Below are 57,271 nucleotides of genomic sequence, written 5' to 3' on the forward strand. Positions count from 1 at the left end.
TCATACCCGGCTCGATCACAATATATGATTCAAAATAAAGCACACGCTCAATATCACGTAATGGCATATCTAATAATAAGCCGATACGGGACGGAAGTGATTTTAAGAACCAAATGTGTGCAACCGGAGAGGCTAATTCAATATGCCCCATACGCTCACGGCGGACTTTAGTTTGTGTAACTTCAACACCACATTTTTCACAGATCACACCACGGTGTTTTAAACGTTTATATTTACCACATAAACATTCGTAATCTTTTACCGGCCCGAAAATACGCGCACAGAAAAGACCGTCACGTTCTGGTTTAAATGTACGGTAGTTAATGGTTTCCGGTTTTTTCACTTCACCAAATGACCATGAACGGATCATATCTGGTGAGGCTAAACCGATTTTAATCACATCAAAATCTTCAGCTGTTTTTGATTGCGCTTTTAAAAAATTAACTAAATCTTTCACAGATTTTGCTCCACTCGGAGTTAAAGATATTCAAAGTGCGGTTGAAAAAATACAAGATTTTTGACCGCACTTTGCGCGGATTTGTCGCTATTGACGAAAATTACTCTTCGTCTAAGTCAATGTTAAGACCAAGCGAGCGAATTTCTTTCATAATTACATTGAAAGACTCTGGCGTACCTGGTTCCATATAGTGGGTACCGCCCACGATGTTTTTATACATCTTCGTACGGCCGTTCACGTCATCGGATTTCACGGTTAACATTTCTTGTAATGTGTATGCAGCACCGTATGCTTCTAATGCCCACACCTCCATCTCACCGAAACGTTGACCACCGAATTGCGCTTTACCACCCAATGGTTGTTGTGTAACAAGACTATAAGAACCTGTTGAACGAGCATGCATTTTGTCGTCAACTAAGTGGTTCAATTTGAGCATATACATATAACCTACGGTTACCGGACGCTCGAATTTCTCACCTGTACGACCATCGTACAAGGTAATTTGACCCGAAGTCGGTAATCCACCCAGTTTTAATAGCTCTTTAATTTCGCTTTCGTGCGCACCATCAAATACTGGTGTTGCAAGCGGTAAACCTTTACGCAAGTTTTCAGCTAAGCGCATTACTTCTTCGTCTGTAAATGTGCTTAGATCTACTTTTTGTGAACCGCCACCTAAGTCGTAAGCTTTTTGGATATATTCACGCAATTTCGCCACAGATTGTTGCTGTTTGATCATTGCGTTAATTTGGTCACCGATACCTTTCGCCGCTAAACCTAAGTGCGTTTCAAGGATCTGACCGATGTTCATACGTGAAGGTACGCCCAGTGGGTTCAACACGATTTCAACAGGTTGACCGTTTTCATCGTATGGCATATCTTCAACCGGGTTAATTTTTGAGATAACACCTTTGTTACCATGGCGACCCGCCATTTTATCCCCAGGTTGAATTTGACGTTTCACCGCCAAGTACACTTTCACCACTTTTTGAACGCCTGGTGCTAAATCATCCCCTTGGATAATTTTACCGCGTTTCACTTCAAGTTTATGCTCGAAGTCTTTGCGTAACTCTTCGTATTGCTCTGCAAGTTGTTCTAATTGGTTTTGTTTCGCTTCATCACTTAAGGTTTGTTCTAACCATTTAGTGCGGTCTAATTTATCCAATTCTTTCTCATTAATACCGCCTTCCACTAATAAGTGGCGAACGCGTGAGAATAAACCTGCTTCTAAAATTTCTAATTCTTCAACAAGGTCTTTTTTCGCTTGTTTTAATTGCATTTCTTCAATTTCAAGCGCACGTTTGTCTTTCTCTACGCCATCGCGCGTAAAGACTTGAACGTCAATAACTGTACCTGAAGTACCGTTAGGCACGCGTAATGAAGAATCTTTAACATCGGAGGCTTTTTCACCAAAGATCGCGCGTAAAAGTTTCTCTTCCGGTGTTAATTGGGTTTCACCTTTCGGTGTTACTTTACCTACTAAGATGTCGCCACCTTTTACTTCAGCACCCACATAAACAATACCTGATTCATCCAATTTGCTTAACGCGGATTCACCCACATTCGGAATATCTGCAGTAATTTCTTCTGCGCCTAATTTTGTATCACGCGCCACGCAAGATAATTCTTGAATATGGATTGTTGTGAAACGATCTTGTTGAACAACACGTTCAGACACTAACATTGAGTCTTCAAAGTTATAACCGTTCCAAGGCATGAATGCCACACGGATATTTTGACCTAATGCTAATTCACCTAAATCTGTTGACGGACCATCTGCCAAGATCTCACCACGACCAACAGGTTCACCCAAGTTCACACAAGGAATTTGGTTAATACAAGTGTTTTGGTTTGAACGGGTGTATTTAATCAGGTTATAAATATCGATACCTGCTTCACCCGGGATGGTTTCATCTTCGTTTACTTTTACCACGATACGTGAAGCATCAACGTATTGAATGACACCACCACGTTTTGCAATCACCGCAACACCGGAGTCAAGGGCGATTGGTTTTTCCATCCCTGTACCCACTAACGGTTTATCCGCACGTAATGTTGGTACTGCTTGACGTTGCATGTTTGCACCCATTAACGCACGGTTCGCATCGTCATGCTCAAGGAATGGGATTAAGGCTGCCGCTACAGAAACTACTTGTTGTGTAGAAACGTCCATATAGTGAATTTCTTCAGGGCGATATAAACCTGATTCACCGTGTTCGCCACGCGCGGTAACATAAGCATCGGTAAAACGGAAGTTTTCATCTAAGTTTGAGTTAGCCTGCGCAATGACATATTTACCTTCTTCAATCGCAGATAAATATTCGATTTCTTCAGTTACTTGCCCATCAACCACTTTACGATATGGTGTTTCTAAGAAACCATAATCATTGGTACGTGCATAAACAGACAATGAGTTAATCAAACCGATATTTGGACCCTCAGGGGTTTCGATTGGACACACACGACCGTAGTGCGTAGTGTGTACGTCACGTACTTCAAAGCCAGCGCGTTCACGCGTTAAACCGCCCGGACCCAATGCAGAAATACGGCGTTTATGCGTAACTTCTGATAATGGGTTATTTTGGTCCATAAATTGTGATAATTGTGATGAACCGAAGAATTCACGTACAGCCGCTGAAATTGGTTTTGCGTTGATTAAATCTTGTGGTGTCACTGCATCTAAGTCACCTAAAGAAAGACGCTCTTTCACCGCACGTTCAACACGTACTAAACCAATACGGAATTGGTTTTCAGCCATTTCACCCACTGAACGGATACGGCGGTTACCTAAGTGGTCAATATCATCCACTTCACCACGACCGTTACGAATGTCGATTAATTTTTTCATCACGCTAACGATGTCTTCTTTGCTTAATACACCGCTGCCTGTTTCTTCTTCAACACCAATTGAACGGTTGAATTTCATACGACCTACTGCGGATAAGTCATAACGTTCTTGAGAGAAGAATAGGTTGTCAAACAAACCTTCTGCCGCTTCTTTTGTTGGCGGCTCACCCGGACGCATCATACGATAAATCTCAACCAATGCCGTTAAACGGTCGTGAGATGGATCTACGCGCAAGGTTTCTGAAATATATGGACCGAAATCTAAATCGTTAGTAAATAAGGTTTCGATAGTTGTGTAACCGGCTTGCGCTAATTTGGCTAATAACTCTAAGCTAATTTCCATATTAGCAGGACAAATGATTTCGCCTGTTTCAAGATCAACATAATCTTTCGCTGCCACTTTGCCAATGATGTAATCTGTTGGCACTTCAACTTGCGTGATATTGTCTTTTTCTAAGGCACGAATGTGACGAGCCGTAATACGGCGACCACGTTCAACATAAACTTTACCATTGGCTTCAATGTCAAAAGTCGCTGTTTCGCCACGTAAACGTTCCGGTACAAGCGCCATTAAAAGTTTGTTGTCTTGGATTTCAAATACAACTTTATCGAAGAATAAATCTAAGATTTCTTCTGTGCTATAGTTTAATGCACGCAAAATGATAGTCGCCGGTAATTTACGGCGGCGGTCAATACGAGCAAATAAGTTGTCTTTCGGGTCAAACTCAAAATCTAACCAAGAACCACGGTAAGGAATAATACGTGCGTTATAAAGCACTTTACCTGATGAATGAGTTTTACCTTTATCTGAATCAAAGAACACACCCGGACTACGGTGTAATTGCGAAACGATAACACGTTCAGTACCATTAATCACAAAAGTACCGTTTTCGGTCATCAATGGGATTTCGCCCATATAAACATCTTGTTCTTTGATGTCTTTAATCGTGCCTGGAGCAGCGTCTTTATCATAGCTCACAAGGCGTAATTTAACGCGAAGTGGCGCGGCAAAAGTTGTGCCACGGATTTGACATTCACGCACGTCAAATACAGGCTCGCCTAATTTATAGCTCACATATTGCAATTCTGTTGAACCATTATTGCTCACAATTGGGAACACAGAACGGAATGCGGCTTCTAAACCTTGCTGACCTTCCGGATCGCGTTGAATAAATTTGTCGAATGAATCTAATTGAATCGTTAATAAATAAGGTACGTTTAAAACTTGCGGACGTTTACCGAAGTCTTTACGAATACGTTTTTTCTCAGTATAAGAGTAACCCATTGGTTTTCCCTGTAATTTTTAGTGAGACCGAGTTGAAATGAAAAATACTACCGACATGCAAGTGCGGTTAAAATCTTATGTATTTTTCAAATCAATGTTTGAACCCGTTTCCAGATCCCGCACTCTGAACCTTACTTCTGATGAGCGGATTGCATTAAGCTAACAGACTGATTTAACTTAATTTTTATGCAATAAAACGGTGAGTATTTTTGTATTGCTAAACAACACAAAAAGCTGACAGATTTTCACTGCCAGCTGCATTTTTTAAAAATGGTTGTGTATTATAGTATTTTGTGAGGACTTTGGCAATCATTCCTTAGGCATTATATAAACAAAAACCCCGATGTTACCATCGGGGTCTCTTGAACTTCGAAAAGTGGGTTCAAAATCAAAATTATTTGATTTCTACTTTCGCGCCAGCTTCTTCTAATTCTTTTTTCAATGCTTCAGCTTCAGCTTTAGAGATGCCTTCTTTTAAGTTAGCCGGAGCAGATTCAACTAAGTCTTTAGCTTCTTTTAAGCCTAAACCTGTTGCACCACGTACTGCTTTGATTACAGCTACTTTGTTCGCACCAGCGTCTGCTAATACTACATCGAATTCAGTTTTTTCTTCTGCTGCCGCTGCGCCTGCTGCCGGAGCTGCTGCTACTGCTGCCGCTGCTGAAACGCCGAATTTTTCTTCCATCGCTGCGATTAATTCAACGATTTCTGATACTGATTTAGAAGCAATCGCTTCGATAAGTTGTTCGTTAGTTAATGACATAACAATCAATTCCTAATGTAAATAAAGTTAAACGAGTTAAGAAGTTCTTGCTTGAAATTAAGCCGCTTCTTGTAATTTGTCGCGTAATGCTGCAAAAGTGCGAACAAGTTTGCCTGCCGCAGCTTCTTTCATTGTACCCATTAAACGTGCAATCGCTTCTTCGTAAGTTGGTAACGTTGCCAAGAATGCAACATCTTGGATTTTACCTTCAAAGGCTGCACCTTTAATTTCAAACTCTTTGTTTGCTTTTGCGAACTCAGTGAACAAACGTGCTGCTGCACCTGGATGTTCATTTGAGAATGCAATAAGAGTTGGACCGGTAAACGTATCTTTTAAGCATTCGAATTCTGTACCTTCAACTGCACGGCGTAATAAAGTATTACGAACAACACGCATTGAAACACCAGCTTCACGAGCTGCTTTACGTAAATCAGTCATTTTATCAACTGTTACACCACGTGAATCCGCGATTACAGCTGAAAGGGCACCTTTGGCTGCTTCATTTACTTCAGCAACAATTGCTTGTTTGTCTTGAAGATTTAATGCCATTGGCTTTTAGCTCCTGAATACACTCCGATTTCTCGGAATTAAATTACCTAATACAAACGGCGTACTAGGACGACTTCGGTGTACAGAAGCAGAAAATTCTTTTTCTGTTCACCATCTACGTAGGTGATTAAGAAAATTTTGTCATTTCTGACCGCACTCTCGTGCATTTTCCCCTACGGTCTTGGACGGGGCTTGATTGGCAAGCACCATCAGATTTGTGGTTGCCCACAAAATAGGCCGGTATAATACTGACTTTGACTATCATTGTAAAGCAAAATATCATTTTTTATTCAATTTAAGTTTGTCTTTCGAGAAAATATAAACTGCCCTTGTCATCACATTCATGATTTTCAGTATTTTTATGGTACAATCCAATAATATTTTTAATAACCTACTTTTATTGAACCATTATGTCTAGACAAAAAAAATCACGCCGTCTTACAGATATCATGCCTGCTCGTAAGGCTGATAAGAAACCTGAAAGCAAACCGCTTTCGGGCAAGAAACTCTCTCGTTATGAGCTTGATGCCAAGGCGCGAGAAGAAAAGCGTAAACGTAAACACAAAGGCTTAGCTTCAGGCTCTCGCCACAGCGTAAGCGATACACAAAATAATGCCCAGCAAACAGAGAAAAAAGATCCACGTATTGGTAGCCGTAAAAAAGTGCCTTTAATCGTTGAATTTGTGAATAAACCCGAAAAAGGACAATTTATTCAACCCGTTAAATTGGACACAAAACCAACCGCACTTTCACCTGAATTAGAACTTGAACAACTAGAAAATAATGAGTGCTTAAATGACTTGTTGGATCAGCTTGATGCAGGTAAAACCATCAGTGTCGCAGATCAGAAATTTGTGGACGAATGCCTAGATCGCATTGCTGAATTAATGGATGAACTGGGTATTGAAGAGGAAGATAGCGAAGACGATTTACTGAACACTTTCGAAAAAATTGATATTAACCAATTTAGATAATGCTTATGTGGACGACAGTTTTACTCATTTTTGGTATTGCGATCATTGTCTTAATGGGTGCATATTCTATTTATTTGTTTGCCAAGTTACGCCAACAAAAACAGTTGTTTGAACAAGCCAAACAAGCACGCATTACGCGTATTAAAGAAAGTATCGAAATTATTGCACGAGCCATGCATAGCAATGAATGCAATCATTCAGAGGGCGTTATTCGTTTACGAATGTTACTTGAACCACTGGGACAAAAACGTTTGCAGGACTATCCTGCTATGTGGGCATTATATGAAGTCGTACGAAATATGCCTACACATGAAGAACGCAAGGCTTTAAAGAAAAATGAACGAATGAAACTCGACTTAGCACGCGAAAGCAAAGAAGTTGAGTTAGAAGAAAAAATTAAAGAAGAAGTTTTACAACTGTTAAAAGAAATTACCTAACACATATCATGGGGATAAATAAAAAACTATCCCCAAACCAAATTCTAAAAATCTTGACCGCATTTCGTTAAATAGAAAACCATGAACAACATCACTTTCGACCTAAACTTAATCCAAAAATACAATCAATCCGGACCAAGATATACCTCTTATCCTACCGCATTAGAATTTCACGAAAACTATACAGATAAAGATTTCCACGCTGCGGCATTGCGTTATCCTGAACGCCCATTATCACTTTATGTACATATTCCTTTTTGCCATAAACTTTGCTATTTCTGTGGCTGTAACAAAGTCATCACACGCCACCAACATAAAGCGGATATTTATTTGGATTTTTTAGAGAAAGAAGTGAGCCATCGTGCGCCACTCTTCAAAAATCGAACCGTTACGCAGATTCACTGGGGCGGCGGCACTCCCACTTATTTATCAGAAACTCAGTCTGCTCGCTTAATGAAAATACTCCGGCAGCATTTTGAAATTGCCCCCAATGCAGAAATTTCTATTGAAATGGATCCGCGCGAAATTGAGCTTTCTATGCTAAGCCATCTGAAAAACATTGGTTTTAATCGCATTAGCATGGGTGTTCAAGATTTCAATAAAGAGGTGCAGAAAGCAGTAAACCGTGAACAAGATGAAGATTTTATTCGTCAACTTCTTGTTCATGCACGAGAGCTTGGCTTTCAATCTACGAACTTAGATTTAATCTATGGATTACCGTTACAAAATGTAGAAAGTTTTATGTTTACCTTGCAAAAGGTTATTGAACTTAATCCGGATCGTTTAAGCGTGTTCAATTATGCCCACCTACCAAGTCGTTTTGCTGGTCAGGCAAAAATAAAAGAGGAACAATTACCGGCACCAGAAACAAAACTCACCATTTTAGAGAAAACTATCGAAACCTTAGGCAAAGCCGGTTATAAATTTATCGGCATGGATCATTTCGCCAAACCTGATGATGAACTGGCCATTGCACAAGATAAGGGCGTATTACACCGTAATTTTCAAGGTTACACCACTCAAGAAGAATGCGATTTACTCGGTTTAGGCGTATCTGCGATTAGTTTATTAGGTGATACCTATGCTCAAAATCAAAAAGAATTAAAGCACTATTATGCAGATGTGGACAGTCGTGGCACAGCATTACACAAAGGACTTGCGCTCACTCAAGAAGATTGCTTGCGCCGTGATGTGATTAAGGCGTTAATTTGCAACTTTAAATTGGATTTCAATTCAATTGAAAAACAATATAACATTCACTTCAAATCCTATTTCGCAGAAGATTTAGACTTGCTCCGCCCTTTAGCTGAAGACGGTCTATTAGAAATAAATGATGAAGGAATTATTGTCTCGCCAACAGGACGGTTATTAATTCGTAATATTTGTTTGTGTTTTGACACTTACTCAAGACAAGCGGCGCGCAGACAACAATTTTCAAGAATTATTTAATAAAAAATAACCGCACTTTTAGCTTAATAAAAGTGCGGTTATTTTTTGAATCGTTTTTTAAAGCGTAATCTCTAACTTATCATAAGCTCGAAGGGCTTTTTCTAGGGCTTTTTCTACAGAAATATCACGACTTAAAATCACTGCCATACGGCGATGGCCATCCACCTCACCTTTGCCAAAAATACGCAAATCTGTATTAGGTTCTGCTAAAACTTCAGCTAGATTACCAAATTGCACTTGGTTTGACTTACCTTCCACAACCACGGCTTTACTTGCCGCTGGGCTAATTAAATTAATTGTTGGGATCGGCAACCCTAAAATAGCACGGGCATGTAAAGCAAATTCAGAGAGTTCTTGGGAAATTAAGGTGACCATACCTGTATCATGCGGACGTGGTGAGACTTCGTTGAAAATCACCTCATCACCGCGTACAAACATTTCTACCCCAAAAATACCGCGTCCGCCTAATGCAGTTGTAATTTTTTCTGCGATCTCTTGGGCTTTTTTCAATGCTACTTCAGACATTGCTTGCGGTTGCCATGATTCGCGATAATCGCCATTTTCTTGACGATGACCAATTGGCGCAAGGAATGAGGTTCCGCCAATATGACGCACGGTCAGCAAGGTAATTTCATAATCAAATTTGACAAACCCTTCCACAATAACGCGACCTGCCCCTGCGCGACCACCCTCTTGTGCATAATCCCATGCTTTTTGAATCTCATCAAAAGACTTAATCACCGATTGTCCATGACCTGATGAGGACATAATGGGTTTCACCACACAAGGAACGCCAATTTTTTTCACCGCACTTTCAAAGCCGGCAAAATCCGCTACAAATTCATAGTTAGAAGTGGGCAACCCCAACTCTTCGGCGGCTAAGCGGCGAATACCTTCTCGGTTCATGGTTAATTTCGTGGCTTTTGCCGTTGGTACAACGGTAAAACCTTCTTGTTCTAATTCAACCAAAGTCTCGGTAGCAATAGCTTCTACTTCAGGCACAATATAATCAGGTTTTTCCTCTTCCACCAATGCGCGTAATGCATTTCCGTCTAACATAGAAATGGTATAAGCGCGATGCGCAACCTGTTGTGCCGGTGCGTTTTCATAACGATCTACCGCAATCACTTCAACGCCTAATCGCATTAATTCAATTGCCACTTCTTTACCTAATTCCCCAGAACCAAGCAACATCACTTTTGTTGCTTTTGATGTCAGAGCTGTACCGATTTTTGTCATGTCTTGCTTCCTTATTTAAGTAGAGATTCGTCTAAAGTTAACTCTTCATTTTTATTAATTCCAACGCCACGCGCCAACACATTTTTAGCAGTAGCATGAGCATCTTCAAGAGAATGTTCCGTATAAGTGCCGCATTGGTAAAGATTCAGCTCAGGAATAGCATTTTGATCTTTTACTGCCAGTACATCGTGCATAGAGGCCATCCATGCATCCGCTACCTGTTGCTCGCTCGGTGCGCCAATCAAAGACATATAAAAACCGGTTCGACAGCCCATTGGTGAAATATCAATGATTTCTACGGTATCGCTATTTAAGTGCTCACGCATAAACCCTGCAAATAAATGTTCAAGAGTATGAATCCCTTTTGGAGATAGAATTTCTTTATTCGGTATGCAAAAACGCAAGTCAAAAATGGTTAATAAATCCCCTTTTGGTGTTGTCATTGTTTTGGCAATGCGTACTGCCGGGGCAGTCATTTTTGTGTGATCAACTTTGAAACTATCAAGTAATGGCATAAAAATTCCTTAAAAAAATGAAATTATTTTTGAACTTTCCCAAGATAAGCAAGTCTTAGAATACAAGCAACTTGCTGTTGCAATTAATAATAAAAAAATTGGTTCCTTAGGTTATATTTATCGCCCTTGTTTCAGCAGAAATAGGGCGTTTTTTTACCTATCTTATCTTGCGAAAACGATTGCGCTGTATTGTATCCTTTCGCTACCAAAAAGTGTAGCCAATTACCATATAGAGTAAAAATAAATACCGCAAAAATTTCCCGATAAAAATACAAAAGAGAGATTGAAGGGTATTTAAGCGTAACCAACCTGCAACAGCACAACATAGATCCCCGACTAGGGGTAACCAGCTTAATACTAAAGCCCAAACACCGTAGCGTTGAAATTGCTTAAGAACCCACCGCACTTTCACGTTAGGATGTTCCAATTTAGGGGGAGGGCACCCACGTCCCAAAGCATAAGTGGTGATACTACCAAGGGTGTTGCCTAATGTAGCAACCGCTAACAACCAAAGTATGGAGGTTGAGAAATAACTGCTTTCAGACAGCTGAATTTTCGCACTTAGCCCAAGAAAAACAATTTCTGAATTGCCAGGTAAAATAGTTGCACTTAGAAATGCACTCAGAAACATTGTCCACAAGGCATAATCACCCCAAAGTGCGGTTAAAAAATCAATCATTTTGGAGATAGGTACGATAATAAAATTCGCGATCGGCTTCTGTAATTTCACGTAATACACGACAAGGATTTCCTACCGCTAATGAATTCGCCGGAATATCTTTTGTCACCACAGCACCCGCACCAACCACCACATTATCTCCAATCGTAACACCGCCAATAATGGTTACGCTTCCACTAATCCATACATTATTACCAATAATTATTTTTCGTCCATGTTCCCAACCCTCGTTGCGTACATCAGGGTGAAGTGGATGCTCAACAGAATATAAGCTCACATTTGGCCCAAACATGACATTATCACCAATTTGAATGCCGCCGCTATCAAGCATCGTACAACCATAATTTGCAAAGAAATTCTCCCCCACTTCAATTTGAAAACCATAATCGCAAAAGAAAGGTGGGTTGATTTTAATATTTTCTTGAGTTTTACCCAGAATTTGTTTGATTAAAGCGTGACGTTCTGCTTTTTGTGATGGGCGCAAGACATTATTGTAATCAAACAGCATCTCTTTTACTCTTAAGCGTGCTGCTGACATTTCAGAATAATTAGGTTGATGCGCAAATCCTGCTTTCATTCGTTCTAAATCGTTCATTATCTGTTTGCCTTTGTTAATAAGTGTGTTCTCACATCAAACACATCCATGCCTCCATTCAATGCAGCTTGCACACCTAAATCAGCATCTTCAAAAACGAGACATTGAGAGGGTGAAACACCTAAATGTTCTGCACATTTTAAAAATGTTTCGGGATGAGGTTTATGTGTTGTTACCATATCAGCATCCACAACCACATTAAAATACCGGCGCAAATCAAATTTGTCTAACAGCATATTGACCATATTGCTATGCGATCCTGTTCCCAATGCCATTGTGCGTTTACCTAGGTTATTTTTAACAATATCAAAGGTGGGCAGCAAGGTGGCATTTTCCATCACCATTTCAAAGCCGTATTGACGTTTTAATCGAATCACTTCGTCAAGTAACGTCAAGGGAATACCATAACGATGACAGGTTTCCATGGCAATAGTACGTACGGTTGCCCCACCTAATTCATACATCACATCGCCTTTGACAAGGTAGCCTAAATGCTCTCCGACTTTTTCCCATGCTTTAGCGTGACTTGGCATTGTATCGATAAGCGTGCCATCCATATCAAAGATAAGGGCATCGTATTGATTAATAATAGATTGTTCTAACATGTGAATGACTGGTTTTATTGGAAATTTCAAAGTGCGGTCATTTTGCAATGAATTTGCCTAAAATGCAAAATGTTTGGATGAAGAAGATTAAATCTATTTAGAAGAAAATGAAATATAAAAGAGAAATGGCGCACCCGAAAGGATTCGAACCTTTGACCGCTCGGTTCGTAGCCGAGTACTCTATCCAGCTGAGCTACGGGTGCCCTGTGTGTTTAATTTTCTTAATCTTAATTCCTAACATTCAAACCCTAGAGTAGAAAGTTTAAATGGCGCACCCGAGAGGATTCGAACCTCTGACCGCTCGGTTCGTAGCCGAGTACTCTATCCAGCTGAGCTACGGGTGCAGAATTAAATTTCAAAAATCAAATTGTGACACATACAAATGGCGGTGGAAGAGGGATTCGAACCCTCGATAGAGCTTTTTAACCCTATACTCCCTTAGCAGGGGAGCGCCTTCAGCCTGCTCGGCCATCCCACCGCAATCGATGTGGGCGGTATAATACGATTTTCTGGAAATAAGTCAAACATTTTTTGCAAAAATTTGTTTACTTGACGGAATAATCTACAATTTGTTTTTAGATTGAGCCAAAATCGCACGTAAATTAGCAATATTCGCCGCAGCCTTTTGTTGTTTTTGTGCTTCGGTTAATGGCACTTTGTCTCGTTCCCACTGAACATCATCTTGTGGTAACTCTAGTAAAAAACGGCTTGGCTCTGGCTTTATTAATTCGCCATATTGACGGCGTTCTTTACATAAAGTGAATCGCAACGTTTGCTGTGCACGTGTAATGCCCACATAAGCTAAACGGCGTTCCTCTTCTACATTATCTTCATCAATACTCGTTTGGTGTGGTAACAAGCCTTCTTCCATACCAATTAGAAACACATGGGGGAATTCTAAACCTTTAGAGGCGTGCAAGGTCATTAATTGCACCTGATCTGCTTCATCATCCTCTTCCCCTCGCTCTAACATATCACGTAGTGTTAAGCGTGTAACGACTTGATTTAGCGTCAAAGGCTCATTGAATTCATCCCCTTTCAACATATCAGCCACCCAGTCAAACAGCGTTGCTACATTTTTACTTTGCATTTCCGCGACTTTAGGTGTTGTGGCATATTCATAAAGATATTCTTCATAATGCAACTGACTCAACATCGAGCGTACCGCACGCTCAGGCTCAGAACGCTGAACCTCATCACTCAATTCTACAATCCAACGTGCAAATTTTTGCAATGCTTCATAAGCCTTAGGTGTCACTCTATGAATTAACTCAAAGTCAAAAATAGCCTCAAACAAACTCACGTGTTTTTCATTAGCTAAATATCCCAACTTTTCCAGCGTAGCTGCACCAATTTCACGTTTTGGCGTGTTCACAATACGCAAAAATGCCGCGTCATCATCTTGATTCACCAACACGCGTAAATATGCCATCATATCCTTAATTTCCACACGGCTAAAAAAGCTCGTGCCGCCAGAAATTTTGTACGGAATACGGTTCTGCATCAAGATTTTTTCCATTAAACGTGATTGATGATTACCACGGTATAAAATCGCATAGTCCTTATATTTCGTCTTATTTGAAAAACGATGGGCAATTAATTCCGCGACAACACGCTCAGCTTCATGTTCTTCATTTTTCGCTTCCAATACTTGTAATTTCTCTCCTTCACCAAGATTGGAAAATAGCTTTTTATCAAAAACATGTTCATTGTTATCAATTAAAATATTGGCACAATGCAAAATTCGATGAGTAGAACGATAATTTTGTTCTAATTTAATCACTTCTAATTGTGGAAAATCGTCACGCAAACGCACCATATTTTGTGGACGCGCACCACGCCAAGAATAAATAGACTGATCATCATCCCCCACCACCGTAAAACGTGCACGCTGCCCAACCAACAACTTAATCAATTCATATTGACTGGTATTGGTATCTTGATATTCATCTACCAACAAATAACGAATTTTCTCTTGCCATTTTGACCGCACTTCTTCATTTTGCTTAAACAACAGCGTTGGCAACATAATCAAATCATCAAAATCCAAGGCGTTATACGCGCGAATTTGATTAGCATAACGTTCGTAACAAAGAGCAAAAGTACGATATTTATCATCGCGCGCCAATTCCAAGGCACGGTTAGGCATAATCAAATCATTTTTCCAATTTGAAATCACCGCCACCAATTCACGTAATAAATCTTTATCTTCCGCTAACACGTCTGCTGTAAGCTCTTTCAACAACGCCAACTGATCATACTCATCAAATAAAGTCATATTGGCTTTAAAGCCTAACTGTTTGTATTCACGCTTAATAATATCGAAGCCAAGAGTATGGAACGTGGAAACAATTAATCCTTTGGTTTGCGCCTTACCAATAGACTGTGCCACGCGTTCTTTCATTTCACGCGCTGCTTTATTGGTAAAGGTGACGGCTGCAATTTGACGTGGTAAATAACCGCACTTTCCAATTAAATGCGCAATTTTATTGATAATTACTCGTGTTTTACCTGAACCAGCTCCTGCAAGCACAAGGCAAGGACCGTCCACATATTCTACTGCTTGTTGTTGTTGAGGATTCAGTTTCATTGTGTTTCTAAGCTCGTGTTCGATAGTCTGTCGTCATTACACAAAATACCGCTACTATAAAACCCTAAACCTGCTTTTCGCAACAGATTTATCAATAGGATCAGCGATAATACAAATAAAAAAATCCACGCCAAAACGTGGATTTTTTCCGTTTTCTGAAGATTAGAATAATTTTTTAGAAACTTCTAATAATTCTGCTTTAAATGGACGGCGCATATTATCGATCGCTTCAATAATATCGTGGTGAACCAGTTTTTCTTGTTGAATACCCACACAACGGCCTTTTTCACCTTTTAACAATAATTCAACTGCATACGCTCCCATACGAGATGCCAAAATACGGTCGAAAGCACAAGGCGAACCACCACGTTGAACGTGACCTAATACAGTAGCACGCGTTTCATTACCCACACGCGCTTCAATATCTTTTGCTAATTGATGAACATCAGTCACAAGCTCTGTAATCGCAATAATGGCATGACGTTTACCATCTTTAAAACTGCGTTCAATTTGTTGAATTAACTCTTCTTTATCAAAGCCGACTTCAGGGGCAATAGCATATTCACAACCGCCTGCAATCGCTGCAGAAATAGTTAAGTCACTACAATGACGTCCCATGATTTCTACAATAGAAATACGGTGATGCGAGCTTGATGTATCACGTAAACGGTCAATCGCATCAACTGCTGTTTCTAATGCCGTTTGATAACCAATCGTATAGTCTGTACCGGGAATATCATTATCGATAGTGCCTGGTAAACCAATGCATGGAAAACCATGCTCTTCTGTCAGTAATTTAGCTCCTGTATATGAACCGTCACCGCCAATCACGACAAGTGCGTCAATACCATGTGAACGTAAAATTTCAGCACATTTTGCACGCACTTCAGGTTGTTTAAATTCAGGGAAACGGGCAGAACCTAAGAATGTACCACCTTGAGTGATAATATCTGATACGCTATAACGAGTAAGTTGTTCAATTTTATTCTCGAATAAACCATGGTAACCATCATAAATACCATAGACTTCTAAGCCTTCGGCTAAAGCAGAACGAACCACTGCACGAATTGCCGCGTTCATACCCGGCGCGTCACCACCACTTGTTAAGACTGCAATTTTTTTGATCATTGGTTTCACCTTTAATTTTAAATAATAAAATCCGAAAAAATTTTGGTGCTAAGATTACACCAATACCGCGCGAGTCTCTACTAAAATTTTGGTAATTTTACTAAAAGTTGATCTAAGTTACGCTTTTTTAGCGGTATTTTTAATCGTATTTTTTATTGGTGAGTATTTTTCTTTTTGTAATCCCTCTTTTTGTTTTAATTGTTCTAATGTCTCGCCATTTTTTAAAATTCTAGGTGTGACAAAAATAACTAATTCACGTTTCTGATGGCGTTCACTTTCACTGCTAAATAATTTGCCTACAACGGGAATATCACCAAGTAGGGGGACTTTATTCGTGCCTTTGGTGATGGTGTCATGGAAAACGCCACCGAGAACAATAGTTTCCCCATCCTTTGCAAAAACCTGTGTTTGAATTTCTTGTTTATCAATCGAAACGACTTCGCTAGATTCACCGTAGGAAATCCTATTACCGGGTGAATTCTGACTAACCACAAGATCAAGCAAAATCGTGTTATGCTGTGAAATATGTGGCGTCACTTCCAACCCTAAAACCGCTTCTCTAAATTCAACAGACTGAGTGTCATTTTTGCTGTTTATCACCACATAAGGAATTTCAGAACCTTGCTTGATACTGGCACTTTTCTTATTGGTGGTTAACAAACGTGGGCTGGCAATAATTTCCACATTTTTTTCTTGTTCTAACGCTGTTAATTCCAAATCTAAAAGTCGTCCATTAATTTTAGCCACCTGTAACGCGGCTGAACCTGCCGGTGTGGTCGTCGTGGCAAAGTTAACATTTAAATGATTAGTCAAATCAGAAAATCCATTGGCCGCTAAACTTCCGTTAACTTTATGGGCAACGCTTGTGGGTTCAAACATCCCCCAACGTATGCCCAATTCTTTTAAACTTTCATCATTGATCGTCACAATCCGCGCTTCAATGGCTATTTGCTCAATAGGTTTATCCAATTCAGCGACTAATTTTCGGATATTTTGAATCGATTTGTTGCTATCTTGGACGATCAACACATTACTCCGATCATCAAAAGTTAAACGCCCCATATCAGACACCAAGGCACCATTTCCACTCGTTAAGGATTTCATCACCTCGGAGGCTTTTGCATAATGTAATTTTATGGTTGCGGTTTCCACCTCCGGTGCTGTTGACATCTCAAGCGCATTAGAATCTTCAATTTCGCCCCCAACCTCCATAGGCAAGGCAAATTTGGCATTGCTATCCATTTGATTAAGATAATAAACACCGTTTTCTTGCCATAAATTTAATTGCTTAATTTTCGCTACAGAACGTAACACTTGATCTAAATCGGTATTTTCCAGTTGCAAGCTAATCGTTCCGTCCAGTGAATCTTCTATGATGAGGTTCATATTTTGTTCTGCCGCAAGATGTTGCAATGTTGAGACTAACGGCGCTTGTTTTAAACGTAATGTGAACACCTGATTATTGGCAAAAGTCGTTGCAATAAAACTCCCCCAAAACAGACCGCACTTAAATAAGAATGTAAGCATTTTCATTGAAATATCCTATAACTTTAACGTCATCATCTCAGGCTTTTCACAATGTTTTTTCCATTGCGATAATGATACTTTTTGTTTTGAAATTTCTTTAATTTGAAGTCTTTCCTGCGCCAAAAACTCCCCAACTTTCGCTGAAAAAACCTGCTGGGTTTGATCGGCAAATAAGGCTTCAGATCGATCTTTTTCCATTAAAACACCAATTAAAGACAGTTGCTTAAAGGGAACCCTATCCGCTACCGCTTCTTTATCTGAATGGCATAACGAAATGTAATTTTGTTCTGTCCCTTTTGTAGCAGTGGCTCCTTTAGATTTATTAAAGGGATCTTGTCCATAGATTGGCGTTGAAATGAACAACATCAGTAAAAAATAGCTAAAAAAACGCATGGTTAATCCTTATCAAGTTGTAAAATGAGGTGGCTATAAATGGATTGCTCTTCATTCAGTTCTTCATCGTCTAGCCTTGTGATATGCCATTGGATGACATGTAGTTGCTCTTTTTTGAGCAGTGTTGTTAAAAAATCACATAACGCAAAAAAATGACCGCGAATTTGTAGCTTAATGGTGGGCTGTTGAGAAAACGACCACTGTAAATTTTCAATCTGTAACTGTTCTGCAACAGATTGAATTTCTTGATTAATTTCAGATAATCGCCGCGCCAGTTCGGGTGTCGGGGTTTGTTGTGACTGTGTTTTTAATGTTGCGACTAAACGCTGTTGATGTATGAGTTGCTCATTTTGTTGTTGCGTTTCTTGCTCAAGTTGGTTGAGCTGATGAATATTCTGACCCATTTCGATTAAAGGTAGCAGCCATAACAGACTAATAACACCAAGTGCGGTGAGTATTTTTTGCCAAATTGAGCTATTCACCCAAATCCCCCAAATATTCTTTGGATTATTCATCCATGCCCATTGACGCTTCATTCCTCTTCCCCTTGCTCAAATTTAAATTGCAGTTGATTATCATGCAACGGCTCAAATTGAGAGAGCTTAATATGAGGAAAATATTGACTTAGAAAAGGCTGAAGCTGCTCAAATTCAGATTGGTTAGCCGCCGTACCTTTTAATAATAGATAGCCTTGTTGAAGCTCGGTTTGTTGCAGTTCGCCTTGTGTTAGCGGTAACGCTGCCAACATGTTGATCATATTAATGACCTGTTCAGGGGGGACCGGGGCTTGTTTAACGCTAGGCATAATTTGCTGGCGTAGTTGAGCTGCTTGTCGTGTTAATTCACTCATCTTATGTTGGTGTTGCTGCAAGATTTCTCTTTGCCGGGTAATCTCTTGAGTAAAATGCTGATTTGCCACTATGAATATAAGGCTAATGAAGCCGATTAATACCATCGCCACACTCGTTTTAAGGAAAATAACACGGCTTTTTTGCTTAAATTGCTCAATACGCCAAGGCAATAGGTTCATGCTTACCCCTTTATGAAAAATTTAAATGCCATAAGCTTAAACCGAGGGCAATCATCGGTAACTTCGTTTGATATTGCAACCACTGACGTTTTTCACATTCACTTACCTGCTCTTGAGTAGGACTTCGTAAGTAAACACAAACGGTTTCGGGCGCCACTTGATAGCGTTGACAGAATTGCTCATAAAGTGCGGTCAAATTTGCTTCCGAAATCTGTAACACATTAAAATCAAAGCCTTTATCTTGAAAAGCAATAGCATATTGATCATCCACATAAAGATAAAGCGTTTCTTTAGGCTGTGTCGAATCTAAATAATCAAAAGCACGTTTCAGCGAGTGACTGACGCTGTCTAAAACACGTACTTGTAATGGAGCAAATTGTTTCATTTGCTCTTGTGCTTTTTCAATTAGGACTGCATTCATTTCGAGTAACGTACCTTGTTTAAGCGAAGTAGCATGATAATCAAACCAAACTTGGCTCAATGGAATAGGCAGTTCAGAAGCCAGTAAATATTCACATTGCTGATAACATTCTTGTTCCGATAGCTGTTGAGGAACCACAATGCTTCGCTCCCAAACATTGTTCGGTAATACCCCTGAAATAAACAATAATTCGGTTTTATGTGGTTTTAAGCTCACGGTCATTTCACGAATAATACGATTCGCTAACGTCACCTGTGGCATCAAGGGCACTGTTGCAAAATGTGGCTCGGGCGGTGGATTTAAGTGTGGTTTATTGTGAGCCCATTTAGGTTTTTCAAGCCAAACCGCTTCCACTTGATTACCTCGAACCCAAAGTCCGATAGGCATAACAGATTTAATTTTTTTCATAATATTTCCTTGATTATTGAGATTTCTTTCGCTTAATAGACGTAAACCTTATATACTTACGAGCGGAAGTATTTCTAATTTTATGGATTACCGCATTAAAAAAGAGCGAATTTTGGAATGAAGATCACAAAATTAATATTAAGCACTTTCTTAACATTGGTTATTTTGGTGTGTGTGGCTGGAGGAATGTTTTATGCACACATTAAATCATCCTTACCTAATGTAGAAAGTTTAAAAACCGTTGAATTACAACAACCCATGCAAATTTATACCGCTGACGGTAAATTAATTGGCGAAGTTGGGGAGCAACGCCGCATACCTGTTAAGTTAGAAAATGTGCCACAACAGCTCATTAATGCTATCTTGGATACGGAAGATAGTCGTTTTTATGAACATCATGGCGTGGATCCTATCGGTATTATTCGTGCTGTAACCGTTGCCGTGTCGAAAGGCGGTGCATCTCAAGGTGCAAGTACTATCACGCAACAACTTGCCCGAAATTTCTTCTTAACCCCGGAGAAAACCATTATTCGTAAGGCAAAAGAAGCCGTGTTAGCCATTGATATTGAAAACACTTTGAGCAAAAACGAAATTCTTGAGCTTTATCTCAACAAAATTTATTTAGGTTATCGTTCGTACGGGGTGGCCGCTGCAGCCAAAACCTATTTTGGTAAAAATCTTCATGATTTAACCTTATCTGAAATGGCTATCATTGCAGGATTACCTAAAGCACCTTCTACAATGAACCCATTGTATTCTTTGAAACGAGCGCAAGATCGCCGTAATGTGGTTCTCGGACGGATGCTTGAGATGAACCATATTACAAAAGAAGAATATGATGCAGCCATCAAAGAACCGATTGTGGCAAGTTATCATGGCGCACAATTAGAATTTCGTGCAGATTACGTCACAGAAATGGTGCGTCAAGAAATGGTCAAACGCTTTGGTGAAGACGTTGCTTACAATAGCGGCTATCAGGTTTATACAACGGTTCTCTCTAAAGACCAAGCGGCAGCGCAAAAAGCGGTGGTGGATAATTTAATTAATTATGATATGCGTCATGGTTATCGTGGGGCGGCAACCTTGTGGAAAAAAGGGGAAGAGCCTTGGAATGAAGATAAAATCGTGGACGCCTTAAGTAAATTACCTGATTCTGCTCCTTTTGTACCTGCAGCGGTAGTTGATATATCAAAAGGCAATGCGGAAATCATTTTAGCATCAGGGGATAAAACAACCTTAAATCCCTCCGCACTTCGCTTTGCAGGAAAAAAAGGTGTTCACATTGGTGAGCAAATTTGGGTGCGCAAACGTGATAACAGCTGGGTACTGGGACAAATTCCAAGTGTAAACTCGGCTTTGATTTCACTGAATTCAGATAACGGTGCGATTGAAGCTGTTGTGGGTGGTTTTAGTTTTGAACAAAGCAAATTTAACCGCGCAACCCAATCGCTAGTTCAGGTAGGTTCTTCAATTAAACCATTTATTTACGCCGCTGCATTGGAAAAAGGATTAACCTTGTCTAGCGTATTACAAGATGCGCCGATTTCCATTAAAAAACCGGGGCAAAAAGAGTGGAATCCGAAGAACTCTCCCGATCGTTACGATGGGCCTTTGCGCTTACGAGTGGGTTTGGGGCAATCAAAAAATATGATTGCTATTCGCGCTATGCAATTAGCGGGTATTCCTTTCACCGCAGATTTCTTACAACGATTTGGCTTTAAGCGTGAACAATACTTTGCCAGCGAAGCTCTGGCCTTAGGTGCGGCCTCCTTTACCCCATTGGAAATGGCACGTGCTTATGCGGTGTTTGATAATGGTGGATTTTTAATCGAACCCTATATTATTGATAAAATTATTGATAACAATGGTAATGAAATTTTTGTGGCAAACCCCAAAATAGCTTGCCCAACTTGTGATGATATTCCTTCTATTTATGGTGCAACACAGGATAAAGTGAACGGTTTCCAAGAAATTGATCAACAAGCTATTTCGACAGAAAATCTAGCCAAAACGGATGACAAAACCAATGGAGAAGAAGTCGAAGATTTGGGTGGTGTCGTACCGGAAATTCCCGAATTTCAAGTCCAAAATAGTGCCTTAAATGAGGGCGATGTTGATTTGATGGCAGCGGATAAAACAGCCGCCTCGAAAGTGGAATATGCGCCACGTGTGATTAGTGGCGAATTGGCATTTTTGATTCGTAGTGCGCTAAATACCGCAATTTACGGTGAACAAGGTCTGGAATGGAAAGGAACCAGCTGGCGTATGGCGCAACAAATTCAACGTGCAGATATTGGCGGAAAAACAGGGACAACCAATAATTCTAAAGTGGCTTGGTATGCCGGTTTTGGTGCCAATATCACTACAGCCGTTTACGTTGGTTTTGACGATAACAAATATAATTTAGGTCGAGGAGAAGCCGGTGCGACAACAGCAATGCCTGCATGGATTACTTATATGAAAGCGGTATTAGCGGATGTTCCTGTACGAGAATTGCCTACCCCATCGAATATTATGGAAGCTCGTGTTGATTATGGCTCAGGCTTGCTCAGTGCAAATGGTGGTAAAGTAGAATATTTCATTAAAGGGACAGAACCAACTCGGATTTATGTTCAAGAAAAAGCAGCCGGTTCAGGATATTATCTTCCACAAGGCATTAAAGAGCGTTTAGGTCAAGCCCCTGATGGTTCGCAACAGGAACTCTTCTAAACAGCCCCTAAGTTGACCGCACTTTCAATATAAGTGCGGTTCGTTTTTAGCTCATTTTATAAGGAGAAAACATGCTGAGTTATCGACACAGTTTTCATGCAGGTAATCATGCGGATGTGTTAAAGCATATTGTTCAAATATTGATTATTGAGAATCTACAGCAAAAAGAGAAAGGCTTTTATTATCTTGATACGCATTCTGGTGTAGGGCGTTATCGCCTATTTAGTGAAGAATCAGAAAAAACCGCGGAATATCAAGAAGGTATCGCGCGTTTATGGGGACGCGATGACCTGCCTGAAGAAGTTGCACGTTACATTACGCAAATTAAAAAACTTAATTATGGTGGTAAAGAATTACGTTATTATGCCGGCTCACCGTTGATTGCAGCTCAAATGTTGCGACCGCAAGATCGTGCGTTGCTCACAGAGTTACATCCTACTGATTTTCCTTTGTTACGCAATAATTTTAAAGAATTTACCAATGTTACCACAAAACGTGAAGATGGCTTTTTGCAGTTAAAAGCGACATTACCACCGAAAGAACGCCGTGGTTTTGTGTTAATTGATCCACCCTATGAATTGAAAGAAGATTACGAACTTGTGGTGAAGGCAATAGAAGAAGGCTATAAACGCTTTGCTACCGGGGTATATGCTATTTGGTATCCTGTTGTCTTACGCCAACAAACTAAGCGTATTGTTAAAGGGTTGGAGGCAACAGGTATCCGTAAAATTTTACAAATTGAGCTAGCTGTTCGTCCTGATAGTGATCAACGCGGTATGACGGCAAGCGGCATGATTGTTATTAACCCCCCTTGGCAATTAGAAAGCCAAATGAAGAAAATTTTGCCTTATTTGGTCAAGACGCTTGTGCCTGAAGGAACGGGAAGTTATAGCGTAAAATGGATTACACCGGAATAGACAATTTTATGGTAGGGGGATTTTGTGTTAAAATCCCTCGCTTTTAATGGAAAGAGAATTTAACGATGAATCTAACTGAATTTTTAATCGAGAAACTAGATGATTTGAAAGCCACTGACATTCAACTCATTGATGTACGTGGAAAATCATCTATCACTGACAATATGATTATTTGCACGGGGACATCAAGCCGCCATGTTTCTTCACTTGCACAAAAATTAATTGATGAAAGTAAACAAGCGGGTATTGAAAGTTTTGGTGAAGAAGGCAAAGCAACAGCGGATTGGGTCGTTGTGGATTTTGGTCAAGCTATTGTTCATATTATGCAACAAGAAAGTCGAGAAATGTATCAACTTGAGAAACTTTGGGCTTAATGCTCAATTCAATAAAATAATTAAAAAATAAACCGCACTTTATGAAAATCCAACTGATTGCTGTTGGCACGAAAATGCCTGATTGGGTAAAAACGGGATTTGAGGAATATCAACGCCGTTTCCCTAAAGATATGCCCTTTGAATTAATTGAAATCCCAGCCGGGAAACGTGGCAAAAATGCCGATATTGCGCGTATTTTAGAGCAAGAAGGAAAAACCATGCTTGCTGCTTGTGGAAAAGGGAAAGTCGTCACCTTAGACATTCCCGGAAAACCCTGGACGACCCATCAATTAGCTCAACAATTAGAAAGTTGGAAAAATGATGGGCGAGATGTGTGTCTTTTAATTGGCGGGCCTGAAGGATTATCGCCTGAATGTAAAGCGGCGGCGGAACAAAGTTGGTCATTATCACCTTTGACCTTGCCGCACCCGCTTGTGCGTGTTGTTGTGGCGGAAAGTTTGTATCGTGCTTGGTCGCTCACCGCAAACCATCCTTATCATCGAGAATAATCTGTGAGTTTATTCAAAAAATTATTTACCCCCCCAACTTATGCGCCGATCCGCGATAATAAAGCGGAGCGGAATCTCTTTGCACGCCGTGCATTAGTCGCGTTTGTAGGAACATTAGTATTGACTATGGTGTTAATGATGAATCTTTATCATCTTCAAGTTGAAGAGTTTGATAAGTACCAGACACGCTCTAATGGCAATCGCATTAAGTTACTGCCTGTTCCGCCTACTCGGGGATTAATTTACGATCGAAATGGCACATTGCTTGCTCAAAACTTAACGTTTTTTGGGTTATATATTATTCCTGAAAAAGTGGAGAATCTTGACCGCACTTTAGAGGAATTACGCGCGGTCATTGGATTGACAGATGAAGAAATTGAGCAATTTAAAAAAGAACGTCGCCGTTCCACAAGATATACCCCCATTTTACTTAAACCCGATTTAACAGAAGAACAAATTGCGCGATTTGCTGTTACGCAATATCAGTATCCGAGTTTAGATGTTCGTCCTTATTTTAGACGTCATTATATTTACGGTGAATCGATGACGCATATTTTAGGTTATGTCGCAAAGATTAATGATAAGGATGCAGAACGCCTAAAAAATGAAGAAAAATCTGCAGCATATTCCGGCACTACAGATATAGGAAAACTCGGCATTGAACGCTTTTACGAAGACCTGTTACATGGTACGGCCGGTTTTGAGCAAGTTGAAATCAATAACCGCGGAAAAGTTGTACGGAAGCTGAGTGAACAATTACCCGTTGCAGGAAAAAGTATTTACCTTACGATTGATTTACCTTTACAACAATATATTGCGGAATTATTAGGTAATCAAAAGGGGGCGGTTGTGGTAATGGATCCTAAAGACAGCAGTATTCTAGCCATGGTTTCTAGCCCAAGCTATGATAATAATCTCTTTGTTGGGGGGATTTCCGGCGAAGATTATAAACGCCTACTCAATGATGAAAATCGCCCATTATATAATCGGGTAACGCAAGGGGCATACCCTCCGGCGTCAACAGTAAAACCTTTTGTTGCGGTAGCTGCATTAACCGAAGGCACCATTACGCCTAACTGGACCATTCCTGATCCTGGTTATTTCCAATTACCTAATACAAGTAAAAAATTCCGTGACTGGAAGAAATCAGGACATGGTCCAACAAACTTGCAAAAAGCCATTACGGAATCTTCAGATACTTATTTCTACACCGTCGCTCATCGAATGGGGATTGACCGTTTGTCTGAATGGATGAAACGTTTTGGTTTTGGAATGCCTACAGGTATTGATATTAAAGAAGAAACCGCTGCCATTATGCCAACACGTGAGTGGAAGCAAAAACGTTATAAAAAACCTTGGGTCATGGGTGATACTATTCCTGTAGGTATTGGGCAAGGTTACTGGACAGCAACGCCATTGCAGCTTGCAAAAGCAACGGCGATTTTGGTGAACAATGGTAAGGTCAATACACCACATTTAATGAAAGAAACCCATGGTTCCACTATTGAGCCATATAAAGATCCGCTACTTTATGAAGATATTAAAGAGCCTACCACCGCGGCATGGAGTGCGGCAAAACGAGGCATGTATGGCGTAATTCATTCTCCGGCAGGTACGGGGCGTAAGGCGTTTGCCGGAACGGCTTATATTGCTGCAGGTAAATCAGGTACGGCGCAGGTCTTTAGTCTGAAAGAAGGGCAAAAATATAATGCGGCAAACTTAAAGAAATATTTACACGACCACGCGTGGTTTACTGCTTTTGCCCCTTATGAAAATCCACAAGTAGTCGTTTCCATTATTTTAGAAAATGCAGGTGGTGGATCAAGCAATGCGGCACCTGTCGTGCGTCGAATTATGGATTTTTACTTGAATAATCGCTTACCAAAATTAATGGCTGCTGAAAAAACGCCACCTCAGGAACATAGCGACGTTGTATTAAACGAAGTCCCGGCTGAAGATCCATTGCCGCCAGAGGATAAATCAGTGTCTGAAAATAATAGTGCGGTTGAAAATCCTCGAGGTTTGAATGAGCAAACCTTAGAAAATCAACCCGAGGAATAAAACAGATGAATGAAAAAAAATCATTAATTTCCTCTCTTTGGAAAAAAATGCATGTAGATTTTTGGTTATTGATAGGACTGATAGTCATTTCAGGGTATGGGCTACTTGTGCTTTACAGCGCGTCAGGTGGCAGTGAAATCATGTTCCGTAACCGCGTCATTCAAGTGATACTCGGATTTACGGTTATGTTTGTGATGGCACAATTTCCACCACGTTTTTATCAACAAATTGCGCCGTACTTATTTATAGTTGGAATCATTATGCTGATCCTAGTGGATGCTGTAGGCGCAACAAGTAAAGGTGCGCAACGTTGGCTGGACTTAGGTTTTATCCGCTTCCAACCTTCCGAGATTGTGAAGCTGGCCGTGCCTTTAATGGTTGCCGTTTATTTAGGTAATCGTCCTTCACCGGCCAGCGTTAAAGATACCATGTTGGCATTGCTGCTGATTATTGTTCCAACTTTATTAGTGGCTATTCAGCCCGATTTAGGGACCTCAATTTTAGTCAGTGCCTCAGGGATATTTGTGGTATTTTTAGCCGGAATGAGCTGGTGGCTGATTGCCAGTGCCGTTGTGGGGCTGGCTGGATTTATTCCAATCATGTGGCTTTATTTAATGCACGACTATCAACGTACTCGTGTATTAACGCTGTTAGATCCTGAAAAAGATCCTTTAGGTGCAGGTTATCATATTTTGCAATCAAAAATTGCTATTGGTTCGGGCGGCATCTTTGGAAAAGGTTGGATGCTGGGGACGCAGTCTCAGCTAGAATTTTTACCTGAGCCACATACCGACTTTATTTTTGCGGTATTAAGTGAAGAACATGGCATGCTCGGTGTGATTATTTTGCTTGCTATTTATTTCTTTATTATAATTCGAGGATTAATGATTGGTGTGCAAGCACAAAATGCCTTTGGGCGATTGCTAACCGGCGCACTCACGTTAATTTTCTTTGTGTATATTTTTGTAAATATTGGTATGGTAAGTGGTATTTTACCTGTAGTCGGTGTACCATTACCGTTAATAAGTTATGGTGGTACATCGTTTGTATCGCTGATGGCCGGGTTTGGACTCATTATGTCTATTCACACCCACAAACGAACCCTTTATTCCCAAGGGAACTAATTTTGATTCTGAGTGACTATTGCTCCAAATCGAAAGACAAAACTTGAGATAAACTTATGATTAAAACGAAATTAAAACTTTTTGTAACCGCGCTTTTGACTTTGGCGTTATCTGCCTGCACAGCCTCTGCACAAGCTAAACGCGCTACGAATCAACCTATTGTCAATCATACTCAAACCTTGGCAAACGCATTGAGCAAAGGGGTGTATCAAGTAAATGGTAAAACCTATACTACAGCCCCAAACACCAATGCAAAACATTATGAAAAACAAGGTAAAGCAAGCTATTATCATAATAAATTTAATGGTCGCCGTACTGCCAGTGGTGAAATTTACCAATCTAATTTATATACGGCAGCACATAATAGCTTACCGTTGGGTTCTTACGCGCTCGTCACCAATACGCTAAATAACCGTCAAGTTATTGTAAAAATTAATGATCGAGGCCCCTTTCATGGCGAACGAATTATTGATTTATCCCGTGTGGCTGCGGCAGATTTAGGTATGCTGCATGGCGGTGTAAGTAGTGTAAAAGTGGAAAAATTACACATTGCAAAAAATTATCCTCATTTATCAATTAACAAGTTAGAAGAATAAGCAGGTTTTATGTTCTTTACAGCCCTTAAAAAATCAAAAATCGCTTTATTAGCCGGTGTTATTTCTATTACAGCAAATGCGCAAAATGCAGAATTTGGCCAGATTCAATACCCAAATATGCAACCGCCACAGTTAAATGCGCAAACCTATATTTTGATGGATTATAATTCAGGTGCCATTTTAGCCGCACTTAATCCGGATCAACGCCAATATCCGGCCTCTTTAACTAAAATGATGACCAGTTATGTCATCGGTACAGCGTTAAAACAGGGCAAAATTCATAATAACGATATGGTGACCATTGGCGAAAGTGCGTGGGGTAGAAATTTCCCGGACTCATCCAAAATGTTTTTAAATTTAAATCAACAGGTTTCTGTTTCGGATTTAAATCGCGGTATCATTGTGGTGTCAGGAAATGATGCTTGTGTGGCAATGGCTGAACATATTTCCGGCTCAACAGAACAATTTGTTGCCTTAATGAATAAATATGTACAACAGTTTGGGTTAAAAAATACGAATTTCACCACACCACATGGTTTAGATGATCCGAATCAATATTCTTCTGCACGAGATATGGCAATCATTGGTTCACATATTATTCGTGATTTACCTGAAGAATATACTATTTATGCAGAAAAAGAGTTTACGTTCAACAAAATCAAACAACCTAATCGTAATGGGTTGTTGTGGGATAAAAGCATGAATGTGGATGGTATGAAAACGGGTCATACCAGTCAAGCAGGTTACAACCTAGTGGCCTCTGCAACTAATTCAAATAATATGCGCTTGATTTCTGTCGTCATGGGCGTGCCGACGTATAAAGGTCGTGAAGTTGAAAGCAAAAAATTATTGCAGTGGGGCTTTAACAGCTTTGATACATTTAAAACCTTAGAAGCCAATAAAGCAGTCGGTGAGCAGTCTGTCTATTATGGTGACGAAGGTAAAATTGCTGTGGGTGTATTACAAGATGGCTTTATTACGATTCCAAAAGGCCGCCAAGCCGACTTAAAAGCACGCATGGAATTTGACCAAAAATACTTAGAAGCACCATTAGCAAAAGGGCAAATTCTAGGAAAGGTCGTTTATAGCCTTGATGGTCGAGATGTCGCAACCGTAACATTACAAGCGATGCAGGATGTTGGTGAAGCAAGTTTTATAGGTAAAGCTTGGGATTGGCTAGTGTTAACCATAAAAGGTTTATTTGATTAAAACTAACTAAAAAAGCCGCACTCTAAAGTGCGGTGATTTTTTCTTGATATTAGGAACAATTCATTATGACAGTAACAACTCGTGAATTTAATTTAGCAGATGTACCACAACAACAATTAAAAGATTTATTGGAATTTCCTTGTGCCTTTACCTTTAAGGTAGTGGGGAAAAATCGTGATGGTCTGATGGATGACGTCGTAGTGGTGACGCAAAAATATGCTAAAGGCGATTATAATCCACGTGAACATTTAAGTTCAAAAGGCACGTATAAATCTGTTTCTATCGATATTAAAGCAGAGAATATCGAACAAGTAGAAACCCTTTATGCGGAATTGGCTAAAATAGACGGTGTAAGAATGGTGCTGTAATGGCAATTGCATTAAATATACGCCAATTGGGTATTCAAGACTACCAAACCGTCTGGCAAAAAATGCAGGATTTTACGGATAGCCGTGATACCACAACTCCCGATGAAATTTGGTTGGTTCAACACCCTTCGGTCTTTACCCAAGGGCAAGCAGGAAAGCCTGAACATTTATTAAATCCCACAAATATTCCTGTTGTGCAATCTGATCGTGGTGGTCAAATTACTTACCACGGCTTAGGGCAACAAATTATGTACGTGCTCATTGATATTAAACGCCAAAAGGCAGAAGGTCATGAGTTAAACGTACGTCAATTAGTGACCGCACTGGAACAATCAGTAGTACAAACTTTAGCGGATTATGGTGTAAAAGCTTATCCTAAAATAGATGCACCGGGAGTTTATGTGGACATGAATGGGCAAGAGAAAAAGATTTGTTCTCTTGGTTTAAGAATTCGGAAAGGTTGTTCTTTTCACGGATTAGCATTCAATATCAATATGGACTTAACCCCATTTAGAAATATCAATCCTTGCGGATATGCGGGTTTAGAAATGTGCCAATTAGCAGATTTTATTCAACCGGAACAAGCAAGTTGTGATTTGGTTGCACCAAAATTAATTGCTCACTTTGTTAAAATTTTAGGCTATAATACGCAACAAATTTTTAACATTTAAACTTTTTTTTAAAATGGGTTAGTCAAGCCTGATTAACCCGATATTTAGGAATATAGTGATGAGCAATACACCTTTTAAAATGGAGCGTGGCGTGAAATATCGTGACGCTGCCAAAACCTCTATTATTCAAGTCCGTAATATCGACCCTGATCAAGAATTACTCCCTAAACCTGCTTGGATGAAAATTAAATTACCTGCTAGTTCAGCCAAAATTAATTCAATTAAAAACGGCATGAGAAGACATGGTTTACATTCGGTTTGTGAAGAAGCATCTTGCCCAAATCTCCATGAATGCTTTAACCATGGAACAGCGACTTTTATGATTATGGGGGCAATTTGTACACGCCGCTGCCCATTCTGCGATGTGGCCCATGGTAAACCATTGCCATTAGATCCCGATGAACCTCGTAAAGTTGCTGAAACTGTACAGGATATGAAATTAAAATACGTGGTCATTACTTCGGTAGATCGTGATGATTTACCTGATCGTGGCGCCGCCCATTTTGCTGCAACAGTGCGTGAAATTAAAGCGTTAAACCCGGATTGCAAAGTGGAAATCCTTGTACCTGATTTCCGTGGACGTGTAGAACAAGCGATCGCTATCCTAAAACAAAATCCACCTGATGTGTTTAATCATAACTTAGAAAATGTGCCTCGCTTATATCGTGAAGTTCGCCCTGGTGCAGATTATAATTGGTCCCTTGAACTGCTTAAAATTTTTAAACAAGAATTTCCTGATATTCCAACGAAATCAGGATTAATGGTGGGGTTAGGTGAAACAAACGAAGAAATTCTGGCTGTTATGCGTGATCTACGTCAACATGGTGTCACTATGCTGACAATTGGCCAGTATTTACAGCCTAGTCGTCACCATTTAAAAGTTGAACGTTATGTGCCACCTGAAGAGTTTGATATGTTCCGTGATGAGGCAGAAAAAATGGGATTTGAGCATGCCGCTTGTGGACCATTTGTTCGTTCATCCTATCACGCTGATCTACAAGCTAGTGGTGGGTTGGTAAAATAATATAATTTATATTTCAAAAATAAGGTGAAGTTAAACTCACCTTATTTTTTTATAAATAAATTTTTTAGCCTATTAATACCTATAAATAGGTATTAATAATACTTGATTATTTTAAGTTCACGTTCATTCCCAATTTTTAAATTTTAAAATACATTTTTACTTCTGAAATCTCTATTTAATACCTATTATTAGGTATTCAAATCACGCTAAAAAACCGCAGAAATCAAAGGGTAATCAGAATATTTTGATCCAACTCAAAGAACATGCATTTAATAGTGAAAACGTTGATAGAATTTGTTATTTTATAATAGAAAATTTTTCTTTTTATTGGGTATTTTATTAACTAATGAGATAAATTCTCGATAAATATTAGTTATACCAATAAAAATATAATTTATACAACAAATAACCTTGGTTATTAATTTTATGGAGTGATTACCGTGAACATTCTAAGAAAAACGCTATCTTCTCTAACAATTGCCGGTTTGGGTTTAATGATGGTGAGTTCTGTGTGGGCAGAAACCGCTATCTCCTCAGTAGAACAACCTAAAGTGGCTGAGAAAAAAGCCCCAACAAAAGAAGAACTCGCCCCGGCGAACAAGAATCTGAAAATTGAATCATCTAATGAAAAATTTGCAGAAAAATATCCAAATCAATACAAAAGCTGGAAAGATACCTCAAAATCAACAGAGGCGGCTCCAGCCGTTGAGCAAGATCCTCGTTTGATTGTGCTATGGGGTGGATATGCTTTTGCTAAAGAATATAACAAGCCTCGTGGCCATTTCTATTCTGTCACCGATGTACGCAACATTTTACGTACAGGCGCACCGAAAGATGAAAATAGCGGCCCACAACCAATGGCTTGCTGGACATGTAAAGGCCCTGATGTACCACGTTTAATTGCGGAATTAGGTGAAGAAGGTTACTTCTCAGGCAAATGGGCAAAAGGCGGGGCTGAAGTGGTTAACTCTATCGGTTGTGCTGACTGTCATGACACCACATCAAAAGAGTTTGAAGAAGGTAAACCAGCATTACGCATTGCCCGTCCACATGTTTTACGTGCATTAGATGCCATTGGTAAAGATTTCCCAAGTTTAGATCGTGATGATAAACGTGCAGCAGTTTGTGCGAACTGTCACGTTGAATATTATTTCGATAAAAGCACTGGTGCCAATAACGTGGTTTTCCCTTGGATGAAAGGGGTTGATGTCGATAGTATTGAAAAATACTACGATGAAATTGGCTTCAAAGATTGGGAACACTCTATTTCAAAAGCGCCAATGCTTAAAACGCAACACCCTGATTATGAAACTTGGTTACAAGGAACTCATGGTAAAAATGGCGTAACCTGTATCGATTGTCACATGGCAAAAGTACAAGGTCCCGATGGTAAAGTATTTACCGATCACCGCATCTCTAACCCATTACAGGATAACTTTGAAAATACTTGTGCAAAATGTCACGATCAAAGTAAAGAAACTTTAACTAACACTATTGCGGCTCACAAAAAAGACATTAAAGATGTAATGATCAAATTGGAAGACCAATTAGTGAAAGCGCATTTTGAAGCCAAAGCCGCATGGGATGCCGGCGCAACCAAAGAAGAAATGCATGATGCATTACAAGCAATTCGTCATGCACAATGGCGTTGGGATTATTCAGCCGCTGGTCACGGTGGTCATATGCACGCACCTGATATTATCTTAAAAGTCATTGCTTCAGGTTTAGATCGCGTTGCAGACGCACGTGCGAAATTAGCCGTAGTACTGGCTAAACATGGCGTTCAACAACCAATTCAATATCCAGATGTTTCAACGGCAGAAAAAGCCTGGAAAGTCATGGGTATTGATATTGAAAAAGAACGTAAAGATAAAGAAGAGTTCATTAAAACAGTCATTCCTGAGTGGAATAAAGAAGCAATTGAGAAAGGCTTAATTTTAACGCCACCACCTGCAAAATAATGAAAATTTGACCGCACTTTGTCCTATAAGCACAAAGTCATCTAGGCAAAATTAATATAAAGTGCGGTCAATTTTAAGCAAGAATTAAGGTATGAATATGAACTTACTAATGAAATTAACGAAATTCTCTGCGTTACTTGGGGCATTGCTATTTATCGTTTCTTCTGCTCAAGCAGAGACAGCAAAAGCCTCAGAACAAACAGTGACTAAACAGGTTTATGAACCTGAATTAGAAAATGATCGTAATCCCAATGAGTATTGTGCGAAATGCCATAGCTTAGATGCGTCAAGTGCAGAACAGGCTAAAGGGGAATTTCATGCAGGAAAATTCCATGGTGTTCATTTGGAAAAACTCAATCCAAGTACGGGAAAACCGATTACTTGCGTTAGCTGCCACGGTAATATCACAGAAAATCACCGTAAAGGCGTTAAAGATGTAATGCGCTTCCACGGCTTATGGGATCAAGATCAAACTATTAAATACAGTGCCGCAGAACAAAATCAGGTTTGTTTCTCATGTCACCAACCTGAAAAATTGCAAGAAAAATTCTGGGCGCACGATGTTCATTCGATTAAATTACCTTGCGCAAGTTGCCATAAAGTCCATCCTGATAAAGAGCCAATGAAAGGTATGGAATCGAAAGCCCGTGTGAAACTTTGTGTCGATTGTCATGGCGAACAGCAAAAGCAAAAAGAAGCTCGTGAACAACAATCAACAACAGAAAAAAAGGATAAAAAATGACAGCTTGCTCACGCCGAGACTTTGTTTCTGGAATGGGGGCGTTAATCCTTACAACAGGAACAACAGTTAGTTTAACGGCACAAGGTGAAAGTGAACAGCCAACCCAAGCAAAACGCTATGCAATGGTACATGACGAAACCGCCTGCATAGGTTGTACAGCTTGCATGGAAGCCTGTCGCGAAACAAACCAAGTGCCGGAAGGTGTTTCTCGTTTGGAAATTATCCGTAGTGAACCTATTGGAGAATTTCCGAACCAAGAATACGAATTTTTCCGTCAATCATGTCAGCATTGTACTAATGCCCCTTGTGTTAAGGTTTGCCCAACTGGGGCATCATTTATCGATCCTGAAACAGGCATTGTGGATGTACATAAAGATCTTTGTGTGGGTTGCCAATATTGTATTGCCGTATGTCCATATCGCGTACGTTTTATTCATCCTGAACATAAAACCGCGGATAAATGTAACTTCTGTCGCGATACCAATTTAGCAAAAGGTAAACAGCCTGCTTGTGTTGAAGCTTGTCCAACAAAAGCATTGACCTTTGGGGATATGAATGATCGAAACAGTGCTGTCGCTCGAAAAGTTCGCGAAAACCCAGTTTATCGCACCAAAGTCAATCTTGGTACAGAACCGAACTTATACCATATCCCAACCGGCAAAGGGGAGCATAGATAATGACAGAATATTTTCACACACCCAACCTTGTCTGGGATAGCACCATTGCAATTTATCTCTTTTTATTAGGGATTTCATCAGGTGCAGTACAATTAGCTATTGCTTATCGCCGAAGCCATCATATGGATAAACCAAGCCAAAACTGGATTATCCGAAGTGCCTTATTTTTAGGTACCGTACCAACCTTAGTGGGATTAACGCTGTTAATATTCCACTTAGCGCGTCCTTGGACATTCTGGAAATTGATGTTTAATTATCAATTTAATTCCGTGATGTCTATGGGGGTAATGCTATTCCAAGTGTATATGCTGTTTATGGTCATTTGGGCGGCGGTTATCTTTAAACATGAATTGGACGTACTCATTAAACGCTTTGTCCCAAAACTTCAATTTATCACCACATTGATTAACAAGATTGACGGTTTGTTCAATTTTGCCGAAGTCATCTTGTTTGTACTCGCTGCGGTGTTAGGGGCATACACAGGGTTCTTGCTCTCTGCATTAATCAGCTATCCAATGTTGAATAACCCTGTTTTACCTGCGTTATTCTTAGCATCAGGGACATCATCAGGTATTGCCGCTACTTTCCTTTGTATCTTAATTGCAGGAAAATTAAAAGGCGACAGCCATGAAGTGCATTTTATCCATAAATTTGAAGTACCGATTATGGTCACTGAATTAGGTTTGATTGTCTGTTTCTTTGTGGGATTATACTTTGGTGATGCCTCAAAAGTGCAAGCCTTATATAACGCTTTATCCGGTTTCTGGGGAGCGGTATTCTGGATTGGGGTCATGTTCATTGGTATCTTAATCCCATTAGTGGCAAACTTATTTGCCGGTGAGAAATTAAAATACAACGCAAAATTCATTATTTTAGTCTCAATTTTCGACTTAATTGGTGTATTATGCTTACGTTATTTTATTTTGTACGCAGGGCAATTAACCATTGCAGGATAAGTGAGTTATCGAATAAAATCAGGGGCGTTTTTAACGCCCTTTCAATTTAAATATCCCCTTGAAATTACGAATAAACGAATAAAATGCTGCCTGAACTTGGATTTATTGCACTGCTAATCGCCACACTTTCTTGTGTTTTTCTTGCCGTTATTCCCCATATCGGCATAGCCAAAAATACCGAGAATTTAATCCGCACTTCGTGGCATTTAAGCTATTGTTTTACGCTTTTTACCGGCCTTTCTATCGGTATTCTTGCTTATAGCTTTGCGGTAGATGATTTTTCTTTAGACTATGTTGCAGCCCATTCTAATTCTCAACTTCCAATGTTCTTCAAGATTGCTGCAACTTGGGGCGGACACGAAGGCTCAATGTTGTTTTGGCTTTTTTCCTTAAGTGTTTGGGTAAGCCTATTTGCTTATTTTAGCCGTAAAATCAATCCCATTATTGCGGCGCGAACCCTGGCTATTCTTGGCTTAATTTGCCTTGGTTTTTGTCTTTTTATTCTTTATTTTTCTAATCCCTTTATCCGCCAATTTCCTGTACCACCGGAAGGTCGCGATCTCAATCCCATGTTACAAGATATCGGATTGATTTTTCATCCGCCATTACTCTATTTAGGCTATGTCGGGTTTGCGGTGAACTTTGCCTTAACAATTTCTGCCTTGCTTGCAGGACAATTTAACGCACTGATTGCACGTTGGATGCGCCCTTGGGTGTTGCTCTCTTGGTTATTTCTCACCCTTGGCATTGTACTTGGTGCATGGTGGGCTTATTACGAATTAGGCTGGGGCGGCTGGTGGTTTTGGGATCCTGTAGAAAATGCGTCTTTAATGCCTTGGCTGTTAGGTTTGGGCTTATTGCATAGCTTAATAGCCACAGAACAGCGCGGTATTTTTAGTTATTGGAGCATTTTGCTCTCGCTGTTAGCCTTTGCCTTCAGTTTGCTCGGCACCTTTATTGTGCGCTCGGGTGTACTCACTTCCGTGCATGCTTTCGCAGTAGATGGTGAACGCGGTACGGCATTATTAGCCTTATTCTTTTTGTTAACCGTAGGCTCGCTCACATTATTTGCCTTCAAAACCAATTTACAAGCCAACTTGCCAAAAAGCGCGGTGAAATTTTCATTGTTTTCTAAAGACGTGTTGATATTAACGGCGAATATTTTATGGGCAGTGGCAACAGTGAGTGTTTTCCTTGGCACTTTCTATCCCATGTTTTTTACCGCGATGGGCTGGGGCTCAATTTCTGTTGGTGCCCCTTATTTCAATAGTATTTTCGTACCACTTATTGTGCTGATGTTGGTGGCAATGGTGTGGGTATTAGCGACAAAATGGCAAAATACCAACCGCACTTTATGGCAAAAATATCTTGCCTTATTGTTGCCCGCCATCCTGATTGCCTATGGATTAATCGATGACACCATGGCACAAGAACCAACATTAAAATTTCATTGGATCGCATTTTTACTGTTAAGTTTGGCTATTTGGCTATTAATCGCCACCCTTTGGCAAAATTGGATGGCGATAAATCGCCGAAAATTAGGGGTGATTTTTGCTCATTGTGGCGTAGCAATTACAGTGATCGGCGCGGTAATGTCGAGTTATTTCGGCTCAGAAATAGGTGTTCGTTTAGCCCCAAATCAACATCAAAGCTTAAATGGCTACGACTTCCATTATTTAGGCTTTAGTCATGAAATTGGCGCCAACTATACCAGCGAAAAAGCCCATTTTGAGATAACAAAAAATGGCCAAAAATATACCGCACTTTTTCCTGAACGCCGTTATTACGATGTTCGTACCATGAATATGTCAGAAGTCGGGATTAACTGGGGGCTCTTCGGGGACATTTACATTGTTATGGGCGATAAATTAACCAAAGAAAGCGGTATTCCAGGGGAGTTTACTTTTCGATTACATTACAAACCTTTTGTAGGGTGGTTGTGGTTTGGAGGCATCTTAATGGCAATAGGCGCAATGTTCGCTGTTTTGGGACGAAAAAATAAAAATGAAAAAGAGAGAAATTAAGTAGATGAAAGATAAGAGGAATTTGAGAAAGAAGTGGTGCCGACTATCGGAATCGAACTGATGACCTACTGATTACAAGTCAGTTGCTCTACCTACTGAGCTAAGTCGGCACTGAAGAAAGTGCCGCTATTATATGAATTTTTTTATGTCTTGCAACTTTTTTTTTGAAGAAATTTTAAATGATGAAGAAAAAACTCTTATTATTTTTACCACTAATGCTTATTTTGGGAATTTGTAGCCTGTTATTTATGGGATTGCAGCAAGATCCGAAAAAAATTGCTTCTGCGTTAATTGATAAACCTGTGCCAGAATTTTTCCAAGCCGATTTGCAAGATAGTAACATTATTCGGAGTAATAAAGATTTTCCTAAAAAAGCCTTTTTAATCAATGTATGGGGAAGTTGGTGTTATTATTGCAAACAAGAACATCCCTTATTAAAAGAGCTTGCTGCGCAGGGCGTTACAATTATTGGGCTGAACTATCGCGATAAAAAAACAAATGCGTTAGCCTATTTACAACATTCAGGAAATCCATTTTTGTTTAATATTGATGATAGCCACGGAAAACTTGCCATGCAGCTCGGTGTTGATGGCGCGCCTGAAACTTACATTGTCGATCAATATGGTGTGATCCGTTATCGTTATTCAGGAGCATTTGATCGAAATGCGATGTTAAATATTATTTTGCCTGAATTGGAAAAATTAAAATGAAAAAATGGTTAGGTTTCTTGTGTTTGATTTTCAGTCTTTCCGCTTATGGAGAGATGGTAGATACATTCCCATTTAAACACACAGAAGATCGTATTCGTGCCGTTGAATTAGCAAAATCCTTACGTTGCCCACAATGTCAAAATCAAAATTTAGTCGAATCCAATTCGCCTATTGCTTATGACTTGCGTCTTGAAGTGTACAAAATGATCAATGAAGGCAAAAGCAATGAGCAAATTATTGATGTGATGACAGCACGTTTTGGTCATTTTGTTCTTTATAAGCCACCTTTTCACTGGCGAACGGCCTTACTTTGGGGCTTACCCTTTTTGTTGCTGAGTGCGGCGTTAGTGGCAATGTGGCATTATGGCAAAAAACATGAAGAACAAGCTGCCCCACAAGAAACAAACAAGGATACATTACCCTTAGAAAAAAAGGTGGTATTTCCAACAAGTGAGATAAAAAAAAGTGCGGTTAAAAATACGCCTATTTTTTTGTGGGGAATATGGTTAAGTTTACTCATTGTGCCGCTGACGTATTATTTTACCCTTAATCGTTTTAATGTGGCACAACAAGGTGAACAGGCATTTACACAAGCGCAACAGCAAATACAAAGCGCGACTGCGCATACTCGTAATGAAGATTACGTTATTTCTATTCAAAACAAATTACGCAAAGATCCTAATGATGCGCAAGGGTGGATTGAGTTAGGACAGGCGTATGTATTAAGTAATGAATTTGAAAATGCTTTAACCGCTTATGCCAATGCAGAAAAAATAACGGGTACAAAACCTGTCATTTTGGGCTTAGCCGCTACCGCACTTTATTATCAAGCAGGTCAGCGCATCACCCCAAAAGTACAACAATTCATTGACGTTGCGTTGCAACAAGATCCCTACGAAACCGCAAGTTTGTCTTTACTGGCATCTGATGCGTTTTTACATACGGATTACGCAAATGCCTTGAAATATTGGCAAATGTTATTGGATAGTGAACGTCCCGATATCAATCGCCGCCAAATTATTGAAACCATGAGAATGGCGGAAAATTTATTAAGAGCAAAGAAAGTAAATGAATAATTACAGTGAAACCATCATCATCGGTGCCGGTGCATCAGGTTTATTTTGTGCGGCTCAAATCGGACAGGCTGGCAAGCAGGTAACAGTTTTCGACAGCGGTAAAAAGATTGGTCGTAAAATTCTGATGTCGGGCGGTGGCTTTTGTAACTTCACCAATATGGATGTAAAACCAAGTTGCTATTTATCGCAAAACCCGCATTTTGTGAAATCCGCTTTAGCACGCTATACTCAATGGGATTTTATTGGCTTAGTGTGTGAATACGGCATTGCTTATCATGAAAAAGGCCATTCAGGTCAATTATTTTGTGATCATTCAGCGCAAGATATTGTGTCTTTACTCGAAAAAGAATGTCAAAAAGGCAACGTTCATCTTCACTTACGCCAACAAGTTGAATGTGTTGACCTTATAGAAAATGATAGCAAAGCGCGATTTAAAATTCGGACAAATGGTACAGAATGGCATTGTTGGAACTTAATCATTGCCACAGGTGGCTTATCTATGCCAGCCTTAGGTGCCTCTTCTTTTGGCTATAAAATTGCAGATCAATTTGGTATTAATGTCATTCCACCGCGAGCTGCCTTAGTGCCCTTTACCTATCGCGAAACGGATCAATTTTTGAGCGCGCTTGCAGGAGTCTCTTTGCCCATTGAAGCGACCATAAAACAAACCACCTTTCGTGAAAATATGCTATTTACCCACCGTGGATTATCAGGCCCGGCAATCCTACAGATTTCAAGTTATTGGCAACCCAATGAATCTGTCACGATTAATTTATTACCGTCAGAGGATATTACTGCCAAATTAATAGAACTGCGTCAATCATCGCCAAATATGCAGCTAAAAAACGCATTAACACAATATTTGCCAAAACGTTTAGTAGAACTGTGGATTGAACAGGGTGTGTTAAACATACCCAATAAAGTCTTGGCTCAATTAAGCAAAACAGAGTTGCAAACAATTCAACAACTTGTGCATTGTTGGGCATTTTTCCCTAATGGCACAGAAGGTTATCGCACTGCAGAAGTGACTTTAGGCGGCGTGGATACCCATGAAATTTCATCCAAAACCATGGAATGTCAGAAAGTAAAAGGATTGTATTTTATTGGCGAAGTGTTGGATGTGACAGGTTGGTTAGGCGGCTTTAACTTCCAATGGGCTTGGAGTTCCGCCTACGCCTGTGCAGAAAATATTATTCAGCGTTAAGATCTAGAATCTATTTATCTTTCAATAAATCGCCGCTAAAGTGCAAATTGCGGCGTAACTTCATTGGTGAGTTCAACTAAATCGTGAATATTGATTAGCCAATGAGGTGAAACATTTTCCGTTAATCCACGTGCTTGCACATCATTATCTAATACATAGATAGACGCTTTGCATTGCGCCAATAAATCTGCTGCCTTAATGACAAGAAAGACACCGTTTTGCCATAAAACAACTGCATCCTTTTCATTCATATATTGAAAATAACGGCTAAGTTCCTTTTTGTCGTAACTGGCTTGAGAAAAAGTATAAAGCATAATCCTTTCCTAAAAGGTGAAAATTTTATCCGCACTTTGTAATTTTTCGATAATTTCAGCGCGTTTCAAAATATGACAAGGCAGGATAATTTCTTTATCCGCTAAATCTCTTTCCACAACGCTTTCTTCGCAAAGATAACGCTGATCGATCTCATTTAATTCAAGCAACTTAAATGTGCTAATAAAATCTTTTTGGTGGATTTTTTCAGGCTGCTGATTGGCAAGCAAATTAAATATCCCATCTTCAATAAAGAACACGGCAATATCGTCTTCATTACTAAATGCTGTTGCAGCTAATAGTGTGTCCAAACCTTCACGACTGGATGATGAACCATAAGGCGGTGAACGAAAAACAAAAGCAAGTTTAGTCATAATGTTACCACTCGATCCGCTTGTAAAGTAGCCATAATAAATTCACCTAAACCAGCTATCACAAAACCCTCAGCAAGATTCGTCTCTTCGGGCGAAAATGCAGTTAACTTATCCACAATACCACGGCGTTGGCTGGCTGCCACACAAAGATTTAAGGGGATATTATATTGTTGACTCAATGCCTGCCATGCCTTCACTAAGTTGAATTCATCATTGGCTGGATAAACAAATTTATTGCCATTGCTGACACCATCTTGAAAAAAGAATATCTGTGTAATGTCATTGTCTTGAGCTATTACTTGTCTGGCAAATTGATAGGCTGAGAACGCACCTTGCGAACCATAAACAGGTTGCTTAATTGCAATCACATAGCGCATTATTCTTGTTCCTGTTTAATTTGACGGATATAAAGATACACAGTATGACGCGAAATATCTAAGCGTTCTGCTACCAAATTAATCGCATCTTTAATATCAAAAATACCTTTCTCAAATAATGAAATGACAATTTGGCGATTTTTATTATTATTCGCCACATAACGATCGCTGGTCACTTCTTCAATCGTTTGTTCCATCGTTTGAATAACCAAATCTTCCACTGAGCTGGCAAAGTTAACAATAGAAGTTTCATTATTGTCATTCGTTGGCATTAATGCTTGAATAAATTGAGAAACAGGCACTTCAAGATTAATATTAATACACAGTAAACCAATAATTCGTTGGCTACTATTGCGAATGGCAATGGTTACAGACTTCATTAAACCGTTACTTTTAGCACGAGTGAAATAAGGCTTTGAAACACTGTCTGTTTTCATATTGTGCAAGGATTGTAATGCACGGTCAGTAATCGGCGACCCTTCTTGACGATTTGTATTATGTCCATTTGCAATATAAATGGCTGAACGCTCTAGATTTTCTAAGGAATGCAAAACAATCTCGCAATGGCTACCAATCAGCGCGCTAACGCCATCCACTACTGCGCGATAAGAATTAATGATCGTACGATCTTCATCCGTAAAAGGACGCTGGTCATTAAACATGAAAAACTCTCAATTATCGGTTCAGCTAAGGTTGTAGAACGATAAACCTTATATGAGCCATATAGGGTTTGTCAACGCTCTCACCGCAATTAAGAGCAGTCAGACTGCTGACAAAGTTTTACTTAATAATCTGAAATATTTTGATTTCAAAAATATCTTGATATGAAATGACTGTAGGGACACACTGCGTGTGTCCGTCATCAATTTTTTTACACCTTTTTGATTGAATTAATCATTTTCGGACACACGCAGTGTGTCCCTACAATGTTATTTGATGTTTGTCAGCAGTCTAACCGCACTTAAGTGCGGTCAATTTTTATTTTATTTTGCTGGCGTTACGTCCAATACTTCAACATCAAAATGAAGGGTTGAGTTAGCAGGAATAACGCCCAAATCTTGCTCACCATATGCTAAATTAGCAGGGATCACAAGCTCAATTTTCCCACCTTTTTTCACTAATTGTAAACCTTCTGTCCAACCTGGAATAACCTGGTTTAATGCAAATTCAGCCGGTTGACCACGCTCAACAGAACTATCAAAGACGGTACCGTTTGGCAATTTACCGGTGTAATGTACTTTTACTGTGTCTTCAGGTTTAATTGCTACACCCTCACCTTCTTTTTCAATACGATAAAGTAAACCAGATTTCGTTTCTTTCACACCTTCTTTTGCTTTAAATTCTGCCGCAAATTTCTCACCATCAGCTTTGGCTTGTTTCGCCGCAGCTGCTGCTTTTTCTGCCTCTTCTTTGGCTTTTGCTTCCGCCGCTTTGTTCAATTTATCATTAAGTGCGTTTAACGTTTCTTGCAATTCTTTATTTTGAGATAAATCGACCTTACCTGCTAACGCATCTTTTACACCTGTCAATAACTTATCTTGATCATAGTTAATGATCTCTTTTTGTGAATCCACTAACCCTTTTAAATCAGAGCCAAGCAACACGCCTACCGCATAAGAAGAATCTTTCACTAAACTTTCGTCCGCTTGTGTAGTCGGCTGAGTTTGTGCCGCGGGTGCATTTTTTTCTTTTTCATTACAAGCGGCTGTCGCAAACACTGCGCCTACTAATAATGCGATAGCTGAAATTTTTTGAATTTTTAACATTGTTTTTCCTTTATATGGTTTAAAATAAACGGCTATTAGGTTAAATCCTATTTAACAAATGTACAACATTTATTTGAGATATTATGCAAAATTTTGAAAATCGTATCACTGAATTAGAAATGAAATTGACATTTCAGGACAATTTATTGGAAGAATTAAATCAAGCGTTAGTTGAACAACAATTTGTGATTGATAAAATGCAAGTTCAATTACGCTATTTGGCAAATAAGTTAAAAGATATGCAACCCTCAAATGTTGCCAGCCAATCAGAAGAAACACCCCCTCCGCATTATTAGATATCCCAGCATGGCAGAGCCATACTGGGTTACGCATAAATCAGCCCCTTTGGGGCTGAGAATTAGAGTGGCAAAGCCACTCAACTATGCGTGACCTAGTACGCATTTTGCGTGCCAGGTATAAAATAGTATATTTTATAAGCATAAAACATCAACAAACCCTAGCGTTCTTACCTAAAAAAACGCACTTTAGTCATAACACTAAAGTGCGGTTATTTTACATGAATTTTGCTAAATTATTTTGCGCAGCCACAGCCTGCTTCAGCAATTTTCTTTTCAAAACGTTCATTAGCAAAATCCCAGTTTACAACATTCCAGAATTCTTTAATGTAGTCTGGACGACGATTTTGGAATTTTAAGTAGTAAGCATGTTCCCAAACATCTAAACCAATTAATGGATAGCCTTCACAACCCGCAATCTCTTTACCCATTAATGGAGAGTCTTGGTTTGCGGTTGAAACAACAGCTAATTTGCCATTTTCTTGTAATACTAACCACGCCCAACCTGAACCAAAGCGTGTTGTTGCTGCTTTTTCAAATTCTGCTTGGAATGCTTCAAACGAACCAAAGTCACGTACGATAGCGTCTTTTAATGTACCTTGTAAGGTTGTGCCTTTTTTCAAATTTTTCCAGAAGAAAGTGTGATTAACATGACCACCAATATTATTACGAGCACCTGTAATTTTGTCTGCCGGTACTTTATTTAAATTTTGTAATACAAAACCTGCGCAACCTTGTTCTGCTAGTGCAGCTAATTCAGGTGTATTTTCTAATAAAGCGTTTGCATTGTTTACATAAGTTTGGTGATGTTTGCTATGGTGAATTTCCATAGTTTGTGCATCAAAATGAGGTTCTAGTGCATCGTAGGCGTAGCCTAATTCAGGTAATGTGTAAGCCATAATATTTCCTTTTTGTGTTGACTGAATTGCATTCAATTTTAACAGTAAAATTGATTTAGATCATCTTTTATATAAAAAAACCAACCTTAAAAATGGTTGGTTTTGCCTATTTATTTAATTTGAGTTTCTATCACTCCACCACCCAAGCAAATTTCACCTTGATAAAATACCGCACTTTGACCCGGCGTCACTGCAATTTGCGGCTCATCAAATACCACACGAATATTTTCATCATCAATAGGAATAATTTCGCAGGGAATATCCGTTTGACGATAGCGTGTTTTTACTGTGCAGCGCATTGGTTCACGAATCGGCTGACGATCAACCCAATGCAACTGGCTGGCGGTCAACCCTGTAGACAACAATGCAGAATTATCATGCCCTTGCGCTACAATTAATACGTTATTGATTAAATCTTTTTCCACCACATAAAACGGTTCTTCGCTCAAGCCTTGCACACCGCCAATACCTAAACCTTTGCGCTGTCCAAGAGTGTGGTACATTAACCCATCATGACGACCAACCACACGCCCATCAACAGTGCGAATTTCGCCGGGTTGAGCCGGCAAATAACGTGCTAAAAAATCTTTAAATTTACGTTCACCAATAAAACAAATGCCCGTAGAATCCTTTTTCTTCGCGGTAATTAAGCCGAGCTCTTCTGCAATTTTACGTACAATCGGTTTTTCAATATCACCTACTGGAAATAAACTCTGCCCAACTTGTTTTTTACTTAAAGTGTACAAGAAATAACTCTGATCTTTATTATTATCTAAACCACGTAAAAGTTGCGCATTATCATCAGAACCTGCACGGCGCACATAATGCCCTGTAGCAATATAATTTGCGCCCAAATCTTCGGCCGCATATTCTAAAAAGGCTTTAAACTTGATTTCTTTGTTACAAAGAATATCGGGGTTTGGGGTGCGTCCTGCTTGATATTCCGCTAAGAAATGTTCAAATACATTATCCCAAAATTCCGCTGCAAAGTTGATTTTATGCAACTTCATACCAAGCTTATCCGCGACTGCTTGTGCATCCGCTAAATCAGCGGCTGCAGTACAATAATCGGTGTCATCATCTTCTTCCCAGTTTTTCATAAACAAGCCTTCCACTTGGTAGCCTTGTTGTTGCAAGATAAAAGCAGAAACAGAAGAATCAACCCCACCAGACATCCCCACAATCACTTTCTTAGTGGCATTGTCGGCTAACTGTTCAGGGCTAAGTTTAGCGAAGTATTGGTTGTAAGTTGTTGAAATTAACATATTTTCTCCGTTAGCTCAGTTCAAGGCTGAGTACATTGATTAATTAAAAAAGAAACAGTGCTATTTTACTTCATAAAACTGCGGTTCTTTTTTGGCAAATTTTTCTTCATATTCAGCAATAGCCTGTTCATCACCTGCATCAAGTTTCTTTTGCAAGTTATCACAAGGCTCTTCGCAGTCGCACATTTTTTTCATCCCTAGCGCGGTGATGCCACCACAACTGCCCTTGATGGTTTTCTTTTTGATGATATAGCCAATCGCCATACCAAAGATCACAAGAAGAAAAATCCCAAAGGTAACAATAAATAATTTCATAATTTTTCCTTATATTAACCGCACTTATTGATTTAAAAGTGCGGAGAATGTTGACGACATTTTAGTTTCAAAGCCATTATCTGTTTTAATAATTAAATACACAGGGATTTGCTCTTTTTCTGCCACTTCTAAAGCTTTTTCTTCACCCAAGACAAATAAGCCTGTGGATAAACCATCTGCTGTCATCGAACTAGGGTGTAACACCGTAATTGACGCGAGATGGTGCTGAATAGGTTGACCCGTTTTCGGATCGATTTCGTGGGCAAAACGTTTCCCATTTTCTTCAAAATAAATACGATAATTCCCCGATGTAGCCATTGCTAAATCTTGTAAACCAATGACCTGCTCAATAGAACGTGAACCGTCAAAACTCGGTTTTTCAATAGCGATTTGCCAATCTTTACCTTCGATATTTTTTCCTTTTGTACGAATTTCTCCGCCAATTTCCACCATGTAATCTTTCGCACCGACCTGTTCAAGGGTTTCTGCTACTAAATCTACACCAAAACCTTTTGCAATAGATGACAGATCCACATAAAGTTGTGGCACGGATTTTTCAAGGTAAAATTTCCCATCACGTTGGGTTAATTTTAATTTTTCAATGCCTACCCATGCTTGGCGTTCTGCGAGTTGTTCCGCAGTAGGTTGTCTCTCTGGGCGTTTTTCAGGCCCAAATCCCCAGAGGTTCACGACTGGGCCGACAGTAACATCTAATGCCCCTTCCGTCACCTGATTTAAACGAATAGCTTCGCGGATCACTGTTGCCAAATCCGTTGAAATTTCAACAGGTTGATTCACTTCTGTAAATTGATTAAAACGGCTCAGCTCAGAATTTTTGTCATAGGTGGACATCTTCGCATTGACATCTTTTAACACCATTTCAATTTTGGCATGGGCTTTGTCTTTGTCTAAATTCAGATTGCCGTCATCAATATATTTAATGTGATAAGTCGTCCCCATGGTTTTGCCCATCAAAGACACCACTTCAGGATCTTTTTGACACCCGGTCAAACTAAAGGTAACCGCTAAAAGTGCGGTGAAAATTAGAGAGATTTTTTTCATATTCTTAAGGAATTAACACTTCATATTTTTGCAAAATGATTTGCTTAAAGGATTCGCTACAGCTTGCCCAATCCACAATATCCACTTTAAAAGGCAAATCCGAATCACTAAAAGCGAGTTCTAATTGCGTTAGCTCTCGAATCGTTAAAGGCGTTGTAGTGAGCAAAGCTAAATCTATATCTGAGAAAGGCTTATGTGTTCCTTTCACGCGAGATCCGAATACCCAAACAGGTGTGTTGAGGCATTTTTCAGATAAAATCGATTTAATTATTTGCAATTCTTGAGCACTTACATTAATCATTGGCATTACGTTTTTGTAGCTCTTTCAACAAAAAACGACTACTTTCTAAAAAGCCTGCAATGCCATTGTAAACTTGCTGTGCTTTTATTTCGTCATAAGTATGTGAAGTAATATTGCGCATTTTCCGATAATCTAGCCAATCTTCAAAATGCTCAATTAATCCGACTTGAGCCGCTAAGCGCAAAATATCGCGAAACTCCGCAGAATCCACATCCAAATCATTCGAGGCAATTTTCTTTAATTGCCGTTTCAACATTTTGATACCAAGCTCATAGACAAACTCAAATTTCTGTATTGCGCCTGCAATAAGGGTATCTTGAATTATTGGCGGCTGAGACTGAAACCAAGCCTGATTTTCTAGGGATTGAATAGTTTCTTCCAAAGATTTGAATGCATTTTCAAGGGCGATAATATTTAGCTGTTCACTCATAGGGTTAATTATCTTTTAGATTATCAATATAAAACTGATTGATTAGCTGTGTACCAATGATATGCACGGTTGATTTTTAATCGGTTATTTTGAAAACGGTCGAAGTTCTAAATGTTTAGAAATTCGACCGCACTTTTCACTTAAGTGTGATTAAAATCAACCACCGAAGTCATCTAATAAGATGTTTTCATCTTCAACGCCTAAATCTTTCAGCATTTTGATTACTGCGGCGTTCATCACTGGTGGACCACACATATAGTATTCACAATCTTCCGGTGCTTCATGGTTTTTGAGATAGTTCTCATAAAGCACATTGTGAATAAAGCCTGTGTAACCTGTCCAGTTATCTTCCGGCAATGCATCAGAAAGCGCAACATGCCATACGAAGTTGTCATTTTCTGCCGCTAATTGATCAAAGTCTTCTTGGTAGAAAATTTCACGTTTAGAACGTGCACCATACCAGAATGACATTTTACGTTTTGATTTCAAACGTTTTAATTGGTCAAAGATATGTGAACGCATTGGCGCCATACCAGCACCACCACCAATAAATACCATTTCGTTGTCGGTTTCTTTTGCAAAGAATTCACCGAATGGACCAGAAATAGTGACTTTATCACCCGGTTTTAATGACCAAATATAAGATGACATTTGACCTGGTGGTACATCTGGGTTACGTGGTGGAGGCGTTGCAATACGCACGTTAAGCATAATAATGCCTTTCTCTTCCGGATATGAAGCCATTGAATAAGCACGAATAATATGCTCGTCCACTTTTGAAGTGTAACGCCATAAATTAAACTTATCCCAGTCTTCATGATATTCTTCTGGAATATCGAAGTCTTTATAGTGAACGGTATGTGGTTCTGCCTCAATTTGGATATAACCACCTGCGCGGAATGGAACTTCTTCACCTTCAGGAATTTGAAGTTTAAGTTCTTTGATGAAGGTTGCTTTGTTATCGTTAGAAATAACAGTACATTCCCATTTTTTCACACCAAAGATTTCTTCCGGAAGTTCAACATCCATTGAAGATTTTACATTCACTTGACACGCTAAACGCCAACCTTCTTTTGCTTCTTTTTTCGAGATGTGTGAAAGTTCTGTTGGAAGAATTTCGCCACCACCTGATTTTACTTGTACACGACATTGACCACATGAGCCACCGCCACCACAAGCTGATGAAACGAAGATACCTTTGCTTGCTAATGCCCCTAATAATTTACCACCAGCCGGTAAGGTAATTCCTTTTGCTGGATCGTTATTGATAGAAATAGTGATGTCACCACTATCAACTAATTTAGATTTGGCAATCAAAATAATCACAGCTAATACTAAAACGATTGCTGTAAATGCGCCAATACCGAAAATAAAATTACTATCCACGATGCGCTCCTTATAATTGAATGCCTGAGAATGACATAAAGCCTAATGCCATTAAGCCTACAGTAATAAAGGTGATACCTAAACCACGTAAACCTGCCGGTACATCAGCATATTTCATTTTTTCGGTTAAACCGGCAAGTGCAACGATAGCCAACATCCAACCTGTACCTGCACCGATACCGTAAACGACTGATTCACCGAAATTGTATTCACGTTGCACCATGAATGATACGCCACCGAAAATCGCACAGTTTACTGTGATCAATGGTAAGAAAATACCTAATGCACTATAAAGCGATGGTACAAATTTATCTAAGAACATTTCTAAGATTTGTACTAAAGCCGCAATGACACCGATAAAGGTAATGAAGTTTAAGAATGTTAAATCTACACCTTCAATTAATGCACCGTCTTTTAACACATGAGTGTACACTAATTGGTTTACCGGCACAGAAATGCCTAATACAACGATTACTGCAATACCTAAACCAAAAGCCGTTGAAACTTTCTTAGACACCGCAAGGAATGTACACATACCAAGGAAGAAAGAAAGTGCCATGTTCTCAATGAACACAGACTTTACAAATAAACTAATGTAATGTTCCATTGATTATTTCTCCTGTTGTGCCGGTTTCCACGTTCTTAAGCCCCAAATTAAGAAGCCAATAATAAAGAACGCACTTGGTGCTAAGAGGAATAAGCCGTTTGCTTGATACCAACCACCATTTTGAACAGTTTCAAAAATCGTTACACCGAAAATTTTACCTGAACCGATAAGTTCACGTAAAAATGCAACGATAACTAAGATCGCACCGTAACCTAAACCATTACCGATACCATCAACGAAACTTTCAAGCGGTTCTGATTTCATCGCAAAAGCTTCTGCACGCCCCATTACGATACAGTTAGTAATAATCAAACCAACGAATACCGATAATTGTTTTGATAGGTCATAGGCATAAGCACGTAAAATTTGGTCAACTAAGATAACCAATGATGCAATGATCGCCATTTGCACAATGATACGGATGCTATTTGGAATATAGTTACGAATCATTGAAATGAACATACTTGAAAATGCGGTAACTAAACTCACCGCAATCGCCATTACAACCGCAGTTTGTAACTGTGTTGTTACCGCTAGTGCCGAACAAATACCTAAAATTTGTAATGCAATAGGGTTGTTATCAGCAATTGGCGATAACAATAAACTTTTAAGATTGTTGCCTGCCATTAGTTCGCTCCTGCTGTTGCTTTGAATTTAGCTAAGAATGGACCAAAGCCATTTTTACCAAACCAATATTTAAATGAGCCATCTACACCATTTGATGTTAAGGTCGCACCGGATAAAGCGTCAATACCATGCTCTTTATCTGCTGATGCATTTTTGCCTACCGTTAAAGCCACTTCGTTTTGGTCATTAAATAATTTTTTACCTACGAAGAATTTTTGCCAGTTAGGGTTTGCAATTTCACCACCAAGACCTGCAGTTTCACCTTGCTCATAGTAAGTAATACCATTGATTGTGTTTGCATCAGGTTGTACTGCCACAAAGCCATACATAATAGACCACAAACCATTGCCATACATTGGTAATACTGCTTGAGTCACATTGCCGGCTTCATCTTTTACTAGATAAATTTCGGCATATTTTGCACGCACTTTGATTCCTGCTTTATCATCTTCAGGTGCAATAGCCACGCTTGTTGCAGGATCTTTTGCTGCTGCTTTTGCATCAAAGTTTGTCACGTTGTCAACGTAGTCACCTGTTGCTAAATCAACAACTTTTGGCTCGATGAATTTTGCGTAAGTGTCTTGAATATTCGTATCTTTTTGCATCAAACCTGCTGCAATCAGAATGTTCTTTTGCTTATCAAGCTGTTTTTGGATCTCTTGTGTTGGTTTTAATAACACCGCAGCACCAGCTACGATAAGAGAACAGATCAAGCTCACCAACACCACGACGGTTAAAGTACCGCCAACGCTATCTTTATTAAATTTAGCCATTATGCAGTTCTCGCTTTTCTACGTTTGATGTTGCCTTGAACGACTAGGTAGTCGAAGATTGGCGCGAATAAGTTAGCGAATAAAATTGCTAACATCATACCTTCTGGATACGCTGGGTTTGCGACACGGATAACCACCGCCATAAAACCGATCAATGCACCGTACCACCACTTACCTTTATTAGTGAATGACGCAGATACCGGGTCTGTTGCCATAAAGAACATACCTAGTGCGAAACCACCTAAAACTAAATGCCAATGCCACGGCATTGAGAATAACGGGTTAGTATCTGAACCGATAAGGTTGAACAAGGTTGATGTAATCACCATACCTAAGAACACACCTGCAATGATACGCCATGAAGCAATGCGTGCAAATACAATAATTGCCGCACCGATAGCTAACATTAATGTCGAAACTTCCCCCATTGAACCAGGGATATTTCCTAAAAACGCATCCATCCAAGTGATAGGTTGACCTGTTGCTACGTGTTTAAGAGCAGCTTCACCACCTTGCGCCCATTGTGAAAGTGCAGTTGCACCAGAGAAACCATCTGCAGCCGTCCAAACTAAGTCACCCGAAATTTGCGCAGGGTAAGCAAAGAATAAAAATGCACGACCTGCTAATGCCGGGTTCATAAAGTTTTTACCCACACCACCAAAGACTTCTTTCGCTACAACTAAACCGAAAGAAATACCTAAAGCAGCTTGCCATAATGGCAATGTTGGCGGAACGATTAATGCGAATAAAATCGTTGTCACAAAGAAACCTTCGTTTACTTCGTGTCCACGAACGATAGCAAATAATAATTCCCAGAACATACCTACTGCGAATGCCACGATATAAATAGGTAAGAAGAATGTTGCACCTAACAACATTTTGCTACCCCAACCGCCATTCACAAGATCGGCACCTAAGCCTTGAGCTAAAGAATAATGCCAGTCGTTTGCGACTAGCTCAGCAAGATTACCTAAGCTTGCTGCCGCAGCCATAGATTGCGCACCTACGTTATACAAGCCATAGAATAATGCTGGGAATAATGCTAACCACACGATGATCATCATACGTTTTGAGTCGATGGCATCACGAACGTGGGTTGTCGATTGCGTTGCCGTACCGGGTGTGTACATCAAAGTGTAAACCGATTCAAATAACGGATACAATTTGGCATATTTACCACCAGGCAAAAACGCGGGTTCCATTTTTTCAAAAAGATGTTTTAAACCCATTTTTAACCTTCCTTCTCAATCTTGTCTAACGCTTGACGTAAGAATGAACCATAATCAGTTTTACCTGGGTCCACAAAAGTACAAAGCGCTAAATCTTCTTCATCTAATTCCAACGCACCTAAATTTTGTGCAGAATCAGTATCACCGACTTCTAAATCACGCAGTAATAAAGATGGAAGAATATCTAATGGCATTACGCGCTCATAGCTACCAATTGGCACCATCGCACGGTGACCACCGTTTTCAGCCGTTGTGAAATTAAATAATTTCTTGCTGAAATGCCCTAAAACTGTACGCGTAATAGAGAATTTATTTGCTTGTGGTGAAATCCACCCCATGAATTCTTTCGTTGTATTTTCTTCAATAACAGAAACTTGTAACGCATAGCGACCCAAGTAATCATGCGCACCTTCTGCTTTTGCGCCATGAAGAACAGAACCTGAAATAACACGGTTTTCACCGGCATTTAATTCATTTGCGGTTAATTGTGACAGTTTGGCACCAAGCTGAGTACGCACTAAGCGTGGATTTTTCACTTGTGGACCTGCTAATGACACAATACGGTCTGTAAATAATTCACCGGTTGTAAATAATTTACCAATCGCAATTACGTCTTGATAATTTAAGTGCCACACTTGTTTGGTAAGACCAACCGGGTCAATAAAGTGAATATGCGTACCCACTAAACCAGCCGGATGAGGGCCATTAAAGGATTGAATGCTGATACCTTCAATTGCGGGGCTTAAAGGAATATTGCTGTCTGCATCTTTACACAGATAAACCGTTTTTTGACCTTCCACTAAGCGTACTAAAACAGTTAAACCGGCTTTAAAATCTGCTTCAAATTCTTTTAAGATCACTTCAGGATCTGCCGCTAATGGATTGGTATCCATCGCATTAACGAAAATTGAAGAAGGAATAGCATCCACAGCAGGGACTTTGCTGAAAGGACGCGTACGAAGTGCGGTCCACAAACCTGATGTTTGCAAGTTTTTACGCACTTGTTCGCTTGTTAATTGGCTCAATGCAGCAACATCGTATTTATCGAAAGTCACTTGTTCGTTACCTTCAACACGAATCACCACAGATTGTAATACACGCTTAGCACCGCGATTAATCGCTGTTACAGTACCGCTTGCAGGTGCGGTGAAAACTACGCCCGGATTCTTTTTGTCTTCAAAAAGAACTTGACCTTTTTTCACTACATCGCCTTCACGAACTTTCATTGAAGGACGCATGCCCACATACTCTTCGCCAAGCATAGCAACTTCAGTCACGGCATTGCCGTCACGGATTACTTGTTCTGGTTTTCCGTTAATCGGAAGATCCAAGCCTTTTTTAATCGTAATCATTGTTTGCACTACTTTTCGTTAGGTTTAAAATTAAGCCATTTTTCTATAAAACGAATAAAAAAATGACCGCACATTGAGTAATGATCGCTAAAGATCATAAAAATAAAAACTCAAATTCGGAGATTTTGCCATTCTTTTGAATAAGTTACACACAACTATCGCGCGCTCACAAACTTCAAAGACAAAATTAAACGCCCTATTCTACCCAAAATACGCCCCCCCTGCTACTTTAAATGCAGACTTTTCACAAAATTTTTACACTTAAATTAGCCGGGATTTGTATTTCCTTAAATTGACTAATGCCCGATTCCCATACAATGGGTTGAAAGCGGAATCTCTTGTCCCAAGCGTTCCCATTCTTCTTTTGTAAAAGTATGTAAGGCTAAAGCATGAATACCTGCTTGAATATCATCTTGTAAGCATTGATAAATTTTTTGATGACGAGCCACAGGACGAACATTAATAAATTCATCGCTCACAATAGTCACCTTAAAATGGCTCTCACCACCACGATCTGAACTATGCAGATGACTTTCATTTTCCACCGATAAAAAGTGCGGTTGAAATGCGACAGATAATTTCTCCGTTAAATAGGTTTGTTTATTCATAAAATACCTTAAATGAAGTGATAAATTGAACTCAAAGGCTATACATTATTGTCGAACTTTGCAAGAATAGAGCAACGTTAATCATTAAATTAAAGGATCCTCTATGAAAATAAAAAAATTCTCTCTTGCCTCACTTATTGTTAGCGCAACATTACTTACTGCATGTGCAACTCAAAGCAATACACTTGTGTTTAACCCGCCGGCACCGACCGTCACCGCAATGTTTAATGCGAATAACCAACGTGCTATCGTGTCCGTAGCAACCCAAGATGGTCGCATGCAACCTGAAGTATCAAGTTTTGTTAGAGACGGACAAATTCAAAAATTACAGGCTCAACCCTCAGTGGAACAGCTATTCCAACAAGTGATGTTGCAAAACCTCAATGCTAAAGGCTTCCGTTTAGCGACAAACGGTGCAAATACCCAAGTTACAGTCATCGTAAAAGATTTCTTTGCCAAAGTATCACAAGGCAACTTACGCTATGAAATCAACTCGAAAATCCAGCTAGAAGTCCACGTTCAAGGGGCACAAGGCAACTTTACCAAAAATTTAGGCGCGACGCGCTCACAACAAGGCGCATTTAATGCGAACAATGATGAAATCAAAAAAGTATTAGATCAAAACTTGAGTGATGTGATTAATGCCATTTATCAAGATCAAGAAATCGCCAATGCAATCAATCAATATGCGAACTAAGTCTAAACATGACTTTCTGAAATGCCTAATGCCATATTAGGCATTTTCTTTTTCACGCTTTTCAAGTTTTTTCTGCTCTCGGCGCATTTTGAAAAAATCACTTAATTTCTGACCGCACTTTTCCGCTAAAACGCCCCCTGTAATGTCTAAAAAATGATTCATTTTGTAGTCATCAAAAAAATGAAAACGCGATCCCACTGCGCCCGTTTTATAATCATAAGCACCAAATACTAAGCGTTTAATTCGACTATGCAAAATAGCCCCTGCACACATCGTGCAAGGTTCTAAAGTCACATAAAGCGTACAATTTAACAGACGATAATTTTCAATATGCTGTGCGCCATGACGCAATGCCACAATCTCTGCGTGCGCCGTGGGGTCATGATTAATAATAGATAAATTCCACCCTTCACCAATAATCTGATGATCCTCATCCACTAATACCGCACCAACAGGAATTTCCCCTAAGGATTGGGCCTTATCCGCCAGTGTTAAGGCATAATTCATAAAGTGTTCATCTAATTGTTGTTGGATAATCATGCTTTCTTCGGTCATAAGTGATATTGCTGAAAAATGTCTGGTTAAGAAAGTTGTTTTATCAGAATGGTATTGATAGTTTGGTTACACAGGAATATATTTCAGCGTTTACTGCACAAGACTGACGTTTCGGCAAGCTCAACGACCGTCTTGTGCCACGGCTACATAATACCGTCACTATTGTAACTCTAAACTGAAAATGGATATTTAATCCCCTCGTGACATTCATATCCCACGACATTAAAATCATCCAGCGTCACCCAAGTTTCCAAATCTTCCAATGTTTTGATATCAGGGTTAATTTCTAGTTTTGGTGATGGAAACGGCTCGCGTTTTAGCTGCACATCACGCATTAATGCTAATTGGTCTTCATAAATATGCGCATTAACAATTTTATGATACGCCGTCCCGGCTTTCTTACCTGTAATTTGCGCCATAAGTGCCAAAAAGGTAAAGACCTGAATTTGATTAAAATTCAAACCTAAAGGGACATCACAAGATCGTTGATAGCTAGTTAAATAAAGAGTATCCCCTAATAAAGAAAAAGTGTGGCTGTACATACAAGGGCGCAAACACCCCAAATCAAACTCCCCTGGGTTTAGAAAAGTTAATATTTCACCACGGTCATCAATACCTTTACTTAAATCATTCACAATTTTACGTAACTGATCCACCGTTTCACCATTCGGCTTACGCCATGCCCGACCTTGCACACCATAAACACGGCCCATATCATCAGTACCTTTACGAGCAGGGTTATTTAACCAAGCTAAATTTTCATTGGCATTGGCATCCCAAGTTTTAGTACCTAATTTGCGGAAATCTGCCGCATTATCATAGCCACGAATATACCCCAAAAATTCAGCAATGGCGGCTTTCCAATAGCTTTTACGCGTGGTAATAATTGGGAATTGATTATTGGCAACATCGTATTCCAAGTCTGCATTGATTACCGTTAAACAGCGTTTCCCGGTTCGTTCATTTTCAATCCAAACACCTTCATCCACAATGCGTTGACATAGATCTAAATATTGACGCATTCAAAACTCCTTATTTTTTATCCGCACTTTGAATTGTAGTTGTACGAGAATAAGCCCAAACCATAATCGCAATACCGCCGATAATCATTGGTAATGACAGCATTTGACCTCGTGTAATCAAATCTTCTGCTGTATTCACACCATGATCAATTTCACGTACATATTCCACTAAGAAACGAAATACACCATAGCCAACTAAAAATAAACCTGATACAGCG

The 57,271-nt window shown here is 39.6% G+C and carries 61 protein-coding genes and 4 tRNA genes (2 of these 65 cut by a window edge); 24 read left to right on the forward strand and 41 right to left on the reverse strand.

Going from position 1 to position 57,271, the window contains the following annotated elements; translation table 11 throughout:
• The 4 genes from rpoC to rplJ all read right to left on the reverse strand — a co-directional run.
• Positions 1 to 457, reverse strand: the beginning of a protein-coding gene (rpoC, locus tag Q0O89_RS00545; protein WP_293729874.1) for a DNA-directed RNA polymerase subunit beta'. It extends 3,812 nt beyond the left edge of the window; only the first 457 of its 4,269 coding nucleotides appear in the window; its start codon is at positions 455 to 457; its stop codon lies off the left edge, out of view.
• 100 nt (positions 458 to 557) lie between these two features.
• Positions 558 to 4,586, reverse strand: coding sequence for a DNA-directed RNA polymerase subunit beta (gene rpoB, locus Q0O89_RS00550; RefSeq protein ID WP_135709991.1), 4,029 nt, complete (start codon positions 4,584 to 4,586; stop codon positions 558 to 560).
• Positions 4,587 to 4,980: 394 nt separating this feature from the next.
• The gene (gene rplL / locus Q0O89_RS00555; protein ID WP_005822167.1) at positions 4,981 to 5,349 is read right to left on the reverse strand and encodes a 50S ribosomal protein L7/L12; all 369 of its coding nucleotides are present in this window, start codon (positions 5,347 to 5,349) and stop codon (positions 4,981 to 4,983) included.
• A gap of 57 nt (positions 5,350 to 5,406) precedes the next feature.
• Entirely contained in the window at positions 5,407 to 5,898 is a 492-nt protein-coding gene (gene rplJ / locus Q0O89_RS00560; protein WP_135709990.1) for a 50S ribosomal protein L10, read from the reverse strand.
• Between the two features lie 410 nt (positions 5,899 to 6,308).
• Here rplJ and yihI point away from each other — a divergent pair, with 410 nt between their 5' ends.
• The 3 genes from yihI to hemN all read left to right on the forward strand — a co-directional run bounded on the left by yihI (position 6,309) and on the right by hemN (position 8,758).
• The gene (gene yihI, locus Q0O89_RS00565) at positions 6,309 to 6,872 is read left to right on the forward strand and encodes a Der GTPase-activating protein YihI (protein WP_293729875.1); all 564 of its coding nucleotides are present in this window, start codon (positions 6,309 to 6,311) and stop codon (positions 6,870 to 6,872) included.
• A 5-nt stretch (positions 6,873 to 6,877) separates the two neighbouring features.
• Positions 6,878 to 7,309 carry a DUF2489 domain-containing protein gene (locus Q0O89_RS00570; protein WP_293729876.1) on the forward strand — a complete coding sequence of 144 codons (432 nt, stop codon included), beginning with the start codon at positions 6,878 to 6,880 and terminating at the stop codon, positions 7,307 to 7,309.
• An 81-nt stretch (positions 7,310 to 7,390) separates the two neighbouring features.
• Positions 7,391 to 8,758, forward strand: a complete 1,368-nt coding sequence (gene hemN, locus Q0O89_RS00575; RefSeq protein ID WP_293729877.1) for an oxygen-independent coproporphyrinogen III oxidase — start codon at positions 7,391 to 7,393, stop codon at positions 8,756 to 8,758.
• 57 nt (positions 8,759 to 8,815) lie between these two features.
• On the opposite strand, the gene purT is transcribed toward hemN, so the two are convergent.
• From purT to Q0O89_RS00650, 15 genes are all read right to left on the reverse strand, one after another.
• The gene (purT, locus tag Q0O89_RS00580; RefSeq protein ID WP_293729878.1) at positions 8,816 to 9,997 is read right to left on the reverse strand and encodes a formate-dependent phosphoribosylglycinamide formyltransferase; all 1,182 of its coding nucleotides are present in this window, start codon (positions 9,995 to 9,997) and stop codon (positions 8,816 to 8,818) included.
• 11 nt (positions 9,998 to 10,008) lie between these two features.
• Positions 10,009 to 10,512 carry an S-ribosylhomocysteine lyase gene (gene luxS / locus Q0O89_RS00585; protein ID WP_293729879.1) on the reverse strand — a complete coding sequence of 168 codons (504 nt, stop codon included), beginning with the start codon at positions 10,510 to 10,512 and terminating at the stop codon, positions 10,009 to 10,011.
• Between the two features lie 202 nt (positions 10,513 to 10,714).
• Positions 10,715 to 11,191 carry a YqaA family protein gene (locus Q0O89_RS00590; protein ID WP_293729880.1) on the reverse strand — a complete coding sequence of 159 codons (477 nt, stop codon included), beginning with the start codon at positions 11,189 to 11,191 and terminating at the stop codon, positions 10,715 to 10,717.
• Positions 11,184 to 11,789, reverse strand: a complete 606-nt coding sequence (locus Q0O89_RS00595) for a sugar O-acetyltransferase (RefSeq protein WP_293729944.1) — start codon at positions 11,787 to 11,789, stop codon at positions 11,184 to 11,186. The genes Q0O89_RS00590 and Q0O89_RS00595 overlap by 8 nt, the downstream gene beginning before the upstream one ends.
• Complete coding sequence (locus Q0O89_RS00600) at positions 11,786 to 12,391, reverse strand: beta-phosphoglucomutase family hydrolase (RefSeq protein ID WP_293729881.1); 606 nt, start codon at positions 12,389 to 12,391, stop codon at positions 11,786 to 11,788. Before Q0O89_RS00600 ends, Q0O89_RS00595 begins: the two co-directional genes overlap by 4 nt.
• Before the next feature lie 126 nt (positions 12,392 to 12,517).
• Positions 12,518 to 12,594: transfer RNA gene (locus tag Q0O89_RS00605), tRNA-Arg, on the reverse strand.
• A gap of 64 nt (positions 12,595 to 12,658) precedes the next feature.
• Positions 12,659 to 12,735, reverse strand: a tRNA-Arg gene (locus Q0O89_RS00610).
• Between the two features lie 39 nt (positions 12,736 to 12,774).
• Positions 12,775 to 12,869 (reverse strand) — tRNA-Ser (locus Q0O89_RS00615).
• 84 nt (positions 12,870 to 12,953) lie between these two features.
• Positions 12,954 to 14,981 (reverse strand): DNA helicase Rep, encoded by a 2,028-nt coding sequence (gene rep, locus Q0O89_RS00620; RefSeq protein ID WP_293729882.1) that lies wholly within the window; start codon positions 14,979 to 14,981, stop codon positions 12,954 to 12,956.
• Between the two features lie 162 nt (positions 14,982 to 15,143).
• Positions 15,144 to 16,109, reverse strand: coding sequence for a 6-phosphofructokinase (pfkA, locus tag Q0O89_RS00625; protein WP_293729883.1), 966 nt, complete (start codon positions 16,107 to 16,109; stop codon positions 15,144 to 15,146).
• A 117-nt stretch (positions 16,110 to 16,226) separates the two neighbouring features.
• Complete coding sequence (gene pilQ / locus Q0O89_RS00630; protein ID WP_293729945.1) at positions 16,227 to 17,636, reverse strand: type IV pilus secretin PilQ; 1,410 nt, start codon at positions 17,634 to 17,636, stop codon at positions 16,227 to 16,229.
• 15 nt (positions 17,637 to 17,651) lie between these two features.
• Positions 17,652 to 18,029, reverse strand: coding sequence for a pilus assembly protein PilP (locus Q0O89_RS00635; protein ID WP_293729884.1), 378 nt, complete (start codon positions 18,027 to 18,029; stop codon positions 17,652 to 17,654).
• A gap of 2 nt (positions 18,030 to 18,031) precedes the next feature.
• On the reverse strand, positions 18,032 to 18,565 hold the full coding sequence (locus tag Q0O89_RS00640; RefSeq protein WP_293729885.1) for a competence protein: 534 nt from the start codon (positions 18,563 to 18,565) through the stop codon (positions 18,032 to 18,034).
• Positions 18,562 to 19,059 (reverse strand): hypothetical protein, encoded by a 498-nt coding sequence (locus Q0O89_RS00645; RefSeq protein WP_293729886.1) that lies wholly within the window; start codon positions 19,057 to 19,059, stop codon positions 18,562 to 18,564. Before Q0O89_RS00645 ends, Q0O89_RS00640 begins: the two co-directional genes overlap by 4 nt.
• Before the next feature lie 10 nt (positions 19,060 to 19,069).
• Complete coding sequence (locus Q0O89_RS00650; RefSeq protein WP_293729887.1) at positions 19,070 to 19,888, reverse strand: hypothetical protein; 819 nt, start codon at positions 19,886 to 19,888, stop codon at positions 19,070 to 19,072.
• Between the two features lie 117 nt (positions 19,889 to 20,005).
• On the opposite strand from Q0O89_RS00650, the gene Q0O89_RS00655 reads away from it, so the two are divergent.
• From Q0O89_RS00655 to nrfE, 16 genes are all read left to right on the forward strand, one after another.
• Positions 20,006 to 22,597, forward strand: coding sequence for a penicillin-binding protein 1A (locus Q0O89_RS00655; protein ID WP_293729888.1), 2,592 nt, complete (start codon positions 20,006 to 20,008; stop codon positions 22,595 to 22,597).
• Positions 22,598 to 22,668: 71 nt separating this feature from the next.
• Entirely contained in the window at positions 22,669 to 23,514 is an 846-nt protein-coding gene (locus Q0O89_RS00660; RefSeq protein WP_293729889.1) for a 23S rRNA (adenine(2030)-N(6))-methyltransferase RlmJ, read from the forward strand.
• A gap of 65 nt (positions 23,515 to 23,579) precedes the next feature.
• The gene (gene rsfS, locus Q0O89_RS00665; RefSeq protein ID WP_135709973.1) at positions 23,580 to 23,888 is read left to right on the forward strand and encodes a ribosome silencing factor; all 309 of its coding nucleotides are present in this window, start codon (positions 23,580 to 23,582) and stop codon (positions 23,886 to 23,888) included.
• Between the two features lie 41 nt (positions 23,889 to 23,929).
• Positions 23,930 to 24,397 carry a 23S rRNA (pseudouridine(1915)-N(3))-methyltransferase RlmH gene (gene rlmH, locus Q0O89_RS00670; protein WP_293729890.1) on the forward strand — a complete coding sequence of 156 codons (468 nt, stop codon included), beginning with the start codon at positions 23,930 to 23,932 and terminating at the stop codon, positions 24,395 to 24,397.
• A 3-nt stretch (positions 24,398 to 24,400) separates the two neighbouring features.
• On the forward strand, positions 24,401 to 26,458 hold the full coding sequence (mrdA, locus tag Q0O89_RS00675; protein ID WP_293729891.1) for a penicillin-binding protein 2: 2,058 nt from the start codon (positions 24,401 to 24,403) through the stop codon (positions 26,456 to 26,458).
• 5 nt (positions 26,459 to 26,463) lie between these two features.
• Complete coding sequence (rodA, locus tag Q0O89_RS00680; RefSeq protein ID WP_293729892.1) at positions 26,464 to 27,582, forward strand: rod shape-determining protein RodA; 1,119 nt, start codon at positions 26,464 to 26,466, stop codon at positions 27,580 to 27,582.
• 56 nt (positions 27,583 to 27,638) lie between these two features.
• Positions 27,639 to 28,178: a septal ring lytic transglycosylase RlpA family protein gene (locus Q0O89_RS00685; RefSeq protein ID WP_293729893.1), complete on the forward strand. Its 540-nt coding sequence runs from the start codon at positions 27,639 to 27,641 to the stop codon at positions 28,176 to 28,178.
• A gap of 9 nt (positions 28,179 to 28,187) precedes the next feature.
• On the forward strand, positions 28,188 to 29,387 hold the full coding sequence (locus Q0O89_RS00690; protein ID WP_293729894.1) for a serine hydrolase: 1,200 nt from the start codon (positions 28,188 to 28,190) through the stop codon (positions 29,385 to 29,387).
• A gap of 65 nt (positions 29,388 to 29,452) precedes the next feature.
• Positions 29,453 to 29,755: a DUF493 family protein YbeD gene (ybeD, locus tag Q0O89_RS00695; RefSeq protein ID WP_293729895.1), complete on the forward strand. Its 303-nt coding sequence runs from the start codon at positions 29,453 to 29,455 to the stop codon at positions 29,753 to 29,755.
• Complete coding sequence (lipB, locus tag Q0O89_RS00700; protein WP_293729896.1) at positions 29,755 to 30,426, forward strand: lipoyl(octanoyl) transferase LipB; 672 nt, start codon at positions 29,755 to 29,757, stop codon at positions 30,424 to 30,426. Before ybeD ends, lipB begins: the two co-directional genes overlap by 1 nt.
• Before the next feature lie 58 nt (positions 30,427 to 30,484).
• Positions 30,485 to 31,450, forward strand: a complete 966-nt coding sequence (gene lipA, locus Q0O89_RS00705) for a lipoyl synthase (protein WP_293729897.1) — start codon at positions 30,485 to 30,487, stop codon at positions 31,448 to 31,450.
• A 440-nt stretch (positions 31,451 to 31,890) separates the two neighbouring features.
• Positions 31,891 to 33,411 carry an ammonia-forming nitrite reductase cytochrome c552 subunit gene (gene nrfA / locus Q0O89_RS00710; protein WP_293729898.1) on the forward strand — a complete coding sequence of 507 codons (1,521 nt, stop codon included), beginning with the start codon at positions 31,891 to 31,893 and terminating at the stop codon, positions 33,409 to 33,411.
• A 91-nt stretch (positions 33,412 to 33,502) separates the two neighbouring features.
• Complete coding sequence (gene nrfB / locus Q0O89_RS00715; protein ID WP_293729899.1) at positions 33,503 to 34,153, forward strand: cytochrome c nitrite reductase pentaheme subunit; 651 nt, start codon at positions 33,503 to 33,505, stop codon at positions 34,151 to 34,153.
• Complete coding sequence (gene nrfC, locus Q0O89_RS00720) at positions 34,150 to 34,830, forward strand: cytochrome c nitrite reductase Fe-S protein (RefSeq protein WP_293729900.1); 681 nt, start codon at positions 34,150 to 34,152, stop codon at positions 34,828 to 34,830. The genes nrfB and nrfC overlap by 4 nt, the downstream gene beginning before the upstream one ends.
• Complete coding sequence (gene nrfD, locus Q0O89_RS00725; RefSeq protein ID WP_293729901.1) at positions 34,830 to 35,786, forward strand: cytochrome c nitrite reductase subunit NrfD; 957 nt, start codon at positions 34,830 to 34,832, stop codon at positions 35,784 to 35,786. The genes nrfC and nrfD overlap by 1 nt, the downstream gene beginning before the upstream one ends.
• A gap of 83 nt (positions 35,787 to 35,869) precedes the next feature.
• Entirely contained in the window at positions 35,870 to 37,810 is a 1,941-nt protein-coding gene (nrfE, locus tag Q0O89_RS00730; RefSeq protein ID WP_293729902.1) for a heme lyase NrfEFG subunit NrfE, read from the forward strand.
• Between the two features lie 34 nt (positions 37,811 to 37,844).
• On the opposite strand, the gene Q0O89_RS00735 is transcribed toward nrfE, so the two are convergent.
• A tRNA-Thr gene (locus tag Q0O89_RS00735) sits at positions 37,845 to 37,920 on the reverse strand.
• Between the two features lie 72 nt (positions 37,921 to 37,992).
• Between Q0O89_RS00735 and Q0O89_RS00740 the strand changes: the two genes are divergently transcribed.
• The 3 genes from Q0O89_RS00740 to Q0O89_RS00750 are packed head-to-tail and all read left to right on the forward strand — an operon-like array spanning position 37,993 to position 40,800.
• Complete coding sequence (locus tag Q0O89_RS00740) at positions 37,993 to 38,520, forward strand: DsbE family thiol:disulfide interchange protein (RefSeq protein ID WP_293729946.1); 528 nt, start codon at positions 37,993 to 37,995, stop codon at positions 38,518 to 38,520.
• Positions 38,517 to 39,596: a heme lyase NrfEFG subunit NrfF gene (gene nrfF / locus Q0O89_RS00745; protein ID WP_293729903.1), complete on the forward strand. Its 1,080-nt coding sequence runs from the start codon at positions 38,517 to 38,519 to the stop codon at positions 39,594 to 39,596. The genes Q0O89_RS00740 and nrfF overlap by 4 nt, the downstream gene beginning before the upstream one ends.
• Entirely contained in the window at positions 39,589 to 40,800 is a 1,212-nt protein-coding gene (locus Q0O89_RS00750; RefSeq protein ID WP_293729904.1) for an NAD(P)/FAD-dependent oxidoreductase, read from the forward strand. Before nrfF ends, Q0O89_RS00750 begins: the two co-directional genes overlap by 8 nt.
• Before the next feature lie 35 nt (positions 40,801 to 40,835).
• On the opposite strand, the gene tusB is transcribed toward Q0O89_RS00750, so the two are convergent.
• The 5 genes from tusB to fkpA form a co-directional block, all read right to left on the reverse strand.
• Positions 40,836 to 41,114: a sulfurtransferase complex subunit TusB gene (tusB, locus tag Q0O89_RS00755; RefSeq protein WP_293729905.1), complete on the reverse strand. Its 279-nt coding sequence runs from the start codon at positions 41,112 to 41,114 to the stop codon at positions 40,836 to 40,838.
• Between the two features lie 9 nt (positions 41,115 to 41,123).
• Positions 41,124 to 41,486, reverse strand: a complete 363-nt coding sequence (gene tusC / locus Q0O89_RS00760; protein WP_293729906.1) for a sulfurtransferase complex subunit TusC — start codon at positions 41,484 to 41,486, stop codon at positions 41,124 to 41,126.
• Positions 41,483 to 41,863, reverse strand: a complete 381-nt coding sequence (tusD, locus tag Q0O89_RS00765; protein WP_293729907.1) for a sulfurtransferase complex subunit TusD — start codon at positions 41,861 to 41,863, stop codon at positions 41,483 to 41,485. The genes tusC and tusD overlap by 4 nt, the downstream gene beginning before the upstream one ends.
• Positions 41,863 to 42,525 carry a transcriptional regulator gene (locus Q0O89_RS00770; protein WP_293729908.1) on the reverse strand — a complete coding sequence of 221 codons (663 nt, stop codon included), beginning with the start codon at positions 42,523 to 42,525 and terminating at the stop codon, positions 41,863 to 41,865. Before Q0O89_RS00770 ends, tusD begins: the two co-directional genes overlap by 1 nt.
• Positions 42,526 to 42,846: 321 nt before the next feature.
• Positions 42,847 to 43,629 carry an FKBP-type peptidyl-prolyl cis-trans isomerase gene (gene fkpA / locus Q0O89_RS00775; protein WP_293729909.1) on the reverse strand — a complete coding sequence of 261 codons (783 nt, stop codon included), beginning with the start codon at positions 43,627 to 43,629 and terminating at the stop codon, positions 42,847 to 42,849.
• An 83-nt stretch (positions 43,630 to 43,712) separates the two neighbouring features.
• Here fkpA and Q0O89_RS00780 point away from each other — a divergent pair, with 83 nt between their 5' ends.
• Entirely contained in the window at positions 43,713 to 43,925 is a 213-nt protein-coding gene (locus Q0O89_RS00780) for a SlyX family protein (RefSeq protein ID WP_293729910.1), read from the forward strand.
• Between the two features lie 236 nt (positions 43,926 to 44,161).
• On the opposite strand, the gene sodA is transcribed toward Q0O89_RS00780, so the two are convergent.
• From sodA to Q0O89_RS00845, 13 genes are all read right to left on the reverse strand, one after another.
• Positions 44,162 to 44,824 (reverse strand): superoxide dismutase [Mn], encoded by a 663-nt coding sequence (gene sodA, locus Q0O89_RS00785; RefSeq protein ID WP_293729911.1) that lies wholly within the window; start codon positions 44,822 to 44,824, stop codon positions 44,162 to 44,164.
• Positions 44,825 to 44,934: 110 nt separating this feature from the next.
• Entirely contained in the window at positions 44,935 to 46,089 is a 1,155-nt protein-coding gene (gene mnmA, locus Q0O89_RS00790; RefSeq protein WP_293729912.1) for a tRNA 2-thiouridine(34) synthase MnmA, read from the reverse strand.
• Positions 46,090 to 46,149: 60 nt separating this feature from the next.
• Positions 46,150 to 46,404 (reverse strand): (Na+)-NQR maturation NqrM, encoded by a 255-nt coding sequence (gene nqrM, locus Q0O89_RS00795; protein ID WP_273395237.1) that lies wholly within the window; start codon positions 46,402 to 46,404, stop codon positions 46,150 to 46,152.
• Positions 46,405 to 46,428: 24 nt separating this feature from the next.
• The gene (locus Q0O89_RS00800; protein WP_273395236.1) at positions 46,429 to 47,466 is read right to left on the reverse strand and encodes an FAD:protein FMN transferase; all 1,038 of its coding nucleotides are present in this window, start codon (positions 47,464 to 47,466) and stop codon (positions 46,429 to 46,431) included.
• A 4-nt stretch (positions 47,467 to 47,470) separates the two neighbouring features.
• Positions 47,471 to 47,767, reverse strand: coding sequence for a nucleotidyltransferase domain-containing protein (locus Q0O89_RS00805; protein WP_293729913.1), 297 nt, complete (start codon positions 47,765 to 47,767; stop codon positions 47,471 to 47,473).
• On the reverse strand, positions 47,760 to 48,197 hold the full coding sequence (locus Q0O89_RS00810; protein WP_273395235.1) for a nucleotidyltransferase substrate binding protein: 438 nt from the start codon (positions 48,195 to 48,197) through the stop codon (positions 47,760 to 47,762). The genes Q0O89_RS00805 and Q0O89_RS00810 overlap by 8 nt, the downstream gene beginning before the upstream one ends.
• Positions 48,198 to 48,353: 156 nt before the next feature.
• Positions 48,354 to 49,583: an NADH:ubiquinone reductase (Na(+)-transporting) subunit F gene (gene nqrF, locus Q0O89_RS00815; RefSeq protein ID WP_293729914.1), complete on the reverse strand. Its 1,230-nt coding sequence runs from the start codon at positions 49,581 to 49,583 to the stop codon at positions 48,354 to 48,356.
• Positions 49,584 to 49,593: 10 nt separating this feature from the next.
• Positions 49,594 to 50,190 carry an NADH:ubiquinone reductase (Na(+)-transporting) subunit E gene (gene nqrE, locus Q0O89_RS00820; protein WP_115636470.1) on the reverse strand — a complete coding sequence of 199 codons (597 nt, stop codon included), beginning with the start codon at positions 50,188 to 50,190 and terminating at the stop codon, positions 49,594 to 49,596.
• A gap of 3 nt (positions 50,191 to 50,193) precedes the next feature.
• Entirely contained in the window at positions 50,194 to 50,817 is a 624-nt protein-coding gene (locus tag Q0O89_RS00825) for an NADH:ubiquinone reductase (Na(+)-transporting) subunit D (RefSeq protein ID WP_273402419.1), read from the reverse strand.
• Positions 50,817 to 51,590 (reverse strand): Na(+)-translocating NADH-quinone reductase subunit C, encoded by a 774-nt coding sequence (locus tag Q0O89_RS00830; RefSeq protein WP_273402418.1) that lies wholly within the window; start codon positions 51,588 to 51,590, stop codon positions 50,817 to 50,819. Before Q0O89_RS00830 ends, Q0O89_RS00825 begins: the two co-directional genes overlap by 1 nt.
• Positions 51,590 to 52,819 (reverse strand): NADH:ubiquinone reductase (Na(+)-transporting) subunit B, encoded by a 1,230-nt coding sequence (locus Q0O89_RS00835; protein WP_293729915.1) that lies wholly within the window; start codon positions 52,817 to 52,819, stop codon positions 51,590 to 51,592. The genes Q0O89_RS00830 and Q0O89_RS00835 overlap by 1 nt, the downstream gene beginning before the upstream one ends.
• Before the next feature lie 2 nt (positions 52,820 to 52,821).
• Positions 52,822 to 54,171: a Na(+)-translocating NADH-quinone reductase subunit A gene (locus Q0O89_RS00840; RefSeq protein ID WP_293729916.1), complete on the reverse strand. Its 1,350-nt coding sequence runs from the start codon at positions 54,169 to 54,171 to the stop codon at positions 52,822 to 52,824.
• Between the two features lie 296 nt (positions 54,172 to 54,467).
• The gene (locus Q0O89_RS00845) at positions 54,468 to 54,779 is read right to left on the reverse strand and encodes a BolA/IbaG family iron-sulfur metabolism protein (protein ID WP_293729917.1); all 312 of its coding nucleotides are present in this window, start codon (positions 54,777 to 54,779) and stop codon (positions 54,468 to 54,470) included.
• Between the two features lie 103 nt (positions 54,780 to 54,882).
• Between Q0O89_RS00845 and Q0O89_RS00850 the strand changes: the two genes are divergently transcribed.
• On the forward strand, positions 54,883 to 55,476 hold the full coding sequence (locus Q0O89_RS00850; protein ID WP_293729918.1) for a YajG family lipoprotein: 594 nt from the start codon (positions 54,883 to 54,885) through the stop codon (positions 55,474 to 55,476).
• Positions 55,477 to 55,512: 36 nt separating this feature from the next.
• On the opposite strand, the gene tadA is transcribed toward Q0O89_RS00850, so the two are convergent.
• The 3 genes from tadA to lgt all read right to left on the reverse strand — a co-directional run.
• Positions 55,513 to 56,031 (reverse strand): tRNA adenosine(34) deaminase TadA, encoded by a 519-nt coding sequence (gene tadA, locus Q0O89_RS00855; protein ID WP_293729919.1) that lies wholly within the window; start codon positions 56,029 to 56,031, stop codon positions 55,513 to 55,515.
• A 170-nt stretch (positions 56,032 to 56,201) separates the two neighbouring features.
• Entirely contained in the window at positions 56,202 to 57,053 is an 852-nt protein-coding gene (locus Q0O89_RS00860) for a thymidylate synthase (protein ID WP_293729920.1), read from the reverse strand.
• Between the two features lie 10 nt (positions 57,054 to 57,063).
• Positions 57,064 to 57,271: the 3' portion of a prolipoprotein diacylglyceryl transferase gene (gene lgt / locus Q0O89_RS00865; protein WP_293729921.1), read on the reverse strand. The gene runs 620 nt beyond the window's last position; 208 of the gene's 828 nt are visible here — the last part of the coding sequence; the start codon falls outside the window, past its right edge; the stop codon is at positions 57,064 to 57,066.

The sequence above is a fragment of the uncultured Actinobacillus sp. genome (assembly GCF_945915845.1).
GTDB lineage: Bacteria > Pseudomonadota > Gammaproteobacteria > Enterobacterales > Pasteurellaceae > Exercitatus.

Coding starts and splice junctions, on each gene's coding strand:
- rpoB (WP_135709991.1), bottom strand. CDS start 4,586: ATGGGTTACTCTTATACTGAGAAAAAACGTATTCGTAAAGACTTCGGT.
- rplL (WP_005822167.1), bottom strand. CDS start 5,349: ATGTCATTAACTAACGAACAACTTATCGAAGCGATTGCTTCTAAATCA.
- rplJ (WP_135709990.1), bottom strand. CDS start 5,898: ATGGCATTAAATCTTCAAGACAAACAAGCAATTGTTGCTGAAGTAAAT.
- yihI (WP_293729875.1), top strand. CDS start 6,309: ATGTCTAGACAAAAAAAATCACGCCGTCTTACAGATATCATGCCTGCT.
- Q0O89_RS00570 (WP_293729876.1), top strand. CDS start 6,878: ATGTGGACGACAGTTTTACTCATTTTTGGTATTGCGATCATTGTCTTA.
- hemN (WP_293729877.1), top strand. CDS start 7,391: ATGAACAACATCACTTTCGACCTAAACTTAATCCAAAAATACAATCAA.
- purT (WP_293729878.1), bottom strand. CDS start 9,997: ATGACAAAAATCGGTACAGCTCTGACATCAAAAGCAACAAAAGTGATG.
- luxS (WP_293729879.1), bottom strand. CDS start 10,512: ATGCCATTACTTGATAGTTTCAAAGTTGATCACACAAAAATGACTGCC.
- Q0O89_RS00590 (WP_293729880.1), bottom strand. CDS start 11,191: ATGATTGATTTTTTAACCGCACTTTGGGGTGATTATGCCTTGTGGACA.
- Q0O89_RS00600 (WP_293729881.1), bottom strand. CDS start 12,391: ATGTTAGAACAATCTATTATTAATCAATACGATGCCCTTATCTTTGAT.
- rep (WP_293729882.1), bottom strand. CDS start 14,981: ATGAAACTGAATCCTCAACAACAACAAGCAGTAGAATATGTGGACGGT.
- pfkA (WP_293729883.1), bottom strand. CDS start 16,109: ATGATCAAAAAAATTGCAGTCTTAACAAGTGGTGGTGACGCGCCGGGT.
- pilQ (WP_293729945.1), bottom strand. CDS start 17,636: ATGCTTACATTCTTATTTAAGTGCGGTCTGTTTTGGGGGAGTTTTATT.
- Q0O89_RS00635 (WP_293729884.1), bottom strand. CDS start 18,029: ATGCGTTTTTTTAGCTATTTTTTACTGATGTTGTTCATTTCAACGCCA.
- Q0O89_RS00640 (WP_293729885.1), bottom strand. CDS start 18,565: ATGAAGCGTCAATGGGCATGGATGAATAATCCAAAGAATATTTGGGGG.
- Q0O89_RS00645 (WP_293729886.1), bottom strand. CDS start 19,059: ATGAACCTATTGCCTTGGCGTATTGAGCAATTTAAGCAAAAAAGCCGT.
- Q0O89_RS00650 (WP_293729887.1), bottom strand. CDS start 19,888: ATGAAAAAAATTAAATCTGTTATGCCTATCGGACTTTGGGTTCGAGGT.
- Q0O89_RS00655 (WP_293729888.1), top strand. CDS start 20,006: ATGAAGATCACAAAATTAATATTAAGCACTTTCTTAACATTGGTTATT.
- Q0O89_RS00660 (WP_293729889.1), top strand. CDS start 22,669: ATGCTGAGTTATCGACACAGTTTTCATGCAGGTAATCATGCGGATGTG.
- rsfS (WP_135709973.1), top strand. CDS start 23,580: ATGAATCTAACTGAATTTTTAATCGAGAAACTAGATGATTTGAAAGCC.
- rlmH (WP_293729890.1), top strand. CDS start 23,930: ATGAAAATCCAACTGATTGCTGTTGGCACGAAAATGCCTGATTGGGTA.
- rodA (WP_293729892.1), top strand. CDS start 26,464: ATGAATGAAAAAAAATCATTAATTTCCTCTCTTTGGAAAAAAATGCAT.
- Q0O89_RS00685 (WP_293729893.1), top strand. CDS start 27,639: ATGATTAAAACGAAATTAAAACTTTTTGTAACCGCGCTTTTGACTTTG.
- Q0O89_RS00690 (WP_293729894.1), top strand. CDS start 28,188: ATGTTCTTTACAGCCCTTAAAAAATCAAAAATCGCTTTATTAGCCGGT.
- ybeD (WP_293729895.1), top strand. CDS start 29,453: ATGACAGTAACAACTCGTGAATTTAATTTAGCAGATGTACCACAACAA.
- lipB (WP_293729896.1), top strand. CDS start 29,755: ATGGCAATTGCATTAAATATACGCCAATTGGGTATTCAAGACTACCAA.
- lipA (WP_293729897.1), top strand. CDS start 30,485: ATGAGCAATACACCTTTTAAAATGGAGCGTGGCGTGAAATATCGTGAC.
- nrfB (WP_293729899.1), top strand. CDS start 33,503: ATGAATATGAACTTACTAATGAAATTAACGAAATTCTCTGCGTTACTT.
- nrfC (WP_293729900.1), top strand. CDS start 34,150: ATGACAGCTTGCTCACGCCGAGACTTTGTTTCTGGAATGGGGGCGTTA.
- nrfD (WP_293729901.1), top strand. CDS start 34,830: ATGACAGAATATTTTCACACACCCAACCTTGTCTGGGATAGCACCATT.
- nrfE (WP_293729902.1), top strand. CDS start 35,870: ATGCTGCCTGAACTTGGATTTATTGCACTGCTAATCGCCACACTTTCT.
- Q0O89_RS00740 (WP_293729946.1), top strand. CDS start 37,993: ATGAAGAAAAAACTCTTATTATTTTTACCACTAATGCTTATTTTGGGA.
- nrfF (WP_293729903.1), top strand. CDS start 38,517: ATGAAAAAATGGTTAGGTTTCTTGTGTTTGATTTTCAGTCTTTCCGCT.
- Q0O89_RS00750 (WP_293729904.1), top strand. CDS start 39,589: ATGAATAATTACAGTGAAACCATCATCATCGGTGCCGGTGCATCAGGT.
- tusB (WP_293729905.1), bottom strand. CDS start 41,114: ATGCTTTATACTTTTTCTCAAGCCAGTTACGACAAAAAGGAACTTAGC.
- tusC (WP_293729906.1), bottom strand. CDS start 41,486: ATGACTAAACTTGCTTTTGTTTTTCGTTCACCGCCTTATGGTTCATCA.
- tusD (WP_293729907.1), bottom strand. CDS start 41,863: ATGCGCTATGTGATTGCAATTAAGCAACCTGTTTATGGTTCGCAAGGT.
- Q0O89_RS00770 (WP_293729908.1), bottom strand. CDS start 42,525: ATGTTTAATGACCAGCGTCCTTTTACGGATGAAGATCGTACGATCATT.
- fkpA (WP_293729909.1), bottom strand. CDS start 43,629: ATGTTAAAAATTCAAAAAATTTCAGCTATCGCATTATTAGTAGGCGCA.
- Q0O89_RS00780 (WP_293729910.1), top strand. CDS start 43,713: ATGCAAAATTTTGAAAATCGTATCACTGAATTAGAAATGAAATTGACA.
- sodA (WP_293729911.1), bottom strand. CDS start 44,824: ATGGCTTACACATTACCTGAATTAGGCTACGCCTACGATGCACTAGAA.
- mnmA (WP_293729912.1), bottom strand. CDS start 46,089: ATGTTAATTTCAACAACTTACAACCAATACTTCGCTAAACTTAGCCCT.
- nqrM (WP_273395237.1), bottom strand. CDS start 46,404: ATGAAATTATTTATTGTTACCTTTGGGATTTTTCTTCTTGTGATCTTT.
- Q0O89_RS00800 (WP_273395236.1), bottom strand. CDS start 47,466: ATGAAAAAAATCTCTCTAATTTTCACCGCACTTTTAGCGGTTACCTTT.
- Q0O89_RS00805 (WP_293729913.1), bottom strand. CDS start 47,767: ATGATTAATGTAAGTGCTCAAGAATTGCAAATAATTAAATCGATTTTA.
- Q0O89_RS00810 (WP_273395235.1), bottom strand. CDS start 48,197: ATGAGTGAACAGCTAAATATTATCGCCCTTGAAAATGCATTCAAATCT.
- nqrE (WP_115636470.1), bottom strand. CDS start 50,190: ATGGAACATTACATTAGTTTATTTGTAAAGTCTGTGTTCATTGAGAAC.
- Q0O89_RS00825 (WP_273402419.1), bottom strand. CDS start 50,817: ATGGCAGGCAACAATCTTAAAAGTTTATTGTTATCGCCAATTGCTGAT.
- Q0O89_RS00830 (WP_273402418.1), bottom strand. CDS start 51,590: ATGGCTAAATTTAATAAAGATAGCGTTGGCGGTACTTTAACCGTCGTG.
- Q0O89_RS00835 (WP_293729915.1), bottom strand. CDS start 52,819: ATGGGTTTAAAACATCTTTTTGAAAAAATGGAACCCGCGTTTTTGCCT.
- Q0O89_RS00840 (WP_293729916.1), bottom strand. CDS start 54,171: ATGATTACGATTAAAAAAGGCTTGGATCTTCCGATTAACGGAAAACCA.
- Q0O89_RS00845 (WP_293729917.1), bottom strand. CDS start 54,779: ATGAATAAACAAACCTATTTAACGGAGAAATTATCTGTCGCATTTCAA.
- Q0O89_RS00850 (WP_293729918.1), top strand. CDS start 54,883: ATGAAAATAAAAAAATTCTCTCTTGCCTCACTTATTGTTAGCGCAACA.
- tadA (WP_293729919.1), bottom strand. CDS start 56,031: ATGACCGAAGAAAGCATGATTATCCAACAACAATTAGATGAACACTTT.
- Q0O89_RS00860 (WP_293729920.1), bottom strand. CDS start 57,053: ATGCGTCAATATTTAGATCTATGTCAACGCATTGTGGATGAAGGTGTT.